Source organism: Phenylobacterium aquaticum, assembly GCF_022695515.1.
Classification (GTDB): Bacteria; Pseudomonadota; Alphaproteobacteria; order Caulobacterales; family Caulobacteraceae; genus Phenylobacterium; species Phenylobacterium aquaticum.
Genome location: NZ_JALDPT010000006.1, coordinates 1 through 57,671 on the forward strand (window position 1 = coordinate 1; position 57,671 = coordinate 57,671).

Consider the following 57,671-nt stretch of genomic DNA (forward strand, 5'->3'; position numbering starts at 1 on the left):
GACCAACGTCTCCAACCTCGATGCGACGACCGTCGGCGCCCTGACCACCACCCAGGTAAAGGGCCTCACGGCCGATCAGCTGCGCGGCCTGACCACCACCGACGTCGGCGAGCTCTCCTCGACCCAGGTCGGCGCCCTGTCCTCGACCCAGATCGGCGCGCTCAGCGCCGGGGCCCTCTCGGCCCTGGATGCGACCCAGGTCGGCGTCCTGTCGACGACCCAGCTCAAGGGCCTGACCACCACCCAGGTCGGCGGCCTGAGCGCCACTGACATCGGTGAACTGTCGTCCACCCAGATCGGCAGCCTGGCGACCACCCAGCTGGCCGCCCTGACGGCCACGGCGGTTTCGGCCCTCGACGCGACCCAGACCGGTTCGCTCAGCGCTACCCAGGTCAAGGCGCTCACCTCGACCCAGCTCGGCGGTCTCTCGACCACCGACATCGGCGAACTGTCCTCGACCCAGGTCGGGGCCCTGACCGCGACTCAGCTCGGCGCGCTCAGCACCACCAATGTGGGCTCGCTCTCGACCACCCAGCTGACCGGCCTGTCCTCGACCCAGCTCGGGGCCCTGTCGAACACAACGCTCTCGACGCTGGACGCGACCCAGGTCGGCTCGCTCTCCACCACCCAGGTGAGCGGCCTGACGGCCACCCAGCTGCGCAGCCTGACCACCACCGACTTCGGCGAGCTGACGACGACCCAGCTGGACTCGCTCTCGGCGACCCAACTCGGCGCCCTGTCGGCGACCAATGCCTCGGCTCTGGACGCCACCCAGGTCGGCGCGCTCTCCACCACCCAGGTGAAGGGCCTGACCACCGACCAGCTCCGCGGCCTGACGACCACCGACATCGGCGAGCTCTCCTCGACCCAGGTCGGGGCGCTCAGCTCGACTCAGCTCGGCGCCCTGACCGCCACCGCCCTGTCGTCGCTCAGCTCGACCCAGGTCGGCGCGCTCTCGACGACCCAGCTCAAGGGCCTGACCACGACCCAGGTCGGCGGTCTCTCGACCACCGATATCGGTGAGCTGTCCTCGACCCAGATCGGCAGCCTGGCGACGACCCAGCTGGCCGCCCTGACGCCGACGGCGCTCTCCGCGCTCGACGCGACCCAGACCAGTTCGCTGAACGCCACCCAGATCAAGGCTCTGACCACCACCCAACTCGGCGGTCTGTCGACCACCGACGTGGGCGAGCTGTCCTCGACCCAGGTGGGGGCGCTCACGGCGACCCAGATCAGCGCGCTCGGGGCGACCAATGTCGGCGCGCTCTCGACCACCCAGCTGACCGGCCTCAGCGCCACCCAGCTCGGGACCCTGACCAACACGACCCTGTCGACCCTGGATGCGACCCAGGTCGGCTCGCTCTCGACCACCCAGGTCCAGGGCCTGACCGGCACCCAGCTGCGCAGCCTGACGACGACGGACTTCGCCGACCTGACCACGACCCAGATCGGCTCGCTCACCGCGACCCAACTGAGCTCGCTGTCGGCGACCAACGTCTCCAACCTCGACGCCACCACGGTCGGCGCCCTCACCACCACCCAGGTGAAGGGCCTCACCACCGATCAGCTGCGCGGCCTGACCACCACCGACGTGGGCGAGCTTTCCTCGACCCAGGTGGGCGCGCTCAGCTCGACCCAGCTCGGGGCGCTCACCGCCACGGCCCTGTCGGCGCTCGACGCCACCCAGACCGGCGCCCTGTCGACGACCCAGCTCAAGGGCCTGACCACGACCCAGGTCGGCGGTCTCTCGACCACCGATATCGGTGAGCTGTCCTCGACCCAGATCGGCAGCCTGGCGACGACCCAGCTGGCCGCCCTGACGCCGACGGCGCTCTCGGCGCTCGACGCGACCCAGACCGGTTCGCTGAACGCCACCCAGATCAAGGCGCTCACCTCGACCCAGCTCGGCGGTCTCTCGACCACCGATATCGGCGAACTGTCCTCGACCCAGGTCGGGGCGCTCTCGGCGACCCAGCTCAGCGGGCTATCGTCGACCAATATCGGCGCGCTCTCGACCACCCAGCTGACGGGCCTGACCTCGACCCAGCTGGGCGGGATCTCGAACACGACGCTCTCCGGACTGGACGCCACCCAGGTCGGCTCGCTCTCCACCACCCAGGTGAGCGGCCTGACGGCGACCCAGCTTCGCAGCCTGACCACCACCGACTTCGGCGAACTGACCACGACCCAGCTGGACTCGCTCTCGGCGACCCAACTCGGCGCCCTGTCGGCGACCAATGTCTCGGCTCTGGACGCGACCCAGGTCGGCGCGCTCTCCACCACCCAGGTGAAGGGCCTCACCACCGATCAGCTGCGCGGCCTGACCACCACCGACGTGGGCGAGCTGTCCTCGACCCAGGTCGGCGCGCTCAGCTCGACCCAGATCGGCGCGCTCACGCCCACCGCCCTGTCGGCGCTCAGCGCCACCCAGGTCGGCGCGCTCTCGACGACCCAGCTCAAGGGCCTGACCACGACCCAGCTCGGCGGTCTGTCGACCACCGATGTCGGGGAGCTGTCCTCGACCCAGGTCGGCAGCCTGGCCGGCACCCAGATTGGGGCCCTGACGGCCACCGCGGTCTCGTCGCTTGACGCGACCCAGGTCGGAACCCTGAACGCCACCCAGATCAAGGCGCTCACCACCACCCAGCTCGGCGGCCTGTCGACCACCGACATCGGCGAGCTGTCCTCGACCCAGCTCGGCGCCCTGGCCACCACCCAGTTCGCGGCTCTGGCGACCACCCAGCTGGCGGTCCTCTCGACCACCCAGATCGGCGGCCTCAGCTCCACCCAGCTCGGGTCTCTGTCCAACACCTCGCTCTCCAACCTGGACGCCACCCAGGTCGGTTCGCTCTCGACCACCCAGGTCCAGGGCCTGACCGGCACCCAGCTGCGGAGCCTGACGACCACCGACTTCGGCGAGCTCAGCACCACCCAGATCGGATCGCTCACCGCGGCCCAGCTGAATGCGCTCTCGGCGACCAATGTCTCCAACCTCGACGCCACCACGGTCGGCGCCCTGACCACCACCCAGGTGCGCGGGCTCTCCACGACCCAGCTGAGCGGCCTGAGCGCGGGCGACATGGCCGAGCTCAGCTCGACCCAGATCGGCTCGCTCTACACGACCCAGCTGGCGGCTCTGACCGCCACGGCGGTCTCGGCGCTCGACGCGACCCAGGTCGGGGCGCTGTCCGCGACCCAGGTCAAGGCGCTCACCACCACCCAGGTGTCGGGCCTCTCGACCACGGATATCGGTGAACTCTCCTCGACCCAGGTCGGTGCGCTCACCACGACCCAGATCGGCGCGCTCAGCGGTCCGAACGCCGGGGCCCTGTCCACCACCCAGATCGGCGGTCTGGCCTCGACCCAGCTCGGCGCTCTGACCACCACGGCCCTGTCCAACCTGGATGCGACCCAGGTCGGCGCGCTCTCGACCACCCAGGTCCAGGGTCTGACCACGACCCAGATCCGCTCGCTCAACGCGACGGACTTCGCCGAACTGACCACGACCCAACTCGGGGCCCTGACCTCGACCCAGGTCTCGGGTATCTCGGCGACCAACCTGTCCTCGCTGGACGCCACCAGCATCGGGGTGCTCTCGACCACCCAGCTGCAGGGGCTCTCGACCATCCAGCTGGTGGGGATCTCGACGACGGACATCGCCGACTTCACCTCGACCCAGATCGGCGGCCTGACGCCGACCCAGTTGAGTTCGCTGGCGCCCGCCACGGTCTCCGCCCTGAACGCCACCCAGGTCGGCGCTCTGTCCACCACCCAGCTCCGGAGCCTCAGCTCGGCGCAGGTCGCGGCCCTGACCAGCACGGATATCGGTGAACTGTCCTCGACCCAGATCGGGGGCCTGACGCCGACGCAGCTGTCCAACCTGACCACGACCAGCCTGTCGGCCCTGGACACCACCCAGACCCATGCGCTCTCGGGCACCCAGCTGCGCGGCCTGAGCACGACCCAGGTCCATGCGCTGAACGAGACCGATATCGGGGAGCTGACCACCACCCAGCTCGGCGCCCTGACCTCGACGCAGATCGGCGCCCTGACCACCACGGTGATCGCGGCCCTGACCACGACCCAGATGACCGGCTTCTCGACGACCCAGATCCCGGGCCTGACCACGACCCAGATCGACAACCTGTCCACGACGAATATCTCGGCCCTGAACTTTTCGCAGGCCGAGGCCTTCACCGCGACCCAGGTCCAGTCGCTGGATGATCCGCAGATCCTGGCCTACCTCGGCATCACCTGAGGCCGGTCCTGATCTGAAAGCCTCCAAGCGCCGGGCGTGAGCGACCCTCACGTCCGGCGTTTTGCTGCGCGACAATTCGCCGGGCCCGGGCGGCTCGCCTCCAGGGCGCGCGAATTGGTTCGGCGCCCGCGCCGTGCGATGATTTCTTAATACGAATCATAGCGCGCGACCGGAGCGGGGAGGGTCTCTTGACTGGCATGCAGACCCACCCGGACGGCCGCCGACCCCAGGGTCGGGAGTAGCATGTCCGAAGCAGTGTTCATTTCGGCGGTCCAGAGGATCACCGCGGGTCAGTTGGACCTCGGCGGGGTCATCACGGTGGCCACGGAGCTGTTGCAGACCGGGCACTCGACCCTGGCCCAGCAGGTCTACCGGGTCTGGATCCAGTTCAACCCCGAACATCCCCAGGTCTATGTCGCCCAGTTCAACCGTGCCGGCCTGCATCTCGACGCCGGCGACATCGAAGGCGCCCGCGACGCCCTGAGCCAGGCCCTGGCGGTCAATCCGGAATTCCTGCCCGCCTATATCAATCTGGGCGGCGTGCTCGAACGCTCCGGCGACCTCGACGGCGCGGTCGAGCAGTGGCGCACGGTGATCAACAAGCTGTCCGCGGTGACCGGTCCGGCCATCGGCTACGCCGTCGCGGCCCTGAAGCAGATCGGCCGGGTGCTCGCCGACCATCAGAAGCTCGAGCCGGCCGAGGTGGCGCTCCAGCAGTGTCTCACCCTCAATCCGCGCCAGTACGACGTGCTGGGCCAGGTGCTGGCCCTGCGCATGGGTCAGTGCAAGTGGCCGATCTCTGCCCCCTGGGAGGGGACAGACCGCAAGAGCCTGGTCGCCGGGATCCATCCCCTGTCCATGGGGGTCTATACCGATGACCCCATGCTGCAGCTGGCCGCGGCCAGCCGGTACAATTCCGAGCTGGTCGATCTCAGCCCCGAGGCCGATCTCAGCTGCGATCGCCGTCATGCGCCGATCGACCTGACCGGTCGGCGGCTCAAGGTCGGCTATGTCTCCTCAGACCTGCGCGACCACGCCGTCGGCTATCTGATGGCCGAGCTGTTCGAGGTGCATGACCGGTCGAAGATCGAGGTCTTCGCCTATTATTGCGGCCCGCCGTCCAGCGACGGCCTCAACGCCCGCATCCGCGCGGCGGTGGAGCACTGGACCGACATCCGCGGCCTGACCGACGCGGCGGCGGCCGCCAAGATCGCGGCGGACGGGATCGACATCCTGGTCGACGTCAACGGCCATACCCGCGACGCCAAGACCGCGTTGTTCTCGCGGCGTCCGGCCCCGATCCAGGTGAACTGGCTGGGCTATCCCGGCACCATGGGCGGCCCGCACCACCAGTACATCATCGCCGATCCCTGGATCATCCCGCCGGACCACGAGCTCTACTATTCCGAGGCTGTTCGGCGGCTGCCCTGCTACCAGCCCAATGACCGCAAGCGTGCCGTGGCGCCCGAACGGCCGACCCGGGCCGAGGCCGGCCTGCCGGACCACGCCGTGGTGTTCTGCTGCTTCAACGGGCCCCAGAAGATCAGCCGCTTCACCTTCGGCCGCTGGATGGAGATCCTGAAGCGGGTGGAGGGCAGCGTGCTCTGGCTGCTGCACAGCGCCGAGGAGACCCACGAGCGCCTGCGCGGCTACGCCGAACAGGCGGGCGTGGCCCGCGACCGCCTGATCTTCGCGCCCAAGCAGCACAACGCCATGCACCTGGCGCGCTATCCGCTGGCCGACCTGTTCCTCGACACCTCGCCCTATGGCGCCCACACGACCGCCTCGGACTCGCTGTGGATGGGCGTGCCGGTCCTGACCTTGCCGGGCCGCAGCTTCGCCTCGCGGGTCTGCGGCAGCCTGGTGACCGCCGCCGGGCTTGGCGACCTGGTGGCGTCCAGCCCGCAGGACTATGTCGAGCGCGCCGTGGCCCTGGGCTCCAACCCAGCCCAGATCGCCGCGCTCAAGGCCCGGCTCGAGGCGGGGCGCATGACCTGCGACCTGTTCAACATGGACAAGCTGGTGACCAGCCTGGAGGCGCTCTACGCCGACATGGTCGTGGACGCCCAGCAGGGCCGCCTGCCGCAGCCCGACCTGACCAATCTCGACGCCTATTTCTCCATCGGGACCGACCTGGATCACGAGGGCGAGGAAATGCTGGCGGTCGCCGACTATCCCGCGATCTACAAGGCCCGGCTCGCCCGGCGCCACCTGCTGCGGCCTCTGCCGGCCGACGGCCGGTTCTGGACCGAGGCCGACATCGCCGCGGCCGACGCCCTCGTCGGCGGGGCGACGGCGGCCGTGACGCCCATGCCGCGCAAACGCGCCGCCGGGGACTGACTTCAGACCAGTTCGCCAGCCCGGGCCCGCGGACGCATTTTGGAAGACCGATGAACAGAGACGTCCTCGAAGGCCTGCGGTTCCAGGGCTATGCGCCCCGGACCCTGCTCGATGTGGGCGCCCATCTGGGCGGCTTCGCCCTGTCGTTCCGTGAGGTGTTCCCCGCCTGCGTCCCGACCCTGATCGAGCCCAATCCCCACTGCCAGGACGACCTGGCGCGCCTGCCGTTCGAACGCCATGCCGTCGCCGCCTCGTCGGAGGCCGGCAAGGCCGAGATGTTCCTGACCCAGGAATGGCTGCAGTCCACCGGCAGCTCGCTCTACCGCGAGAACACCGCCTTCTTCCGCGACGAGGTCGTGCTGAAGCAGGAGGTCGACAAGGTCCGGCTGGACGAACTGTTCGCCGGCCGCCGCTTCGACTTCGTCAAGATCGACACCCAGGGCTCGGAACTCGACGTGCTGATCGGCGGTCAGCAGGTGATCCGCCAGGCGGACTATGTCCTGATTGAGATCTCTCTGGTCGAATACAATCTGGGCGGCGCCAAGGCCGAGCAGGTGTTCGCCCAGATGGCGGCCATGGGCTTCCGCTGCGCCGACGTCACCGAGTTTCATCGCCTGCGCGGCGTGGCCGACGGCGGCCTCCTGCAGATGGACTTCCTGTTCGAGAAGCTGGTGAAGCGGCCCAGCCAGAACTACGGCTACGGAACCCTGCACGGCCACGACGCCCTGCTGGACTGGCTGAAGGCCCAGAAGGCCAAGTGCCCGGAATTCAGCGTCATCGACGTGGGCGCGGCGGCCAATCCCTGGACGGCGGAGGTGCTCGACGCGACCTTCGACATGAACGACACCCAGGTCGCGCCCCTGCATTTCCAGGGCAATTTCAATGACAGCCGCAGCTGGGACGCCGTCCTGCGGCACGTCGCCAAGCATGGCCGCTTCGCCTATGCGGTCTGCTCCCACACCCTTGAGGACCTGGCCTATCCGGCCATGGCGCTGGAGATGCTGCCGCGCATCGCCGAGGCGGGCTACATCGCCGTGCCGTCGCGGTTCCTGGAAAGCCTGCGCCCCGAGGGCCCCTATCGCGGCTTCATCCATCACCGCTGGGTGCTGGACAACATAGGCGAGGAGTTGGTGCTGGCGCCCAAGATCCCGCTGCTGGAGCATCTGGCCCTGGCCGACGAAGCCAACTGGCCGGCGAACCGCGAGCGCTTCGAGTTCCAGATGCACTGGCGCGGCGCCATCTCGTTCAAGCCGATGAATGGCGACTATCTGGGCCCGACCCGGAACGACGTGATCGCCATGTACGGCCAGTTCTTCGACCGGGCATGAGCACGGGCCCCACGACGGCGAGACTGGCCGCGCTCGCCCGGGGCCTGAGCGGGGAGGGGCGTCACGACGACGCCCTGGTCCTGTTCGAACATCTCCTGACCCTCGATCCCGCCGACCCCAATCTGCGGCTGGGCGAGGTGAGGGCCCTGGCCGGCAAGGGCGAGACCCTGGCCGCCCTGGAGCGGCTCTGCGCGCTCAAGGTCGCCAGCGCCGATCCCGAGGCCCTGCTGGACGAGATCCGCGCCCAGTCCCTGCCGGCGGTGGAGCGATTCAACGCCCACCTGGCGGCCGGCGAGCTGGATCTGGCCGAGAAATACGCGGCCGCCCTGGCCGACCTGATCCCCCAGGGGCCGCCCATGCTCGCCGCGGCCTTCGCCTGCAACCGGGCCCTGGGGCGCACGGATGCGGCCCTGCGCTACGCCCGCGCCCTCATCGCCCTTGAGCCCGGCCATGCCGAGGCGCGCGGCTACCTGGTCGAACACGGGGAACAGGCCCAGGACGTCGAGGGCGAGATCGTGCAGCGCATGCTGGCGGCCCTGTCGCCAAAGAGCGACCTGCACCCGCTGATACGCCTGCGCGACCTGCATGACGTCGCCAGCCAAATCCTCTGCCGGCCCCTGACCCCGACCGGCCTGGGCCAGCTGCAGACCCTGCTGGCCGCCGCCCGCGCCCTGGAGGTGACGACCGAGCCGGGCTCGGAATGGGAGGGCTGGGCCAAGCATTATCGCCTGCTGATCGACGCGGTGGACCTGGCCGCCGTGCAGGGCCCGACGCCGGTCCCGGGGCCGGAGGGCGAGATCGCCTTTCGCGCCGCGACGGGTGAGGCGATGGACTGGGCCGCGGTGCGCGCCCATGCCGATGCGCTGGGGGCGGAAGCCGTGTTCTTCGCGGCCGCAGACGAAGCCTATGTCGAGCTCTACGCCCGCTGGTATGCACTCTCGGTGCTGAAATACGGCGACGTGCCAAGCCTGGTGGTGATCCATGTGATCGGCGGGCTCGATCGTCTGGCGGAGATCGCCGCCAAGGTCGGGATCTCCGATCCCAGGGTTGTGTTCGCCGGCGACCGTTTCGACGCGGAGACGGCCCTGAAGACCGCCTGCTACGACGCCCCGCCCAAGGGCCTGATCGCCAAGCCCGTCGCCCACTATCAGTCGATCCGCTTCATCCGGCTGGGCGCGCTGCTCGGCCATCTCGCCCGCCCGGTCTTCGTTTCAGACATCGACCTGATCCTCCAGCGCGGGGTGAAGGATCTCCTGGAGCGGACCGCGACCGCCGACGTGGTGTTCAACGAGAACGAGGCCAGCTGGAACGCGGGCTCGCGGCTCACCGCCAATCTGCTCCAGGTCAATCCGACCCCCAATGCGCAACGCCTGCTGGCCTTCCTGCGGGCCTATCTGGAGCGGGCGCTGTCCGGCGCGGAGGTGACCCGCTGGATCGACCAGATGGCCCTGATCCTCGGCCGGCATCACCTGGCCTTCCGGGGCGAGGCGGCCCAGATCGCCTATTTCGACACGACCTCGGACATCAACAACGTGATGTACCCGTCCTACCAGGAGAACCCGTTCCGCTTCCTGTCCCTGTTCCATGGCTTCGACACCTCCAGCCTCGAGGGCGAAGCAAAGGTTCTTGGAAGCGGGGAATCCGGGCACGAAGGGCGGGCAACACAAGGCGAAGGCTCATGAAGCGCATCTTGGTCACCGGCGGCGCCGGCTTCATCGGCTCGCACCTGTGCGAACGCCTCCTGGCCCAGGGCCACGAGGTGCTGTGCATCGACAACTATTTCACCGGTACGCGGCGCAATGTGGCCCGGCTGCTCGACAATTCGAACTTCGAGCTGATGCGCCACGACGTGACCTTCCCGCTCTTCGTGGAGGTCGACGAGATCTACAACCTGGCCTGTCCGGCCTCGCCGATCCACTACCAGTACGATCCGGTCCAGACGACCAAGACCTCGGTCCACGGCGCGATCAATATGCTGGGCCTGGCCAAACGCACCCGCGCCAAGATCTTCCAGGCCTCGACCAGCGAGGTCTATGGCGACCCTGCGGTCCACCCCCAGGTCGAGGAGTACTGGGGCAACGTCAATCCGATCGGCATCCGCTCCTGCTATGACGAGGGCAAGCGCTGCGCCGAGACCCTGTTCTTCGACTATCACCGCCAGCACAAGCTGCGGATCAAGGTGGCGCGGATCTTCAACACCTATGGCCCGCGCATGCACCCGAACGACGGGCGCGTGGTGTCCAACTTCGTGGTCCAGGCGCTGAAGGGCGAAGCGATCACCCTTTATGGCGACGGCGCCCAGACCCGCTCCTTCTGCTTCGTCGACGATCTGGTCGAGGGTTTCCTGCGCCTGATGGCGACGGGCGACGAGGTGACCGGGCCGATCAATCTGGGCAATCCCGGCGAGTTCACCATCCGCCAGCTGGCGGAAAAGGTCATCGACATGACCGGTTCGGCCTCGAAACTGGAGTTCCGGCCCCTGCCGTCGGACGATCCGCGCCAGCGCCAGCCTGACATCTCCAAGGCCCGCGAGATCCTGGGCTGGGAGCCGACCACCCACCTGGAGGCCGGCCTCGCCAAGACGATCGCCTATTTCGACGCCCTGCTGAAAGAGAACCTGGCCTAGTTGTCCTGATAGACCCCGGCCGCCGCCATCCGGGCCCGCATGGCCTCGGCCTTTGCGGCGTCGGGATACATGACCGCGAGCACGGGCGGGCTGCGGTCGCCCGACTTGAAGGCGGCGATGCGGGCGCGATTGATGTCGGCCGTGCGGGCCACGAACACACCGGCGCCCAGCTGAAGCGCGGTGAACAGCAGGGCGACGACGACCAGCAGGGCTTGGGTCTGCCTCGGTCGCGCGAACACGATCTTCTGCAGCGCGGGCGCGGCCAGCATCAGCAGGCCCACATGCAGCGGGGTCAGGAACACCGCATAGCGCAAGGGCGCCTGGGTCGGCAGCGCGGCGTCGTTGCGTCCGACCGCGGCCATGGCCGCGGTGACCAGCGAGAGCTGGATCAGCTGGACAGCCACCCGTTCGGCGCGGGGCGCGTCATGGCCGCCCCGGCGCAGGATCGCCCAGCCGCTCAGCCCGGCCAGGACCAGGCCGAGCGCCCAGCCCAGCCGCGGAACCGCCCAGGTCAAGGGCAGTCCCAGATAGCTGAAGAACATCAGGGCCATCCGGCGCACCCCGCCGCCGCCGGCCGTCTGCGGCGCATGGAGGGCGCTTCCCCCTGCCTGGCCCGCGAAATAGGCCAGGGCGAACAGCACGCCACCCACCAGGATCGCCTGGCCCAGCATGCGGTTCCGACGCCAGGTCGCGAAGGCCAGGACCGGCCACACGGCCAGGCCCACGCCATTGCAGAAGGCCGCGGCGACCGCGCAGGCCAAGGCCAGGATCAGGCGACCGGGGGAGGGGGCCTCCTCTCCCGCGGGCGAGGCCAGCAGGATGGCGCCGACCATGAAGGCGAGGGCTTCGACATAGATGGTGCAGATGTGCAGGGTCGCGTCGAGGAAGCCGCCTGGCCCCAGGGTCAGGCCCGCGGCCGCGGCGCCGATCACCCAGGCCATGTCGCCCTGCGCCGCCTGGGCGGCGGCCTTGCCGAGCAGGCCTGCGGTCAGGGCGAGGGCGCCGACGCCCACGATGACGAACAGCCATCCATGGGCCCCGAACAGGCCGGCGTCCGCCCAGAGCACCAGGAAGGTCGCGACCAGCCGGTGGCTGATGTGCGGGGTCAGAAGATAGGCGGCGAGGTCGTGGTCGCCGCGGAAGTCGAGATAGCGCGCCACCCAGTCGAGCATGTCGGAATAGGGGGTCAGGACCGGCGCGACCCAGGTCAGCCAGACGCAGACCCCCAGGAACCCCGCCGCCGCGATCGCCAGGGCGATCTTCACGACGGGGGCCATGCGTACGACCCCGTCGGCCGTCTGATCCGTCGCGCTCATGCCGGCCCCCCTCGATGGACGACCGGCAATGTGGCCCGCGTCGTCGCCCGCGCCAAGGCGGTCAGGCCGGGGTCGGGAACAGCCGGCGACACCACACGCCCATGGCCAGTAGCGCCAGGCCGCCGGTTCCGACGATCGCGGCGTGCAGGGTCCAGAACTGGCCGGCGCTGAGCGTTTCATACAGTCCGCCCAGACGGCCGGAGATGAAGCTGCCCAGGGTCACCGCTGCGGTCGATATGCCGATCAGGGTGGCGTTCACCGCCCGGGGCGCGAGCCGCGAGAACAGGGCGGAGAAGGGCGGTGAGAAATAGAGCCAGCCCAGGTTCGAGATCAGGTGGAACATGACCGGCCAGATCAGCGGCGTGCGGCCATGGGCGTCGGTCACAAAGCCCGCGGCGGCGAGCCACAGGGTGGCGGCGGAGAAGATAAAGCAGCCGATGGCCGTCTTCACGAACTCGTCGGGCTCGCGGCCCTTGGCCCGCTGCTTGCCCCACAGCCACAGCATGGGCGGCAGGAGGATGAAGGGCGCCAGGCCGTCCAGGGACTGCAGCCACGGCACGGGCATGGTCCAGCCGCCGAAGCGCAGCTCCACATGGTCGCGGACCCACAGATTATAGGTGTTCCAGACCTGGGACTGGGCGACCCAGAACCCGGCGCCCATGGGGGTCAGCAGCACCAGGAAACCGACCATCCGCCAGCCTTCGCGGTCCAGCTTCTCCCGCGTGGCCTGAGGTCCGCGCCGGCGCACCTCCGGCACCAGGTCGCGGCCCCAGACATAGATGATCAGACCGGTCAGCATGCCGACGCCGGCGAAGCCGAAGGCCACGTGCCAGCCATAGGCCTGGCCCAGAGCGCCGGTCAGCAGGGGCGCGATGAAGGCGCCCAGGTTTACGGCCGAGCCATAGACCTGGAACGCCACGTCCCGGCGGCGGTCGTCGCGGGCGTAGAGCTCGCCGAACTGCGGCAGGATGTTGCCGCGCAACAGGCCCGCGCCCAGGATCAGCAGGGCCATGGCCGCCAGGAACGAGGCGTCGAAGGCCATGCAGAAGTGGCCTGCGGTCATCAGGAGGGCGCCCAGGGCCACGCTGCCGCGGCGGCCCAGCCAGCGGTCGCCGATGAGCCCGCCGAACACCGAGCCCAGGGCGACCAGGCCGACATAGAGCCCGAAGATCTGGGTCGCCAGCGCCTGGATGGTCAGCGGCCCGGTCAGGTGCTCAAGCCCCGCCCGGAAGGCCGCGAAGCCCACGATATGCTCCACGTGGCCGGGACGCAGGAGCTGATCGACCAGATAGAGCACCAGCAGCGACTGCATGCCGTAGAACGAGATCCGATCCCACAGATCGGTGGCCGCCAGAACCAGCAGCCCGCGCGGATGACCGAACACCTCAGGGCGGGCCGCGCCCCTGGGCGCGGCGGCGTGTTCGTCTGTCATGGCGTCCCCTCAGCCGATACGCGGGCCGCGCTGAGCGCGGACGCTGGGAAAGCCTAGGCGAACCGGACGGGCTGGCAAGCGCGCATCCCACCCTGAGGGATTTCGATCGATGCATGCGTCACCAAACAGGCGCCTTCGCGTTCTGAACGGACCCCCCACAATTTATCGCCGTAGGAGTCCGCCCATGCCCACCTCGAAGAGCCCCGCCCCGGGCGACGCCACCGTCGGCGCCGGCGGAGAGCTGCATCAGACGGCCGCCCAGCCCATGGCGCGCATCACGACCAATCACGGCGTCCCGGTCTCCGACGACCAGAACTCACTGAAGGCCGGCCCGCGGGGCCCGACCCTGCTGGAGGACTTCGTCCTGCGGGAGAAGATCCAGCATTTCGACCATGAGCGTATTCCGGAACGGATCGTCCACGCCCGCGGCTCAGCGGCCCACGGCCATTTCGAGCTGACGGAATCCCTGGCCAAATACACCCGCGCCAAGATCCTGACCGAGGTGGGGGTGAAGACCGAATTGTTCACCCGCTTCTCCACGGTGGCGGGCGGGGCGGGCTCCGTCGACACCCCGCGCGACGTGCGCGGCTTCGCGGTGAAGTTCTACACCAAGGAGGGCAACTGGGATCTCGTCGGCAACAACATCCCGGTGTTCTTCATCCAGGACGCCATCAAATTTCCCGACCTGGTCCACGCCGTGAAGATGGAGGCGGACCGCGGCTATCCCCAGGCGGCCAGCGCCCATGACACATTCTGGGACTTCATCGGCCTGATGCCGGAGGCCTCCCACATGATCATGTGGGCCATGTCCGACCGCGCCATCCCGCGCTCCCTGCGGATGATGGAGGGCTTCGGGGTCAACACCTTCCGCCTGCTCAACGACCAGGACGAGGCGACCTTCGTGAAGTTCCACTGGCGGCCCAAGCTCGGGACCCAGTCGACCCTGTGGGATGAGGCCGTCAAGATCGCGGGCGCCGATCCGGACTATCATCGTCGCGACCTGTTTGAGGCGATCGACTCCGGCGACTTCCCCGAATGGGAGTTCGGCGTGCAGCTGCTCAGCCAGGCCGAGGCGGACGCCTTGCCCTTCGACATCCTCGACGCGACCAAGCTGATCCCGGAGGAGATGGTTCCGATCAAGGTGATCGGCCGCATGGTGCTGGACCGCAACCCGGACAACTTCTTCGCCGAGACCGAGCAGGCGGCCTTCCTGCCGACCAACATGCCCCCCGGCATCGACGTGTCGGAAGACCCGCTGCTGCAGGGCCGGCTGTTCTCCTACCAGGACACCCAGCTGTCGCGACTGGGCTCGGTCAACTTCCATCAGCTGCCGATCAACCAGACCAAGGGCTGTCCGTTCCAGAACTTCCAGCGGGACGGCCACATGCAGACCCAGGTCTTCAAGGGTCGCGCGAACTATGAGCCCAACAGCCTGGCCCAGGCCGGGGAGGAGGGCGGTCCGCGCGAGGATCCCGTGGGCGGCTTCCGCACCGCGCCCGTCGCCGCCGAGGGCGGCAAGGTCCGGCTGCGCGCCGAGACCTTCGCAGATCACTACAGCCAGGCGCGCCTCTTCTACCGCTCCCAGACCCCGATCGAGCAGGCCCACCTGGCCTCGGCCCTGGTGTTCGAACTGTCCAAGGTCGTGCTCCCCCACATCCGCGACCGCGTCCTGGCCAACCTCCAGAACGTCGACGCCGATCTCGCTGGCCGGGTCGCGGCGGGCCTGGGCGTCGACCTGCCCAAGGCCTCGACCCCGGCCATGGAACCCGCGGACATGGACCCGTCGCCCGCGCTCAGGATCGTCGGCAAGTATCCGCCGTCCCTGATGGGTCGCGCCTTGGGGATCCTGGTCACGGACGACGCCGACGGCGCCTTGGTCGAGGCGGTCAAGAAGGCCGCCCTGGCCCAAGGCGCCAGCGTCAAGATCATCGCGCCCAAGATCGGCGGGGTCACCCTGAAGTCCGGCAAGGTCCTGCCCGCCGATGGTCAGCTGGCGGGCAGTCCGTCCGTGCTGTTCGACGCCGTCGCCCTGGTCCTGTCGGAAGCCGGGTGCGCCGAACTGCTCGGGGAATCCGCGGCCACCGATTTCGTCGCCCACGCCTTCGTCCACCTGAAGGCGATCGGCTTCACGGCGGAGGCTCAACCCCTGCTGGACAAGGCGGGCGTGGCCCCTGACGCCGCGGTGATCGATCTGGCGAAAGGGGCGGACGCCTTCCTGAAACCGGCGGCCGAGCGGCAGTGGGACCGTGAGCCCAAGGTCCGCAGGCTGCCCTAGGGATCAGCTCAGGCGGACGGGAGCCCGGTCGAAGGTCAGGCGCAGATAGCAGCCGGCCAGCAGCGCATCGATCTGGCCCCCGTCCGCGAAGTCGAAGCTGGCGGTGGCGAACTGGGTGCGCGTGCCCTGGCTCTCCTCGTGGCGGTCCGGTCGTCCGACCTGGGCGATCAGGCCGCCGAGCGCCTGCTCCCACCGCTCGTGACAGGCGCCCAGCTCCTCGCTGCGCATCACCGCCTCCGCACGGATCTCGCTCAGCTTTCCGGCCTTTGAGAACACATAGACGAGGTTGAAGTTCGAACCGATGAAGGCCCCGCGGCCGACCAAGGTGCGCGCGCCGTCCGCGCCGGCGCCGACCTTGAAGCCGGATCCCAGGGTTTCCTGCGCGCTGGCGTAGGTCGCGCCGAACGCCACCCCGCCCACGGCCGGCAGATGCGCGCGGCCGGGCTGGGCCTGGGCGGACGAGGCGAGGAGGAGGGCCGTGGCGAGGGCGAGGGCGCGGAGCATGGACGTCTCACCATATCTGAGTCCCGCCGCCGTCGGTTGAGCACGCGTTGAGCGTGTTTTTCTCCATAGAGAATTATCCTCTCTCCCGCGAATTCCATTTGGCCGACCCGCCCGCCGGCGCCATCCTCCGATCAAATTAGAAAACACTTCAGGGTTGGAGACGGGCCATGGTCGATCTGGTCATTCGCGGCGGGCTGGTGTTCGACGGGACGGGCGCCGACCCGGTCACCGCCGATGTCGCCGTCCAGGACGGGCGCGTCGTCGCCGTCGGCCCCGCCCTGGCGCTGAAGGGCGACCAGGAAATCGACGCGGCCGGCAAGATGGTCACGCCCGGCTGGGTCGACATCCACACCCACTATGACGGCCAGATCACCTGGGACTCGCGGATGACGCCGTCCTCGACGCTGGGCGCGACGACGGTGGTGGCCGGCAATTGCGGCGTCGGCTTCGCCCCGGTCCGGCCCCAGGACCACGACACCCTGATCCGGCTGATGGAAGGCGTGGAGGACATTCCCGGCGCCGCCCTGCACGAGGGCCTGTCCTGGGCCTGGGAGAGCTTCGGCGAATATATGGACGCCGTCGAGCGGCTGCCCCACGACATCGACGTCGCCGTCCAGGTCCCGCACGGGGCGCTGCGCGTCTATGTGATGGGCGAGCGCGGCGCCAACCGCGATCCCGCCACCCCGGAAGAGAACGCGGCCATGCGCCGCCTGACCGCCGAGGCGATCCAGGCCGGGGCGCTGGGCTTCTCCACCACCCGCACCATGGTCCACCGCACCGCCGACGGCGACCTCACCCCCACCATCGGCGCGGCCCGCGACGAGATGCTCGCGATCGCCCAGGGCTTGGCCGACGCCGGCTCCGGCGTCCTGCAGATCGTCAGCGATTTCCGCCAGATAGACGAGGAATTTGCACTGCTGCGCGAGATGATGGTCGTCTCCGGCCAGCCGCTCAGCTTCTCGATGGTCCAGGCCGACGTCATCCCCGACCAATGGCGACAGCTGTTGGAGCGCCTGGACCAGGCCGCCAATGACGGCCTGCCCATGAAGGCCCAGGTCGCCGGCCGACCGGTGGGCCTGATGCTGGGCCTGCAGGGCTCCGCCCATCCCTTCATCTCGCGCCCGTCCTATCAGGCGATCAAGGACCTGCCCTTGGCCGACAAGGTCGCGGCCATGAAGGATCCGGACTTCCGCGCCCGGCTGATCGCCGAGGCGCCGTTGAAGGACCACCCCTTCATCAATTCGCTCGCCGGCGCCTATCACAAGATGTTCGAGCTGGGCGACCCGCCGAACTATGAGCCCGATCCCAGCGAGAGCCTTGGCCGCCGCGCCAAGGCGCTGGGCGTGAACCCCGACGAGCTGGTCTATGACGCCCTGCTGGCCGACGAGGGCAAGGCCTTCCTCTATTTCCCCATGCACAACTATGTCGAGGGCAGCCTCGACAACGTGCGCACCATGCTGGCCAACCCCAACACCCTGTCGGGCCTGTCCGACGGTGGGGCCCATGTGGGGGCGATCTGCGACGTCAGCCTGCCGACCTATATGCTGACCCACTGGTGCCGCGACCGGACGCGGGGGCCCAAGTTCGGCCTGGCCGAAGTGATCCGCAGCCAGACGTTGGACACCGCCCAGGCCGTCGGCCTGCAGGATCGTGGCGTGCTGAAGCCCGGCTATCTCGCCGACATCAACATCATCGACTTCGACCGCCTGCAGCTGAAGCCGCCCTACATGGTCTATGACCTGCCCACCGGCGCGCGCGCCTGATGCAGGAGGCCGACGGCTATGTGGCGACCATCAAGTCCGGCCAGGTGATCTACCGCGAGGGCCAGCCCACCGGCGCCCTGCCGGGCCAGCTGATCCGCGGCTTCCAGCCCGCGCCGCAGGCCATGGCCGCCGAATGATCCCGCTGATGATCGAGGCGGCGCTCAACGGGGGAACCCCCAAGTCGCGACAGCCGCATACCCCCAAGACGCCGGCCGAGATCGCCGCCGATGCCTTGGCCTGCCTCGAGGCCGGCGCCGGCGTGGTGCACAGCCATATCGACGGCTATGGCGAGACCGGCGACGTCGCCAGCGAGGCCTATTGGGCCGGCTGGGCGCCGGTGCTGGAGGCCCGGCCCGACGCCATTCTCTACGCCACCGTCGCCGGCGGAAAGAGCCCCGAGGACCGTTTCGGCCACTACCGCACCCTGGCCCGCCGCGGCATGCGCATGGGCGCCCTGGATCCCGGCTCGGTCAATCTGGCGACCCATGGCGAGGACGGCCTGCCGGGCAAGACCTCCTTCGTCTACCAGACCAGCTACAAGGACATCGCCTGGCTGACCGATCTGCTCGCCGCCGAGCGGCTGGGCCCCTCGATCGCCGTCTACGAACCGGGCTTCCTCCGCGCCACGCTCGCCTATCACCGGGCCGGCAAGCTGCCGGCCGGGGCCTTCGTGAAGTTCTATTTCGGCGGCGCCTACAACATGCTCGATGGCCAGAAGAGCGACGTCACCTTCGGCCTGCCGCCGACCGAGAAGGCGCTCGAGGCCTATCTGGAGATGATGGAGGGCTGCGACCTGCCATGGGCCGTCACCATCCTGGGCGGCTGCGTCACCGAGACCGGCCTGACCCGTCTGGCCATCGAGCGCGGCGGCCATGTGCGGGTGGGTCTGGAGGACTATGCCGGCCCGCGCACGCCCTCGAACGCGGAGTTGGTCGAGGAGGTGGTCGCCATCGCCAAGGCCTGCGGGCGTCCCGTGGCGACCAGCGCCGAGACGGCCCAACTGCTGGGCCTGCCCGCCTGATGCCCACCGCCAGCCTGCATGTCCTGCGGCCCGAGCCGCCGGCCAAGCCGGTCGGCGCCGTGACGGCGGCGGTCTCGATCCTGCGTTGCCTGGGCGGCTCGGCCGAGCCCCTTCGGCTGTCGGACATCACCCGCGCGCTGGGCCTGAACAGCTCGACCGCGCTCAACATCCTGCGGACCCTGGAGTTCGAAGGCCTGGTCGGCTTCGACCGGGCCAGCAAGCGCTACGCCCTGGCCCGGGGGCTGGCCGATCTCGCCGCGCCGGTGGCCGACCGGGACGATCCGGGCCGCCGCCTGACCCGGCTGATGGACGCCACCGCCCATGAGCTCGGCGCGACCGTGGCCCTCTGGACGGTGGTCGGCGAGGAGGTCGAGCTGACTGCGGTCGCCGAATCTTCCGCCGTGATGCGGATCGCCTTCACCGTCGGCCGCAGATTGCCGATGTTCCTGGGGGCCATGGGCCGCCTGGTCGCGGGCCGGATGGAGATGTCCGACGCGGAGCGGCTACGCCTCTTCGCCGCCGTCCCCTGGACCCATCCGCCGGCCTATGCCGACTGGCTGGCCGAGGTGGCCGCCGCCCGCGAGGCCGGCGCCGCGCTCGACAAGGGCCATGTGAACCCCGGCGTGCTTGGCGTCGCCGTGCCGGTCGAGATCGACGGCCCGCTGCGCCGCATCGTCGCCGCGGCCATGTTCGAAACCCCTGACGCCCCTTCTCAACCCGCCCGCATCATCGAGCGCCTGCGCCTGATCGCGGCCCTGGCCTGAACGGAACACCAGCCATGCATGACCTGATCCTCAAGAACGGCGTGATCGTCGACGGCACGGGCCGGGACCGGTTCCGCGGCGACGTGGCGGTGCGAGACGGGGTCATCGTCGAGGTTGGCGAGGTCTCGGGCCCCGCCAAGCGGACCCTCGACGCCGAGGGCGCCATCGTCACCCCGGGCTTCGTCGACATCCACACCCACTATGACGGCCAGGTCTCCTGGGACAGCGTGCTGGCGCCGTCCTCGATCAACGGGGTGACCTCCACCGCCATGGGCAATTGCGGCGTCGGCTTCGCCCCGGCCCGGGTGGAGAAGCACGACTGGCTGATCAATCTGCTGGAAGGCGTCGAGGACATCCCCGGCACGGCCCTGGCCGAGGGCCTGACCTGGGACTGGGAGAGCTTCCCCGACTATCTGAACGCCCTCGCCAAGCGCCGCTACACCATGGACATCGGGGCCCACGTGCCGCACGCGGCCCTGCGCGCCTTCGTCATGGGCGACGCCGGCGGCGACCACACGGCGGTCCCCAGCCAGGGCGAGATCGAGCGCATGGAGCAGCTGACCTTCGAGGCCCTGGAGGCGGGTGCGCTGGGCTTCTCGACCTCGCGCACCTATGTCCACCGCAGCCGCGACGGGGCCAATATCGGCACGTTGACGGCCTCGGCGGCCGAGCTTCTGGGCGTGACCTCCGCCCTGAAGCGGGCGGGGAAGGGTGTGGTCCAGCTGATCTCCGACGCCTATCTCACCGCCGATGACGACTTCGCCCAGGCCGAGCTCGACCTGATCCGCCAGGTGGCGCGCTCCACCGGGCGCAAGCTGTCCTTCACGGTCCAGCAGACCGACGACGCCCCCGACCGCTGGCGGCACATCTTCGGCGAGATCGAGGCCATGACCGCCGAAGGGCTGGACGTCCGCGCCCAGGTCGCGCCGCGCCCGATCGGGGTGATCCTGACCTTCGCCTCGACCACCAATCCCTTCTTCATCGCGCCCACCTATCGCGACGTGGCGCGGGACTCGACCACCGAGCAGCGGCTCGCCCGCCTGGCCGATCCCGAGATCAAGGCCAAGATCCTGGCCGAGCACGCCCACATCCATCCGCCCGGCATGGCGGCGGTGATCGTCCACGGCTTCAACCGCATGTTCCGGATGAGCGATCCGGTGGACTATGAGCCGGTGGAGAGCGCCTCCCTCGGCGCCGAGGCCGCCCGCGCCGGCCGCGACCCCGCCGACTATGTCTATGACGTGCTGCTGGAGGAGGGCGGTCGCCGGCTGATCTACATGCCGCTGATCAACTACGCCCGGGGCAATCTCGACGACGTCTACGGCATGATGAGCGGCGCCCACACCCTCTATGGCCTGTCCGACGGCGGCGCCCATTGCGGCACCATCTGCGACGGCAGCTTCCCGACCACGACTATCGGCCTCTGGTCCAAGGGCTCCAAGTCCGGCTTCAAGACCCCGCTGGAGACCCTTGTCCATGGCTACACCCAGCGGAACGCCGCTCATGTCGGCTGGGACGATCGCGGGGTTATCAAGCCCGGCTATCTGGCGGATCTGAATGTGATTTCGCTCGATGACTTACAGCTCAGCCCGCCGCAGATCGTCCAGGACCTGCCGGCGGGCGGCACCCGCCTGCTGCAGACGGCGCGCGGCTATCGCTGGACGGTGAAGTCGGGCGCGGTGACCTTCGAGAACGGCCAGTGGACCGGCGAGACCCCCGGCCAGCTGCTGCGGGGCGCCCAGGCCCTCTAGGCGGCGACCGGATAGGCGGCGTCGTAGATCGCCTGGGCGAGGTGCATCGGCTCGATCGGCTTGCGGACCACGCCCTGAAAGGCGCCCGCCGCGTCCAGCCACCCGAGATCGGCGTCGGCCGTGAAGGCCAGGATCGGGACGGTCTGGTTCGGGCCCGTATGGGCGCGGATGGCGGTCAGGGCCTCGGGTCCGCTCAGGCCGGGCATGCGGATGTCCATCAGGATCAGGTCGACTGGGGCGTCTAGCGCGAGCTTGACCCCGGCCTGTCCGTCGCTCGCCTCGCTGACCAGTACGCCGAAGGGTTCCAGCACGGCGCGGGTCAGGTGGCGGTTGACCTCATTGTCGTCCACGACCAGCAGCCGGATGCCGTCGAGCGAGGGCGGGGCGTCGGCCTGGGCCGGAACCGCAGGCGCGGCGGCGACGGGCGCCGCGATACTGAATTCGAACACCGCGCCCTGGCCCGGCGCGCTGCGCACCCCGATCCCGCCGCCCATGGCCTCGGCCAGGGCCTTGCAGATCGCCAGGCCCAGGCCCGTGCCGCCATGTCGCCGCGTGGTCGAGGAATCCACCTGCGAGAACCTCTGGAACAGGCCCTGCTGCTGTTCGGGGGTCAGGCCGGGGCCGGTGTCTTCCACGGCCACGGTGAGCTGCTCGCGACCGGCGTCATGGCGGGCGACCAGCCGGACCGAGCCCTTGTCAGTGAACTTCACGGCATTGCCGATCAGGTTCAGCAGGATCTGCCGCAGGCGGTCGGGATCCAGCGACACCCAGGCCGGCAGGTCGCCGTCGAGCGCCAGCTGGAGCTCGATCCCCTTGGCCTGGGCCTGGGGCGAGAACAGGGCCATGGCTTCAGTGAGACAGGCGGCGACGGGGGAGGGACGGGGCGCGATCTCGAACTGCCCCGCCTCCAGCTTGGAGAAGTCCAGCACGTCGTTGACGATCGAGAGCAGGGCCTCGCCCGCGGCCGCGATGCGGCCCGTCTGGGCGCGGGTCAGGTCGTCCAGTCCGCTCCGCGCCTGCAGGAGGTTGGCGTAGCCCAGAATGGCCGTCAGCGGCGTCCGGATCTCGTGGCTCATATTGGCCAGGAACTGGGACTTCACGGCGGTCGCCTTCAGCGCCGCGTCGCGGGTCTCGGCCAGCTCGGTCTCCAGCGCCTTGCGGGCGCTGATGTCGCGGACCGTATCCTGGAACTCGACGATCTCGCCGGTGGCCGGATCGCGGATCGCCTTGGGGTGGGCTTCCAGCCAGGTCAGCGACCCGTCCTTGCGCCGGCCTCGATATTCGAAGCGGATGGCGGGGGCGTCGGGTCCAGCCGCCACATAGTCGGCGAACCGCTCCAGCACGCCGGCAATGTCGTCCTCGTGGATGATGATGGTCGCCGGCCGGCCCAGCAGCTCCTCGGGCCGATAGCCCAGCAGGGCCTCGACCGCGGGGGAGAGGAAGGTGACCTCCCGGGTCGGCGTATAGCAGGCGATGATGTCCGTGGCGTTTTCCGCCAGCAGCCGGTAGCGGCGCTCGCTGGAGGCCAGGGCGAACTCGCTGGTCTTCAGGGGCGTGATGTCGCGCAGGATGCTGATCACTTCGATCAGCTGGCCCTGGGCGTCGCAGATCGGCGTCGGATTGCCCTGGAACCAGGCTTCGGATCCGTCGGCGCAGCGCAAGCGGAACTCGCGGCTGAGGCGGGTGTCGGGCGGTCGTCCGGACCGATTGTCGGCCTGGGCGGCCAGCGCCTTGGCGCGGTCGTCGGGGTGGGCGAGGCTCACCGCCTCCCGCCCGATCAGGTCGTCCGGCTCCAGCCCGTAGCGCCGGATCGCCGGAGACACTTCCTGGATCACCCCGTCCGGCGAGGCGCGGACGATGAGGTCGGTGGAATTCTCCGACAGCGCCCGGGCCCGGGCCTCTGTGGCGCGCACGGCCCGGTCGCCAGGCGCATGGCCGTGATGTCCTGGATCGCCCCATAGAGCCCGATCACTTCGCCGGTCTCGTCGCGCTGGGCGACCCCGTGGGTGACCGTGTTGCGGCGGCGGCCGTCGGCCAGGGTGATCTCGGCCTCCAGCCGATATTCCTCGCCAGCGTTGAGCGCGCGGTCGATCGCGGCGCGGACCCGGTCCGCGTCGTCGGGGCGGTAGTGGCGAAGCATGTCTTCAAGCCGCGGCGACCTGTCGCCGGCCTCAAGGCCGAACAGGCGATAGACCTCGTCCGACCAGGTGACCTCGGCGTCCCCGCGACGCCACGACCAGGCGCCCAGTCCGGTGACCCGTTCGGCCAGGGACAGCAGGCGCAGCCGCTCGGCGGCCAGCCGGTTCAGCTGTTCCGTCTCCCGCGCCTGCCGGCGCAACAGCAGGGCCTGCATCACGCTCTCGGCGAAGGACCTGAGCTTGGCCTCCTGGCCGGGCGTGAAGGCGCGGGGCTTGTCGTCGAGGACGCAGAGCGTGCCCAGCCCGGCGCCCTCGGGCGTGATCAGCGGCGCGCCGGCATAGAAGCGGACATTGGGAAAGCCCGTCACCAGCGGGTTCTCGCTGAATCGCGGGTCGAGGGTGGCGTCGGGCACCACCATGACTTCGGAGCCGCCGATCGCGTGGGCGCAGAATGACACCTCGCGCGGCGTCTCCGACACGTCGATCCCGACCCCCGCCTTGAACCACTGGCGGTCAGCGTCGACCAGGCTGATCAGGGAGATGGGGGTGTCAAAGGTCAGGGCCGCCAGTTCGGTCAGCCGGTCGAACAGGGGCTCCGGCGCGGAGTCCAGGATCTGAAGCTCCTGGAGCGCCGCGAGACGGGCCGGTTCGTCGGGGGAAAGCATGGCTGTAATACTCTGACAAGACGCGACTTTCACCCTCGCGCGCCCGCCATTAAGCCCGTCTTACCGGGTGGCGCTCAGGGCCTGCGACCAACCAGCGCGGGTGTCAGATCCGCAGGACGGCCTTGGCCATGATGTTGCGTTGAATTTCGTCCGTTCCCCCCGCGATGCTCGCCGCGCGCCCCTCGAGATAGCGCGCCGCTTCCAGCCGGGCCCATGCCGGCCCGACCGGCTGCGGGGCCTGCGGCCAGTCGGTCGCCGGGAACCATGGGGCCGCGTAGGGGCCTGCGGCCTCCACATAGAGTTCGGTCAGCCTCTGGACGAGCTCGGTGCCCTTCAGCTTCAGCATGGATGACTGGGCGCCGGGCGCATCGCCCGCCGCGACCTCCCACAGTGTGCGCAGTTCGGTCATCTCCAGGGCCCGCAGCTCGATCTCGGTGGTCATCAGCCTGGAGGCGAAGCCCGTCTCGCGGATCAGGCCGCTCTCCGTCGCCGCCGCGCGAATACCCGCCAGCAGGTTCAGGGACAGGGACACATAGGCCTGGCCGGTCCGCTCATGGGTCAGCAGGCCCTTGGCGTAGGTCCATCCCTGGCCCTCCTCGCCAATGCGGTTCTCGACCGGGACCCGGACCCCGTCAAAGGTGACCCGATTGAAGGCGTGGCGACCATCGATCGAAATGATGGGCGAGACCGAGACGCCGGGCGTCGTCATGTCGATCAGCAGGAAGGTGATCCCGGCCTGCTTCTTCGGCTCGGTCGCGGTGCGGACCAGGCAGAACATCCAGTCGGCCAGGTGCGCGCCGCTGGTCCACACCTTCTCGCCCTCGACCACATAGACCTCGCCCTCCCGGCGGGCGGCGGTCCTCAGGCTGGCCAGGTCCGACCCGGCGCCCGGCTCGGAATAGCCCTGACACCAGCGCTTTCGGTCCGCGAGGATGTCGGGCAGGAATCGCGCCTGCTGCTCGGGCGAACCATAGGCGAACAGGATGGGCGCAAGCATCCCCATCCCCATGCCGCCGACCTGGGGCGGCAGGTTCGCCGCGGTGGTCTCGCGCTCCCAGATGAAGGCCTGGGTCGCCGTCCAGCCCGGTCCCCCGAACTTCACCGGCCATTTGTTGGCCGCCCAGCCCTTGGCGATCAGGGCGCGATGCCAGGCGGCCTCGTCCTCGGCGTTCTTTTCGCGGGGCGGGTGGTCCGGGAAGGTCGCTGCGATCAGGCCGCGCACCTCGTCGCGAAACGCGTGGTCGGCCGCTGTGAAATCGAGGTCCATGGACATCCGCCCGTCTTATTATAGTATGTCTGCAATAATCCGGAAGCGGACCCCGGGTCAAGGGAGAACGGCATGTCGAACCCAGTGGAAGCCTTCGTCTTGGAGGACCGGGCAGGGGTGCTGGCGGGCCCTGTCCGGCGACCGGCCAATGCCTCCAAGACCGCCGTCGGCTCGATCCACGACGACGCCACGGCCCAGCGCCTGGGGTTCCGGGGCGGCACGGTGGCCGGCAATATCCACTTCGAACAGTTCCCGCCCTTGTTGGAGGCGGCCCTCGGTGCGGACTGGGCCCGCACCGGGTCTCTGTCTTTGTACTTTCTCACCCCCACCACCGACGGCGAGCCGGTCCAGGCCTTCGCTCAGCTTCAGCCGGACGGCCGGGCCAAGGTGTGGATGGATGACGCTCAGGGCCAGAAGGTCTGCGAGGGCACGGCCTCGGTCGGGCCGCCCGACGCCTGGTCCGCCTTGAGGGAGCGCCTGCTCACCTTGCGTCCGGCCGAGGACCTGCGCATCCTCGCCGGCGTTCGGGTGGGCGACAGCGTCGATGATGTGGCGGCGCGGGTCGACAGCGCCGCCGGCGCCAGGCGCCTCGCCGTGATCACCGAGGACCTGGCCCGCTATCACGACCCGGCTGAGTTCGGGGCGCGGGTGGCCCCTCCGGCGACCGCGATCGACGCCCTGCGCGCGGTGGAGATCCCGCTGTTCTCCAAGGTCCAGGGCTTTGTCGGCATGTTCGGGGCCATTGAGCTGCAGATGCTCGGCGGGCCGATCTTCGCCGATCATGACTATCTGGCGAGCGGCCGGGTGCTCGCCCTGTCGGAATCGCCCAAGACCGAGATCGTCTGGTACGAATCGACCCTGCGCGACGCGACCGACGGTCGTCCGGTCGCCCGAATGATCCTGATGTCGCGTCTTCTGAAGGCCTCCTCGCCGCTCTGGACTTGAGCCGGCCGCCGCATCGCGGCATGTCCTTCTGAGGCGGAGGATGACGCGGATGCTGAGGCTCGACGGCGGCGGACAGACCCTGCTGATCTGGTTGGATGGCGGACGGCCCAAGCTCGCCTATTGGGGCCCGATCCTGCCCCAGGATCTCGACGACGCGTCGGTCATCGCGCTCGCCGAGACGACCCTGCCCCAGGGGGGTGTGCTCGACCTGGGCGAGGCCCTGGACCTGTTCCCGGAAGCCGGGGTCGGCTTCACCGGCCATCCGGCCCTGATCGCGCACCGGGCGGGCGGCGGCTTCGTCACCCAGATGCGCGCGGCCGGCTATGTCGCCGCCCAGGATGAGATCGAGATCGACCTCACCGATCCGCTCGCCGGGCTGGCGGTGCGCCTCATCGTCCGGCTCGATCCCGACACCGGGGTCGCCGCCTTCCGCGCCGTGCTCACCAACACCGGCGCGGACGTCTTGTCCGTCGACTGGATCAGCCCCTGCGCCCTGCCGTTCGCCGAGGCGGAGCTCATGTTTTTCGAGGGCCGCTGGGCCCGCGAGTTTCAGACTGTCCGGCAACAGGTCCGCACCGGCCTGGTCACCAAGGACAACCGCACCGGCCGCACCTCGCACCATGCGCCGCCGTTCATGGCGGTCGGCGCGCCGGGCTTCTCCGAGACCCGGGGCGAGGTCACCGGCGTCCACCTGGCCTGGAGCGGCGACGCCCGCATGCTGGCCGAACGGCTGCGCGACGGCCGGGTCCAGGTCCAGGCCGGCGAACTGTTCCTGCCCGGCGAAATCACCCTGCCGCCGGCCGGAACCTATGAGACGCCGATCCTCTATGCCGCGCGGTCTGCCGCCGGGCTGAACGGACTGTCCGACCGTTTCCATCCCTTCGTCCGCGATCAGGTGCTGGGCGGGCGGCTCAAGGCCAAGCCGCGTCCGGTGCACTTCAACACCTGGGAGGCCGTCTATTTCGACCACGATCTCGACCAGTTGAAGGCGCTCGCCGATCTCGCGGCCTCGGTGGGGGCCGAGCGGTTCATCCTCGACGACGGCTGGTTCAAGGGGCGCAACGACGACACCACCAGCCTGGGGGACTGGACGACCGATCCCGTGAAGTTCCCGGGCGGCCTGTCGCCCTTGATCGACCATGTGCGCGGCCTTGGCCTGGAGTTCGGCCTGTGGGTCGAGCCGGAAATGGCCAATCTGGACTCCGACCTGATCCGCGCCCATCCGGACTGGATCCTGCATGTCGAGGGGCGCGATCAGCCGGTGGGGCGCGGCCAGTACGTGCTGGACCTGACCCGGCCCGAGGTCGCCGACAACATCTTCGCCCAGATCGAGGCGCTGCTGGCCGCCTATCCGATCAGCTATCTCAAGTGGGACATGAACCGCGACCTGACCCACCCGGCCAGCCGGGGGCGTCCGGCCAGCCACAACCAGACCCGCGCGGTCTATGCGCTTATCGACCGGCTGCGCGCCATGCATCCTGACGTGGAGATCGAGTCCTGCGCCTCGGGCGGCGGGCGCGCCGACTACGAGATCCTCAAGCGGACCGACCGGGTCTGGACCTCCGACTGCAATGACCCCATCGAGCGCCAGTCGATCCAGCGCGGCTTCTCGATCTTCTTTCCGCCCGAGGTGATGGGCGCCCATGTCGGGCCCGCCGCCAGCCACACCACGGCGCGCCGCACCAGTCTGATGCTGCGCGCCTACACCGCCCTGGTCGGCCATATGGGGATCGAGGCCGATGTCCGGGCGTTTTCGGAGGCCGATCGCGCCCGCCTGGCCGAGGCCATCGTCCTGCACAAAAGGCTCAGGCCGCTGCTGCATTCCGGCCGCACCCGGCGGCAGGACTATCCGGACCCCGGTGCGGTCGCGACACTGGTGCTCGGACGGGACGGGGGGCTGGCCAGCTTCGCCCAACTGGAGACGCCGCCGCATGGCGGGCTCGCGCCCCTGCGACTGACGGGGCTGGAGCCAGCGGCGGTCTATGACGTGACCCTGCTGAACGCGCGCCCGGCCCGGCCTGGCCGACCCACGCCGGCCCTGGTCCGCGGCGAGCCGATCCGCACCTCCGGGCGACTGATCGCCGAACTTGGCCTGCCCCTGCCGATCCTGCGGGCCGGCGAGATCGCCCTGTTCGAACTGGTCCGGGTCGCCTAGCCGCGGGCCTGGGCGACGCCGGCGTCGATGGCCGCCAGGATCATGCTCACGGTCAGGTCCTGCAGGCTCTCTCGCGAGACGCCGGCGCGCACCATGTGGGCGCCGGCCGCGCCGGTTATCCCCATGCACAGCTCCACGATCGGCTCGGCCTGAGCCTCGGTGACGCCGTGGGCCCTCGCCAATCGCCGGGCCAGGAAGCGGACCGCCGCCTTGCGGTCGCTGGCGTTCTCCTCCTCGAAGGCGGCGACCACGGCGGGCTCGCTGAACAGCCGTTCCAGCAGCAGGCCGCGCTCCTCGGACTGCTTGAGCGACAGGGCCGTCATGCGCCGGACCATGTCGTTGAAATCGTTCGCCTGGGCGTTCTCGATCGCCTGGGCCGCGTGCAGACCCGCATATTCGCGCCGCAGGACCGCCTCGAGCAGCCGCGTCCGGCTGGGGAAGTAATGGTACATCAGGGCGGAGCTGACATCGGCCGCGGCCGCGACGCCGTCCATGGTCACGCCCGACAGGCCATGGGCCATGATCAGGGCGGCGGCGTGGTCCAGGATCGAATCCTGTCGATCGCTCGGCGAGAGCCGCGTGCGCCGCCGGGGTTCATCCGCCTTGTCCATGGCCGGGTTCTAGCGTGTTTCGACAAACACGGTCTCGTCTTGATGCGCCGGCTCAGCGCCAGCCGGAAATATTGTGCACGCCGGCCGAGCGTCGCCCCCAGGCGGTGCGGGGCATGGGCATGCCGACCCGATGGACCGACTGGACGAACACCACCGTGGCGTCCCAGGCCTGCTGCGCCACCGCGCCGATATCGTCGCCGACCAGGACGCGCCCGGGTGCGATCAGCCCCCCGCGGCCGCGGCCCTCCAGCAAGCCCTCGGCCAACAGCTCGTCCGCGAGCTGGGCGGTCATGGCCCGGGGAAAATGCAGACGCTTGGCCAGGCTGGTCCGCGTCACCGGGTGTCGGATCTCGTCGGGCAACAGCCCCTGGCTCCGGGCCAGCCGCCCCGACAGCTCGGGCGAGGCGCGGACCGCGTCATAATTGGCGTCGCAGACGCCCAGGAAGGCCACCGCCTTGTGCGCGCTCCACCCCATCTGGCGCATGAGGTCCGGAAGCCCGCCGTCCAGGAAGAACCGCATCGACAGCCGGGCGACCCTGCGCCGGGTTTCATGGGCCGAGACCTGGCCCTCGGGCAGCTGCACGCCCAGCGCGGCGAGCTCGTCCAGAAAACTGGCCACGCCCACGAACACCTCGCGGCGCACCCGCTCCATGGCCGGGCCATGCAGCACGGTCGGGGCGGCCAGCCAGCCGTCGGGAGTCAGCTGCACAAGACCGCGAGCCTCAAGGCCGGCCAGTCGCCGGCGCGCCTCGTCGACGCTCAGGGCGACCCGGGCCGCCAGGGTCTCGACCGGCTCTGGCCGGCGGATGGCGAGCATCTGCTCGGCCTGGTCCTCGGTCTCATCGGGAAGCGGAAAGGTGGTGTCCGCCCCGGTCAGCCATCCCAGGCCGGAAATCAGCAGCACGTCGGCCGGATCGGCGCCGACGATGGCGTACATCGTGTCCAGAAAGACAAAACTCTGTCGGACCAGGCAGCGCATCACCGGGCGATAGAGCGGACGAGCGATCTGCTTCTGCATCCTGTTCCGACCCTCCCCCTGAATCGGTTTGTAGACAATCTGGCACAAACCGGCGTTCGGCCAGATACCCGAAACGGGGAGCGGCGGGGCCTCAGGCGGGGGCTTCGGTGATCCGATAGGGGACGACGCTGCGCTCCTCGGCCGGCACCCAGATTGGCCGGTCCACCGGCGGGAAGGCGCGCTGGGGACAGTCGGTCCGCTCGCAGATCCGGCAGGAGATTCCGATCCGCGCGGGGCGGCCCTTCAGATCGACGCCTTCCGAATAGACTAGGGCGTCGGCGTATTGCAGCTCGCAGCCGAACCCCAGCACATAGCGCCGGTCCGGCTCCAGGAACGAGCCCGACCGCTTCACCACGCTGCGCGCGACGCACAGATAGCGCACGCCGTCCGGCATCTCGGCCACCTGCACCAGGAACCGGTCCGGATGGCCGATGGCGTCGTGGACGTTCCACAGGGGGCAGGCGCCGCCGAACCGGGCGAACTGGAAGCGGGTCGCGCTGTGGCGCTTGGTGATGTTGCCGGCGTGGTCGAGGCGCACGAAATAGAAGGGCACGCCGCGGGCGCCGGGCCGCTGCAGGGTCGAGAGCCGGTGGCAGACCTGCTCCAGACTGGATTGGAACCGCCGGGCCAGCCGTTCGACATCATGGCGCAGCTCCCGCGCCGCCGCCGCGAACTGGCGATAGGGCAGGACCAGAGCGCCGGCGGCGTAGTTGCGCAGGCCGACCCGGCAGACGTCGCGGGCGGCGTCGCCATGCAGGCCCGAGGCGGCGAGCTCGGCCTCGATCAGGTCTCCCAGCTCGGCCGAGACGATGTGAAAGGCCATCTGGAACGCGCGGGTGGCCATGGGCTGGGTGGCGCCCAGAGTCAGCGTCCGGCTCTCCGGATCATAGCGGCGCATCAGGTCGCCGGCGCCGTCGCGCACAACGGACTGGCCCATGGCGCCGCGCAGGTGGGATTCGAGCAGGGCCTCCAGCGGTGCGTCGCCGCCCAGCCCCATTCGCTCCGACAGGGCTTCGGCCGCGAGGTCCAGCTCGTGCAGATAGTTGTTCTTGTAGTGGAAGAAGTCGCGCACCTCCTCATAGGGCAGGAGCGAACTGGCGGCGGCGGTCTCGTCCACCGCCACGGCGGCGTCCGCCTGGCGCAGGCGGTCCTCCAGCCGCGCATAGGCGCGGTGCAGCTCCAGGAACCGGTGGGCGAAGGCCGGGGCTGTCGAGGCCACGTGTTTGATCTCCGGAAAGGAGAGGGCGCCCGACGGATCGTTCAGCCCGGCCGTCGCCTCGCGCAGGTCGGCGATCAGCCGCTGGTCGTCGTCGGCGTCCAGGGCGCCGGCATCGACCTCGAAGGTCTTCATCATGGCCAGCAGCACCCGCGCCGACACGGGCCGCTGATTGGCCTCGATCTGCGACAGATAGCTGATGGACAGCCCCAGCAGGCCGCTGGCCGTCTCCAGGGTCCAACCCCGCTCCTGGCGCAGCCTGCGCGCCTTGGGTCCGACGAAAAGTTTGTCCGCCATCAGTTTCGCATTTTTGCAGTTTTACACGATCGGGAGAGTGCGCGTTCACAGCTTGGCCCATTTCTAGGCCATTCGCACTAAGAAATTGCTCAACTTTCGCCGGCGCCGGTGCGTAAGCTCTTTCACACATTCGCAGGCCGCACCTTGAGCGGCTGTCATCCGCTTGGAGACCTCGAAATGGCGACGACCCGGTCCATGGCCACCATCACCCAGCTGTCCGAACTCTATGGTCTGACCCCGCGCGCGATCCGGTTCTATGAGGAGCGCGGCCTGGTCGAGAGCGGGCGGGACATGTTCAATCGCCGCCTCTACGACATGGCCGCCCGCGAGCGCCTGCGGGCGATCGCCGAGCTGCGCCGCGCCGGCCTGGGTCTGGAAGAGATCGAAGGCATCCTGACGGTCGAAGATGGCGACGAGCGCAATGTCCGCATCCTCGACGCCCTGGACCGCCGCCGCGGCCAGCTTGAAAGCGACCTGAACGTCCTGCGCGTGGCGATGGACCGCTATCAGGGCCAGGGCGCGCGTCAGGTCGCGGCCTAGGTCGCGCCGGGCGGGGAGAACTCCGCCACCAGGTCATAGCGGTCCCCCGGGAACAGCTGGCGCACGAAGGTGACGCCGGCCCCGGCCCGCCAGGTCCAGCGTTCGATCTGCAGACAGGCGCCGCCGCGCGCCACGCCGAGGCGTCGCGCCTGGGTCGCCTCCGCCGCCACCGCCGTGATCCGGTGCCGGGCGTCGGTCCACGGCGCATGGTGCAGCAGCCAGGAGCCGGGCGCCTCGACGGTGAAGTCCCGGTCTCGGGCCTCGGGCGCCGTGGCCAGGTTGATGATCCGGCTCTCCAGGCCGAAGGGCTCGCCGCCCGCCAGGTGCGCGCCGGTCAGGGCGAGAACCTCGCCGTGCGGGGCCAAGGCCGCTTCCGCGCCGTCCTCCGCCCGCAGCGGCCGGATCTCCCGGCTCAGCAGCCGAAATTCATAGACCTCGCTCCGCGCCGCGATCAGGGCGGCGATATCCGGAATCTCCAATACGGCGGTCACCACGGGAGGCTTGGCCACCAGGGTGCCCGCCCGCTTGTTGCGGGTCACCAGTCCCGCCGACGCCAGGGCGGTGATCGCCTTGTGCACCGTCATCCGCGCGCAGCCATATTCCGCCATCAGGGCGGCCTCGGTTGGGATGCGATGACCGGGCGGCCAGCTGCCGTCCCGGATGCGGGCCTCCAGCTCGGCGCGGATCCGGCGTTCCAGGCCAGGGGGACGAGAGCTCAAGACAGCCACGATGCGGGCAAGGGCGGATCTCCAGATGGCGCATATAATGTCTAGACATTAATCGCGACTTGGCCAAGGTCTGCGCCGATCGAAATCGACGCGCGCCTCACCCGCGCCGCCTCATCCGGAGACCGCCATGACCGACCTTGTTCTGCAGCCCGGCGCGGTGTCCCTGGCGCAATGGCGGGCGGTCTATAGTGGCGCGGCCGTGAGCCTGGATCCCGCCTGCGGCCCCGTGGTCGCCGCCAGCGCGGCGGCCGTCGAACGCATCCTGGCCAAGGGCGAGCCGGTCTACGGCATCAATACCGGGTTCGGGAAGCTGGCCTCCGTCCGGATCGAGGCCGAGGATCTCGCGACCCTCCAGCGGAACATCGTCCTGTCCCACGCCGCCGGAACCGGCGAGCCGAGCCCCATACCGGTCATGCGGCTGATGCTGGCCCTGAAGCTCGCCAGCCTGGCCCAGGGCGCCTCAGGCGTGCGTCCCGCGACCCTCGCCCTGATGGAGGCCATGCTGGCCAAGGACCTGATCCCGGTGGTGCCGGCCCAGGGCTCGGTCGGCGCCTCGGGCGACCTTGCGCCGCTCGCCCATATGGCGGCCACCATGATCGGGGTGGGGGAGATCTTCGTCGAAGGCCATCGCAAGCCGGCGCGCGAAGCCCTTGACGCCGCGGGCCTTTCCCCCCTCGCGCTCGGGCCGAAGGAAGGCCTCGCCCTGCTGAACGGGACCCAGTTCTCGACCGCCAACGCCCTGGCGGCCCTGTTCGAGACCGAGGCCTTGTTCCGCGCCGCCCTGGTGACCGGCGCGCTCTCCACCGAGGCCGCCAAGGGCTCCGACACCCCGTTCGATCCGCGCATCCACGCCCTGCGCCGCCATCGCGGCCAGATCGAGGTGGCCGAGACCCTGCGCGGCCTGATGGCCGGCTCCGCCATCCGCGCCAGCCACCTGAAGGACGACATCCGGGTGCAGGATCCCTACTGCCTGCGGTGCCAGCCACAGGTGATGGGCGCCGCCCTCGACATTCTGCGCCAGGCGGCGACCACGCTGGCCACCGAGGCCAATGGCGTGTCGGACAACCCGCTGATCTTCCCGGAGACCGACGAGGCCCTGTCGGGCGGCAACTTCCACGCCGAGCCCGTGGCCTTCGCCGCCGACATGATCGCGCTCGCCATCTGCGAGATCGGCTCCCTGTCCGAACGCCGCATCGCCATGCTGGTGGACCCGGCCCTGTCCGGCCTGCCGGCCTTCCTCACGCCCAGGCCCGGCCTGAACTCCGGCTTCATGATCCCCCAGGTCACGGCCGCGGCCCTGGTCTCGGAGAACAAGCAGCGCGCCTGTCCCGCCAGCGTCGATTCCATCCCCACCTCGGCCAACCAGGAGGATCACGTCTCGATGGCCGCCCATGGCGCGCGCCGCCTGCTGGGCATGGCGGAGAACGCGACGGCCGTGATCGGGATCGAGCTGCTCGCCGCGGTCCAGGGCTGCGACTTCCACGCCCCGCTCAAATCCAGCCCGGTCCTGGAGGCGGTGCGGGCGATCCTTCGGGCCCAGGTCCCCCATCTCGACGAAGACCGCCATTTCCACCCCGACATGGAGGCCGCCCTGGCCCTGGTGCGGTCCGGCGCCCTGGCCGACGCCGCCGGCGACCTGCCGGGCGTGCAGGCCCCCGATCCCCTTGGCTGAGGTCGCCTCGGGGTCACTTGCAATACGATACTGACTATGCAAGCTCAGGGCGACGGCGCGAAGCCCCGCGCCGGACACCCCGCCAGCCAGGAGACCCGCCTTGCGTCCCAGTCCCCCCGAACGCGTCGCAGACTATCGCCGTCGGGGCTGGTGGCGGGGCAAGACCGTCGAGGCGGTGGTACGCGAAGCTGTGGCGGCGCGCGGCTCGGAGGAGGCGCTTGTCGATGCGCCCAACCGCCCGGCCCTGGTCGGGACCCCGCCCCAACGCCTGACCTGGAACGAGGTCGACGCGCGGGTCGACGCCCTCTGCCACGCCCTGGCCGGCCTGGGCGTCGGGCGCGGCGATGTGGTCGCCACCCAGTTGCCCAACCTGGTCGAGGGCGTCCTGGCCTTCCTGGCTTGCGCCCGCATGGGGGCGATCCTCAGCCCGGTCGCCATGGCCTATCGCGGCCATGAGCTGCGCCAGATCCTGCCGACCGTGGAGCCCAGGGTCTATCTGACGGTGGGCGAGTTCCACGGCTGCGACCATGCCGCCATGCTCATGGAGCTGAAGCGGGAAGGGGTCACCGGCGTCGAAGTGATCAGCCTCGGCGCGACGGCTCCGGCCGGCGCTTTCGCCCTGGACGACCTGCTCGCCGCCGCGCCGGCCGGGCCCTATCCGAGCCCGGCCGACCTCGACGCCGCCGAGGCCCTGACCATCTGCTGGACTTCCGGCACCGAGGCCATGCCCAAGGGCGTGCCGCGGCATCACGACCATTGGGTGATCAATGGCGAGGCTCTGGTCGAGGCCGCAGGCCTCCAGCCCGGCGACGCCATCCTGAATCCGTTCCCGCTGATCAACATCGCCGCCATCGGCGGCATGGTGATGACCTGGCTGCTCTGCCAGGGCCGCCTCGTCCAGCACCACCCCTTCGACCTGCCGATCTTCTTGGGCCAGATGCAGGGGGAGGGTGTGGCCTATACGGTCGCCCCGCCGGCCGTGCTCAATATGCTGCTGCAGAACGAGGCCCTGCTGTCGGCCACCGACCTGTCGAAGCTGCGCTGCCTCGGCTCCGGCTCCGCGCCGCTCGCGCCCTGGATGGTCAAGGGCTGGCAGGAGCAGCACGGCGTCACGGTGATGAACGTGTTCGGCTCCAATGAGGGAACCTCGCTGTTCTCCACCGGCGAAGCGATCCCGGACCCCGAGCAGAGGGCGCGCTTCTTCCCGAGGTTCGGGGCGCAAGGCGTGGATTGGCCTGCGGAATTTCCCGCCAAGATCCGCACCCGCCTGGTCGATCTGGCGACCGAGCAGGAGATCACCACGCCGGGCGCCGAGGGCGAGCTGCGGATCTCCGGCGCCATGACCTTCGACGGCTACTACAAGGCGCCTGAACTCAATCGCGCGGCCTTCGACGCCGAGGGCTATTTCCGCACCGGCGACCTGTTCGAGATCGCCCCGGAGGGCGGCGGCCGGTTCTATCGGTTTGTCGGCCGCTGCAAGGAGATCATCATCCGCGGGGGCCTCAACATCTCCCCGGCCGAGCTCGACGTGCTGATCGAGAGCCATCCCAAGGTCCGCGAAGCCAGCTGCGCGGCCTATCCGGACGAGCGCCTGGGTGAACGTGTCTGCGCCGTGGTCGCCCTGCGCCCCGGCCAGGATCTGACCCTTGACGAGCTCAACGCCCATCTGAGGGCCCACGACATCGCCACCTACAAGCTGCCGGAGAAGCTCAGGATCGTGGAGACCTTGCCGCGCAATCCGCTGAACAAGGTTTTGCGACGGGATCTGGCCGGCGTGGCGGCGTCCTGACCCGCATAGGGCGTTTGATCCAAAGCAACTGCGCAAGTTGCGAAAGCAGCTTGCATACCCGGACGCGTTCCGCGACTCTTGAAGTCCCGTTGTTTCCGGGCCTTGAAGAGCCGATCCATACATGACCGCGCCGAAATTCATCCGCACCTGCTCGATCTGGCGGGCGCTGGAGGTGGTGGGCGACACCTCCGTCCTGCTGATCCTGGAAGCCAGCTGGATCGGCGCGCGCAAGTTCGACGAATTCCGCGCCCGCACGGGCCTCCTGCAGACCCTGCTCAGCGACCGGCTCAAGCGCCTGGTCGCGGCCGGCGTGCTGGAAAAGGTGCTCTACAACGAGACCCCGCCGCGGTTCGAATACCGGATGACCGCCAAGGGTCGCGACCTCTATTGGCCGGCCCTGATGATGCTGCGCTGGGAGCGCCGCTGGAGCCCGCCGGAGGGCAAGCTGCAGCTCAAGCTGCGCCACCGCACCTGCGGCCACGCCTTCGAGCCGGTGCCGACCTGCCTGAAGTGTGGTGACGAGATCAACGCCCGCGACGTCGACTGGACCGAAGGCCCTGGCGTCGGCTGGATGGCCGCCCGCTACAGCCGTCGCCGCCAGCAGCGCCACGCCGCCGAGAGCGCCTCGGGCCTGATGGTCGATGTCGCCCAGATCACCGGCGACCGCTGGGCCAGCCTGGTCCTGCGCTCGATCTTCACCGGTCTGCGCCGCTTCGACGAGATCCACCGCGACACGGCGATGGCCACCAACATCCTGTCGGAACGCCTGTCGTGGCTCACCGCCCAGGGGGTGATCCGCGCCCACGAACTCGGCGGCCGCCGCTTCGAATATCGCCTGACCGAGAAGGGCGTCGACTATTACCCGGTCCTGCTGATGCTGCTGCAGTGGGGCGACAAGTACTATGTCTCGCCCGAGGGACCGCCCTTGCTGCTGCGTCACAAGGCCGACGGCCACGACCTGGAGCCGGCCGTGACCTGCTCCTGCTGCAGCCAGCCCGTCGAACCCCATGACGTGACCTTCGAGGTGATTGAGGCCGAGACGCCGCGGGTCCTGGAAGTGGCGGAATAGACCGCCTCCAAGGTCACTTTCATAACGATACTCATTCGGCTAACCTCCGGGGACTCGCAGAGGAGGGGCCATGAAACACCGCGTCATCCAGTGGGCCACGGGCGCCATGGGCAAGACCTGCCTGCGGGCGGTCATCGACCATCCGGCCATGCAGTTGGTGGGTCTTTATGTCTATGGCGACGACAAGGCCGGCCGTGACGCGGGCGACATCGCGCGACGTCCGCCCACGGGCGTGATCGCCACCCGCGACGTCGACGAGATCCTGGCCCTGGACGCCGATGTGGTCATCCACTGCGCGCGGCTCGCGCCCCCCTATGGCTCCCATGACGCCGAGATCCTGAAGCTGCTGGCGTCGGGAAAGAACGTCATCAGCATCAATGGCTACAGCCGGCCTCAGCATTGGGTCGGCGCGCGGCTGGAGGCCCTGAAGGCCGCCTGCGCCGCGGGCGGCTCGACCCTGATGGCCGCGGGCCTCAATCCGGGCTTTGCGGCCGAGCAGCTGGCGGTGGTGGCCACCGGCGTCTGCACCCAGCTCGACCATATCGAGGTGGTCGAAAGCGTTGACTGCCGGCCCGTGCGTAATCCCGAATATGTGTTCAAGATCCTGGGCTTCGGCGCGGATCCCGAAGCAGTTGACGCCAATGATCCGACCTGGGGCCCGGCCTCGTCGCTCAACGGCATGTACGCCGAGGTGCTGTCGGCCATGGCCGAGCATCTGGGGCTGGCCCTCGACCGGGTCGACACCGACCACCGGGTGTTCCCGGCGACCGAGGACCTCAGCGTCGCGGCCGGATCGATCGCCAAGGGCGGGATCAGCCATGTGAACTGGCGCTGGCGCGGCGTGGTCAACGGCGCCGTGAAGCTGACCATGTCCATCCACTGGTACATGGAGGACGCCCATCTGGACGCGCCCCATCCGCCGCTCTGGCGCATCCATGTCGCCGGCCAGCCCGGGGTGAAGCTGTCGGTGGATCTGGAGAAGCGGGCAGGGGATACGACCGCCACCTCCGCCGAGCAGCTCGGGGTCGCCGGCGCGGTCGTCAACGCCATCCCGCTGGTCTGCGCCGCCCAACCTGGCCTCATGACCCGGCCCCTGGCGACGCCGTTCCGGGGCGAGCTCGCGGGCGCTCAGACGTCGCTTGCATAACGATACGATCTATGGATGATCCCGCCTCAGGAGAGGGACGCCAGATGCCGGATACGATCCAGGAGAGCGCTGGGGGCGCGCAGGAGATGCGCGACCGGGTGGTGATCGTGACCGGCGCCGGCAAGGGCCTCGGCCGGGCCTACGCCCTGGACCTGGCGGCGCGCGGCGCCCTGGTCGTGGTCAACAACCGCTGGGCCGATCGCAGCCAGCCGTCCAGCGCCCAGGCCGTGGTCGCCGAGATCCGCGAGGCCGGTGGCCAGGCCGTCGCCAATCTCGATCCCGCCGAGGATCCCGCCAGCGGCGAGGCCCTGGTCGCCCAGGCCCTGGCAGAGTTCGGTCGCCTGGACGCCGTGGTTTCCAACGCCGGCGTGCCGGAGACCCTGCGTCTGCATCGCCAGACCGCCGAGGGCTTCCGGCGGATCTTCGACATCAACTTCTTCGGCGCCTTCCACCTGGTCCAGGCCGCCTGGCCCGCCCTGTCGGCGGCGAAGGCCGGCCGGATCGTGGTCAGCGCCTCGTCGGCCGGCCTGCACGGCGGCGACGGCATGGCCGCCTACGCCTCGTCCAAGGCCGCCCTGATCGGGCTGGTGAAGGGCCTGGCGGTCGAGGGCAAGCCCCGCGGCCTGATGATCAACGCCATCGCCCCCTACGCCGTCACCGCCATGACCGAGGCCCATCTGGCCCCCGGCATGGCCGAGCGGATGGACCCGGCGGCGGTCGCGCCCCTGGTCTCCTGGCTGGTCAGCGAGGCCTGCGACGTCACCGGCCAGACCCTGGTCTCCGGCGGCGGCCGGGTGCGGGCGGCCGTCTCGGTCGAGGGCCAGCCTGTGGCCCTGGAGCCCGACCGGATCGGCGAGGCTGTGCGCACGGCCCTGACCGCCGAACCGCGAGAGACCTATGGCGACGCCCACCAGGCGTTCGCGGCCTTCATGGACGGCCGGGCGGCCTTGGCCCCGGCCGTTTCACTTGTATAATCGGACTGACATTCAAAAGGGCCGCCAGGCGGCCGGGCGAGGAAACCATGGTCTACATACTCGGCGGCTGGCAGAGCGACTTCGCGAACAACTGGGCGCGCCAGGGCATGGAGATGGCGGACGGCTTCGCCCAGGTGGTGGGCGAGGGCCTGAACGCCGTCGGCCTTGAGGCCAAGGACATCGAGACCGGCCACGTCGGCAACTTCGTCGGCGACCTGTTCGCCGGCCAGGGCCTGCTGGGCGGCTTCTTCGGCCTGGTCCATCCCGACTTCGACGGCCTGCCGACCTCTCGCCACGAGGCCGCCTGCGCCTCGGGCAGCGTCGCCATCCTGGCCGCCGCCGCCGAGATCGAGGCCGGCCGCTACGACCTGGCCTGCGTGCTCGGCCTGGAGCAGATGCGCAATGTCAGCGGCCAGAAGGCGGCCGAGAACCTGGGCGCCGCCGCCTGGGCCGGACACGAATACCTCGACGCCAAGTTCCCCTGGCCCAAGGCCTTCTCCGACCTCGCCGAGGAGTACGACACCCGCTACGGCCTCGACTACAAGCACCTCATGCGCATCGCCGAGATCAACTTCGCCAACGGCAAGCGCAACCCCAACGCCCAGACCCGCCAGTGGGCCTTCACCGAGAAGAGCTTCACCGCCGACGACGAGGCCAACCCGGTGGTTGAGGGCCGCACCCGCAAGCAGGACTGCGGCCAGGTGACCGACGGCGCCGCCGTGGTGTTCCTGGCCTCGCCCAAGCGCGCCGCCGAATACGCCGACAAGCACGGGATCCCCCTGGAGAGCCTTCCCCAGATCAAGGGCTGGGGCCACCGCTCCGCCCCCATCTCCTACGCCGCCAAGATCCAGGCGAGCCAGGGCAAGGACTATGTCTTCCCGCAGGTCCGCCGCGCCATCCTCGACGCCCGCGCCCGGGCCGGGATCACCGAGCTCGACCAGATCGACGTGGTCGAGACCCACGACTGCTTCACCGCCACCGAATATATGGCGATCGACCACCTCGGCCTCACCGCGCCCGGCGAGTCCTGGAAGGCGATCGAGGACGGCTCGATCGAGATCGGTGGCCGCCTGCCGATCAACCCGTCCGGCGGCCTGATCGGCCTGGGCCACCCCGTGGGCGCCACCGGCGTCCGCATGGCGCTCGACGCCTTCAAGCAGGTCACCGGCCAGGCCGGCGACTACCAAGTCGAGGGCGCCAAGACCTGCCAGACCCTCAACATCGGCGGCTCGACCACCACCACGGTCAGCCTGGTCGTGGGCGTCTGACCATGGCCGAGTCCGCCGTCGCCGCAGCCCCGCCCGCGCCCTTCCGCGAAGCCCACCTGCTGCCGGTGGATCTCGACATCGAGCGCCGCCCCGACGGGACCATACTGATCACGTCAAAGGTCCCGCTGAAACCCTATGACGCCAACATCCCCGCCGCCTTTGCGCGGCGGGCCCTGGCGTCCGCAGACAAGCCCGCCATCGCCCAGCGGGGCGCCGACGGGGAATGGGTCTTCACCTCCTTCGCCCAGCTGAAGCGCGACATGGACGCCGCCACCCAGTGGCTGATGGACAAGGCCGCCGCCGGCCCGGTCCTCATCCTGGCCGGCAATACGCCCGCCTTCGCGGTGATGAGCTTCGCCGCCCAGGCCGCCGGCCGCGCCGCCTGTCCGGTCAGCGTCACCTATGCGGCGCTTGGCGGCGACTATGGCCGCCTGGCTCACGTGGTCGCCAAGGTCCGCCCCGCCGTGGTCTTCGCCGAAGACACCGCCATGGCCAAGGGCGCGCTGGAGACCCTCGACTTCGGCGACGCCAAGATCATCACCACCGACCCGAGCAAGCTCGCCAAGCCGGCCACATCCTACGCCGAGGTCCTGGCCACCCCCGTCACCGCCTGGGTCGCCAAGTCGATCGAGGGGCTGAAGCCCTCCGACCGCGCCGCCTTGATGCTGACCTCGGGCTCCACCGGCCTGCCCAAGGTCGTGCCGATCACCTTCGACAACCTGATGGCCAATTCCACCCAGTGCCAGCAGACCATCGGCGAGGCCGCCGGCTGGCACGAGGTGATGCTGGACTGGCTGCCCTGGCACCATGCCGCCGGGGCCTTCGTCCTGCGCACCACCCTCCTGGAAGGCGGCACGCTCTATATCGACGACGGCAAGCCGGCGCCGGGCCTGTTCGAGACCTCGATCCGGAACCTGCGCGAGATCTCGGTCAGCTATTTCAACAATGTGCCGCTCGGCTACACCATGCTGGTCGAGGCCATGGAGAAGGACCCGGTGCTTCGGGCCAACTTCTTCAGGAAGATGCGGCTGATGCTCTATGGCGGCGCGGGCCTCAGCCAGACCGTCCACGACCGGCTCCAGGCCCAGGCCGTCGCCGAGACCGGCCATCGGATCATGATGACCAGCGGCTATGGCATGACCGAGACCGTCTCGGCCTTCATGGTCATCCACTTCGAGACCGACAAGGTCGGCATCGGCCTGCCGGCCCCCGGCACGACCGTAAAGCTCGCCCCGGTCGGCGACCGCTACGAGGTCCGCGCCAAGGGCCCCAATGTCACCACCGGCTATCTCGACGAGCCGGAAAAGACCGCGGCCGCCTTCGACGAGGAGGGCTTCTACCGCACCGGCGACCTCGCCGTATTCCACGATCCTCACGACCCCACCCAAGGCCTCGCCTTCGCCGGCCGGGCGGCCGAGGAGTTCAAGCTCTCCAGCGGCACCTGGGTCTATGGCGGCTCCCTGCGCGACGGCCTCCTGAAGGCCCTGTCGCCGCTCGTCCTCGACCTGGTGCTCTGCGACGACGGCCGGCCCTATCTGGGGGTGATGCTCTGGCCCACGGCCGGGGCGGACCCCGCCGAGATCGAAACCCGCCTGCGCGCCTTCAACGCCGACCAGCACGGCGGCGCCGCCCGGGTGAAACGCGCGCTCCTGCTCACCACCCCTCCCAGCGCCAACGCCCACGAGATCTCCGACAAGGGCACCATCAACCGCCGCGCCGTCATCGACGGCCGGGCCGGGGAGGTGGAGCGCCTGTTCGCCGAGACCCCCGATGCGGGCGTCATGGTCCTGGCCTGACCGCCGCCCGCTGGGCGGGAGGCGGAAGCTCTGCGCCTACGATGAGAAGGATCTGAGGGGATGATAACCCCGAGGTCCGGAAATCGCCGACCTGAATCGTCCGACGGGTTTGACGTCAACATGGACGAGTGGGGGCGGGGTGGTGGTGGGGTGGGTTAGAATATTGAAATTAGTGGATTTTTGCGGCGGCCGACCTGCGACTAGAGTTCGCGCTTTGCTTGCTTGAGCCTGACCGAGTGAGGGGGCCCTTGGGTCGTAAATCGTAGGTGTCAGTACTTGCCGGTAGGCCGGTGGTTTGTGGGGCCTTAGCCTCGAACGAGGCGCGAGGCCAGGACTTGCCTAGCCGAGGCCTACATCCTCATACGCCTTCATTCGTCGGGCTGCGCCTTCAGGCGTATCGACAATGATCGTCTCGGGGCGGCCGACATTGATATAGCTGATTGCGCTCGAGTTGGCTGTGGCGAGCCGAAGTTCTCGCATCACCAACGCCTCGTCGAGGCCGAGGTCCATAAGTGCACGCACGACGTTGCTCCAGGGATCAGGCGCAAGCCCATTTATCGCCTGCGTTCCTTCAAGCAGAACTGCGTGCGCTTGGTCTCGATCGATGATATTTTTGTGTTCGACCGCGTGGATGAACTCCGAAAGCAATTGCATTCGGATTAGGCCGCAGACGATCTCTGTCCAGGTCAGCGCCCGCCGGTACATGCCAACTGCGGCCGGGATGAAGTCCGCGACCCGGTACACCAGCCGCGCAGCGAAGATCGCCGCGAGCCGAGCATCAAGTGGCAAGACTGAGGACAGAACTGTCCTCGCACCTAGAGACAGAAAGCCGTTCGCCGTCGTCGCGTGGTTGCGATCGGCGGCATGGGTGTCGCAGGCGCTTAGCACCACAATCGGCGGAATGCGGACCTTGCCATGCAGAGACCAGATATCGATCGAGTTCTTGCCCAGATGCAGCTGCGCGGGTTGACCGCGTTCATGGCTGCCGTGGCCGTCGAAGATGAGCATGGCTCCCTCGAAGCTATTCAGCGCCGCGATCAGCTCCTCTTCGCTACCGATATCGACGAATTCGACCTCCAGCTTGCCTCTCCACTGCTCTCCGAAGACGGTGAAGGCAATATCGAACATTCCTCTGATGTCTCGATCCTCGGTGGGATCGAGCGCGCTGATGATGAGGATTTTTGAGAAATCTTCGGGTGTTAGCCGTATGATCGGCGGTGGAGTCATCTGAGCGATGAACATGTTGCCGGGCGTGACAGGTATCCGAGAGAGGTTGCGGCGAACGCAAAGTGGCAACCCCTCGATGTCGAGCCATTCGAGATGGGCGTCCGACACAATGCGGATGTCTCCCTTGCTCTCCGCGATTAGCGCTCTGAGCTTGGCCGGTACGGCGGCGGCGAGGCGGTTCTGCACATTGCCGAAGGCTTCTGCGGTGCGCAGCGGGCTGCGAGCGTTGCTCCGGTAGTGGTTTGCGAACTGGCGCACCGCGCCAAGCGTCCGGTTGATGTCGTTGGGTAGGCGGATCGCCGCCGACAGCTCCGAGCCGCAGAGCGCTGCCATCGCCTCGACCGTCAATCCGACTTCGTACTGGCGCAGGCGAACGAGGAAATGAGGGTCCGGCTTGAACTCGTCCGGCTTGTCGGGATCGCGCTCACGCCCCATCAGTGCCTTGACCTGGGCCTGGGTCGACATCTCGAAGCTATAGCCCGTCTGTCTTTCCAAGATGGACTTAACGAGCTGGAAATCCCGACGCATCTCCCGCGTCACATCGGGCTTCAAGGCGATGTCGCCCATGCCGGGGTACATTGCGGGCGCAAATAGATTGAGGGCAGGCCGCCTTGGAAAGCTCTCCTCGGCGACCGTTTCTCCGGCTTCTTGCCGTGCCGCGAGTACGCTGGCCGTCGTCAAGGCGATTTGGTCCACATAGGCGTCCAAGTCGCCAATTTTTTTGAACGGCTCTGATCCCGGCGGGTCGAACCCGAAGTTGAGCAACGCTGCAAGGTTGGGCGTGATCGAGCCGTGGCCGCCCACCTCGTAATCCAACTTCCGCCCCGGCAGCGGTTCCCAACTTGCAATGAATCCCCGCATCTCTGTGACGAACGCCCTTGGCAGCTTCTCGGATGCATGGTCGCACACGTACAGCAGCCGTGCCTGGAGCCCCTTCCAGGTAAGCTGGTTGTAAGTCAGGTCACCGCCTGCGTTCGCCACCAGCGTTGGTGGCGTGGGACAGGACTGGGCCCATTCTCGGTAATCGTCAGCGTTCTGATCTTCGCCCAGAAGGATCACTGTGAATGGCACGGAAAGTGGGGCGGGAAAGCTACGGATCGCTCGCGGCGATTGGGGATGCCATTGTACCGCGGCGGCTCCGGTCATCCGGCGCGCAAAGAGTGCGCTACGGAACTCCGGAACGAGCTCCATGACGTCCGCGGGTAGCCACTGAAGGGCACGCAGCAGGAAGATGCTGCGACAAAGCTCTAGCGAAAACCCGGCCAGCGGGGTCGCTTCCTCCGGTCGCCAGTCCGAAACCGCGACGAGGTAAAGAATCTTTGGTCCAAGATCCGGTAGGTAGTCCAGGCTCAACTCGAAGCCCGGCGGAAAATCGGGAGCGTCACTCACGGCACCCTCGGCCTGGCCGTCAGCTGTTGCGGTCACCAGGTCACCCGGAGGTCATCGTCGTACCGCATGCCGGCCATCACCGCTATGACCACTTGGTCAGGTAATATGCGGGTCACCCGACGCTGCTTGATCTCGAACCCTGGAAACGAGTCGTCGATCACATTGTCGAGGAATTCGGCCGTCGGCGGATCGAGGTAGGTCGTCAGTTCGTGAAAGAAGGCATGGACCGTCTCGTAGTCCTCCACCACGACCGCAGGCCTGTGCAGGCGCTCCAGATCAGCGAAAAAGCGTCCGACGTGGTGCCCCGCTTCGACGAACAGCGGCCGTCGGCCCTCGAAATATACAGTCTCAATCGCTTCTGCCTCTGGGTCGACGTTGCCGTGGATCGCAAAGTTGCGCTTATTCATTACGGTCATGAACCTGCCGAACCCTTCGGTCCGCGTGTCCACAAGGTGCATGCCGAAGCAAACCTCATTGAGACGTCTGATACGCTCAGGGATGTGTTCTCGGGTGAAGGCCTGATAGCCCGGCCAGTCAGCGCGGAGTTCGGGGCGCCGAAGGGTCAAAGCGAACATGTTAATATAGGCTTCGGCGAGAACGGGCGTCAGCAGGGCGAGCTGCACGCAAACTCCGTATAGTTTGTCAGCCCGCTCGCCCGCGCGCCGAAGCGGCCCTGAGCCGTGCTGCGGGTTCTTTGCCGACGGCTTGCGCAGCCTGATTGGCTCGAACGGCGGCGTGTCTACGATCCGTTCGTGAAGTTCGGCGCAGACGCCCGCCAGCGCCGCGAACTTGTTCTGGAAGACAACGAACTTCTCGAAGCTACGCGTCATCTCAGACTTCTCGCGGCCGAGGCGTCTAAACTCGGCGTGAAGGCCCTGGATAAGCGCCTGCCACTCACGGTCAGTCAGGGCGTCTCCAAGCATGAAATGAATCTCGCGAGAGGCGCCCGCGATGTAGATGTCAATGTCTTCCGACTTGAGATTGAAATCCCAATGAATCCAGTTGTCGCTGTCGTCGCGTCGCAGGATGTTCTGAAGGCCGTTCGGCTGTCCGAAACGCGCCCGCAAATAGGCGTACACGTCCACGGGCCGAAGCCTCGACCGAACGACCAGCGCGCGGGTTCGGCCCTGACGCTCCGGGGGCCTTTCCCGCTTCTGGTCATCATAGAATTTCCACACCTCCTGACTCGTTGAGGCGCGCCAAGACGGAAAGCGTAGGACTTGCGATAGCCGTTTGGCTGGGTGGGGTCCGCAATTAGTCGGCACAATCACCCTCTGTGAACCTCATGGCCTCTGCCGCTCACTTTCGCCCCGACTGCCATCGCCGTTGGCGTCAGTATTACCCCTGCGCAACCCGTGCGCTAGTGCTCGGCGCTGACTGTCCAGCGCCGGCATGTTCCCCAAGCCTGGCAAAATCAGATTTGCTCGTTCTTTCGCGCTTCTCGCGGGTGGATTTTGAAGTCCCCGCTTGGTTTCCCGCCTGCGCGAGAATGAGCGGGGTGGGGGGCGCCTGCCGGGCTTGCGGGCGGCTTGAACTGGTGGGGCCGCCGGCGCGGCGCGGTAGCCGATAGCTCGGCGCTTATGGGTCCCGGTCTTCGGCTGCGCCGAAACCGGGATGACAGCGCGGGGTTGGGGGCTCGTGGGGTGTTGTTGTTGCGCTTGGCCAGAGCGTCGGCGTGGGGGGCACGCCGACGCGGGCTGCGGGTCAGCCGATGCCTTCGGCGAGGATCACCCGGTAGTCGGCGCCTTTCAGGCGGTGCTGTTTGGCGTCCTGGTAGGCGGGGCTGTCGTACCAGGCCCGCGCGGCGGCCTTGTCGGGGAAGGAGATGAGGACCACGCCTTCGGCGTCGTCGCCTTCCAGCACTTCCAGCGGGCCGTAGAAGGCGAGCGGGGTGATCGGGTGGCCGGCGCCGGCGGGCGCCGCCTTCTGGCTGTAGGTCTTGAGCTCGTCGGGATCGAGGGTCTTGTTCTTGACGAAGATGATGTAGGCGGGCATGGCGGTCTCCGGTCTGGTGTGCGGGCGCACCGTCGCCGCCCTGACGCGAGGTCCGGCAAGCGGCCGCCGGCGGCGCGACGTCGATTTGTCCGCCGGACCGCTTGGCTGCCCCGCGGGAAGGCCTGATTAGCTCCCCCCAAAATCGCAAAAGGGTGGATCATGGACCGGGCGGACAGCACGACGGCGACGGAGCTGGGCTTCGATCCGGACGCCCTGCGCGAGCGCTATCGCCAGGAGCGCGACAAGCGGCTGCGGGCCGACGGCGAGGCGCAGTATCTGGAAGTCGCCGGCGCGCTGGCGCGTTACGCCGACGAGGATCCTTACGCCGATCCGACGTTCGAGCGCCCGGCGCTGCATGACGAGGTCGAGGTGGCGATCATCGGCGGCGGGTTCTCCGGCATGCTGGCGGCGGCGCGGCTGCGCGAGGCGGGCGTCGATGGGTTCCGGATCATCGAGGCCGGCGGGGACTTCGGCGGCACCTGGTACTGGAACCGCTATCCCGGCGCCCAGTGCGACATCGAGAGCTACTGCTACCTGCCGCTCCTGGAGGAGCTCGGCTACATGCCGAAGGAGAAGTACTCCTATGTCAGCGAGATCTTCGAGCACTCCCAGCGGATCGGCCAGGCCTATGGCCTCTATGACCAGACCCTGTTCCAGACCCGGGTGCAGAAGCTGGCCTGGGACGAGGGCCTGAAGCGGTGGCGGATCACGACCCAGCGCGGCGACGACATCAAGGCGCGGTTCGTGATCATGGCGCTCGGCGCCGCCAGCCGGGCCAAGCTGCCGGGCATTCCCGGGATCGAGGACTTCGAGGGCCACAGCTTCCACACCAGCCGGTGGGACTATGGCTATACCGGCGGCGACACGACGGGGAACCTCACGGGGCTCGCGGACAAGCGGGTGGCGATCATCGGAACCGGCGCCACGGCGATCCAGTGCGTGCCGTTCGTGGCCCGCGACGCCAAGTCCCTGCACGTGTTCCAGCGCACCCCGTCCTCGGTGGACCTGCGCGGCAATTCGCCGACCGATCCGGACTGGGCGCAGACCCTGCAGCCCGGCTGGCAAAGGGCGCGGCGGCACAATTTCGCCGACATCGTCGAGGGCCGGCCGTTCCAGGAGGACCTGGTCAATGACAGCTGGACCGACATCTTCCGCAGCCTGGCGTCGGGCGTGGCCGAGGCCGCGCGCCGGGGCGAGAAGCTGACGCCGCAGGAGGCGGCCAAGGCGGCGGAACTGGCCGACTTCGTGAAGATGAACAAGATCCGCGGCCGGGTCGACGAGACCGTGCGCGATCCGGCGACGGCCGAGGCCCTGAAGCCCTGGTACCGCCAGTTCTGCAAGCGGCCGACCTTCAACGACGAGTACCTGCCGGCCTTCAACCGCGACAATGTCACCCTGGTGGATGTGAGCGCCGCCCAGGGCGTGGAGAAGATCACCGCCAAGGGGGTGGTGGCCAATGGGGTGGAATACCCCGTCGACTGCATCATCTTCGCCTCCGGCTTCGAGATCTCGACGGCCTTCCGCCGCCGGGTCGGGTTCGAGATCGAGGGGCGCGGCGGGCAGTCGCTCTATGAGCATTACAAGGACGGGTTCCGCACCCTGCACGGCCATTCGAGCCGCAACTTCCCCAACTGGTTCTATATCGGGGTGGGGCAGAACGGGCTGTCGGTGAACATGACAGCGATGTTCGACGATCAGGCCCAGCACATCGCCTACATCATCAAGGAGGCGAGGGCGCGGGGGGTTACGACGGTCGAACCGTCGGCGGAGGCGGAGGAGGCCTGGGTGGAGGTGATCCGCAAGGTCGCCATCCTGAACCGGGATTTCCAGAACGCCTGCACGCCCGGCTATTACAACAACGAGGGCGGCGAGCGGTCCGGGGGGCTGAACGGCCAGACCTATACGCCCGGCATCAACCGCTTCAACGCCCTGCTCGCCGAATGGCGGGCCAAGGGGGACCTTGAGGGGCTGGAGTTCGACCGCGAGGCGTGAGCCGCGCCTCACGCCGCCCGCAGCGCCGCGAGTCGGGGGAACAGGCGCTCGGCGTTGTCGCGGGCTATGGCCTGGAGGTCGGCCTCGCTGAGACCGTTGGCGGTGGCGAGCGCGTGGAGATTGCGGGCGACGCCGAGCTCGGGCGTGAAGGGCCAATCGCTGCCGAACAGGATGTGGCTGAGCGGGGCCAGCGCCCTGAGCGCCGCGAAGGGCAGGGGATGGGCCGACAGGGCGAGGTCGTAATAGAGGCCCTGCAGCGCCTCGAAGACCTCCTGTTCTGAGACCGGCCTGGGCGCGATGAAGGGCAGGTTGGCGAAGGCGGCGATGCGGGCGGCCAGCGCCGGCAGGGCCGCGCCGCCGTGCGGGATGATCATCTTCAGGTTCGGCCGGGTCTGGAGCGTGCGGCTGTAGATCAGGTCGACCACGGTGCGGGTGGTGTCGAGCGGGAACTCCAAAAGGGGCGCAGGGCGGCCCAGCCCCAGGGCGTCGAGGCAGGCGGGGCTGGTCGGATGCAGGAAGACCACGGCGCCGCGGCGGTCGAGCTCGTCAAAGATGGGGGCGAAGCGGGGCGAGCCCAGATAGGCCCCGTCGATATTGGATTCCAGGATCACCCCGTCGACCCCCAGCTGGTCGAAGGCGTAGGCGATCTCGTCCAGGGCCTGGGCGACGTCGGGCAGGGGCAGGGTGGCGAAGAACCCGAACCGGCCGGGATGGGCGGCCATCAGGTCGCGGCCGGCGAGGTTCACCTGGCGCACCAGGCCGGCGCGCTCGGCCGGCGGCAGGAATTGGGTCGAGGGGGAGGAGAGCGAGATCATCGCCGTGGCGATCCCCTGGCGATCCATCACCTCCAGGGCGGCGGCCGCGCTCCACGCGGGGACCGGCATGCCGCCATCGACCGTCCTGAGGCCCGCCCGGCCGAGCGCCTCGACGTAAAAATCCGGCAGGAAATGGGCGTGGACGTCGATGCGGCCGCAGGCGCAGACGGACTTGGGTTCGGTCATGGGGGCTCCCGGGCGGCGGTCACGCGGGACGCTCGCGGTCCCAGGCTCCACCCTAGGCGGCGGGGCCAAGCCGCCCAGATGGCAAGGCGGCGGGATCGATGCCCGATCGGCATCGCTCGGCGCCGGAGCATTGGCTTTTGACGGCGCCCTGGCTAGGCTTGGCCGCCCGAGGCCCCCATGAAACTCGCCCATCTGAGCATCATCACCGCCGTCGCCGAGCGCGGCAGCCTGAGGGCGGCGGCCCGGCAGCTGGGCGTCGCCCAGCCGGCGATCACCCGCTCCATCCGCGAGATCGAGGGCGAGCTGGGCGTGCCCCTGTTCGAGCGACGGGCCCGCGGCACGGTGCTGACGCCCATGGGGGAGATGTTCCTGAAGCGGGCGACCGTGGCGCTGGGCGAGCTGCGCCGGGCGCGGGAGGAGATCGCGCAGGCCAAGGGCCTGGCGACCGGCCAGGTGACCGTGGCCCTGTCCACGGCGGCCCAGATCGCGCTCCTTCCCCACGCCCTGTCGGCCTTCCGCAAGCGCTATCCGCAGGTGAAGCTCTCCATCCGCGACGGCCTCTTTCCGACCATCGAGGCCAAGCTGAAGGAGGGGGTGCTCGACTTCTATGTGGGCCCGCTGCCGGAATTCGCCCCGGCCAATGAATTCATCGTCGAGAAGCTGTTCGACAATACGCGGGTCATCCTGGCCCGGCCAGGCCATCCCCTGGGCAAGGCCCGCAGCCTCGCGGACCTGGTCGACGCCCGCTGGATCACCACGGCGGTGACGGTGGATTCCAGCGCGGAGCTGGAGCCGCTGTTCGCCCGCCACGGCCTGCCGGCGCCGATCGTGGAGATGCACCTGGCCTCGGGCATGGCGCTGATCCCGGCGGTCGCCAGCACCGATCTCCTGATCATGGTCCCGGAGCAGTGGGTCTCCCTGCCGCTGGCGTCCAAGCGGCTGAGGGTGCTCGACATCGCCGAGCCGCTGCCGGCGCCGCCGATCTGCCTGATCACTCGGGCCCGCCTGCCGCTCACCCCCGCGGCCCAGGCCTTCGCCGACCTGTTCTCGCAGGCCGGGCACAACTACCGACGGGCGCGGCGCGCCGGGAGCGATGCCGAAACCTGATCGCCGCGGCGAACTTGTCATCTCCGCCGCCGGGTCGAGGGCGACTAGGGCAGGCGAGGCCGCACGGCGCGGCCCCAGCGCCACCCGCTCCGAGCCGGCGCACCTCTTGCTGTGGCGCGACCACAAGGTGCTGGTCGACGCCGGGGACGGGGCGGCGGAACAGCTGGCCAGGTGGGGGTGCTGGCCGAGCGGGCGGGCGTGCGGGCGGTGGCCGTCACCCACTTCGGCGGCAACACGCCCGACCCGGCCCAGGTCACGCGCCTCACGGCGGAGATCGACGCCCAGTACAAGGGGCCCGTGACCTTCGCGAACGACCTCGACCGGTTCTAGGGCGGCGGGCGGCGCGGGCCCCGACGGCGACCGGTCCGGCCTATCGTGACGCATCCCCCAGCGATCACTCAGAGATGTGATTGCGCCAAGCTCAACTTTCAGATCCAGGCGCGGCGACTCCACATAAGGTTGTGAAATTCGCCCAGGGGTTCCGAAGCCTCGGAAGGTCGGCCTCAACGTCTGAAAGGAAATGCAATGAGCGTAACGTCCGTCAATGGCCGCACAGGCGTTGTCGTGCTTCCCGGCCTTCGCGACGTCTCCGAGTTCGGCGCCGTAGGGACGTCGGACGACACGGCGACATTCCAGGCGGCGATCAATTCCGGCGAGGCGATCGCGGTGTCGCCCCTGTCCGGGGGCGGCCGCTACACGGTTTCGAGCCTGACGCTCCTGAACAACACCTGCCTGGTCGGCGTGCCGCGGCGAACGATCATCCAGTCCTATGCCTCCGGCCAGCCGATGTTCGTGCTGCATGATCCCTATGTGACGTTCCTGCACATCTGGGGCCTGACCCTGATCGGTAACAAGGCGTCGCAGCCCACCACCGGCGTGCACCGCGCCTTCTATCTGATCAACGCCTTCAGCGGCGTGAGCGACCCGACCTACCGGGCCAACAGCCCGATCGGCTCGCAGATTCCGCGTCACCGCATCGGGGAGATCGTCATCTCCGGGTTCAAGGACGACGGCATGTACCTGGAGGGCGCCGGCGGCAACGAATACGGCCCGATCCAGATCGTCGACTGCGGCGGCCGCGGCATGTACGTCAATTCCTATGACAACGGATTCAAAGGGATAGACATCGGCGGCAGCGGACTCGACGGGCTGGTCTTCGGTCCGAACGGGTCGACCAACCAATGGGTCGGGAACAAGATTTGGTACAGCGGCCAGGCCCAGGTGAGCGGCCAGGCCAACAACATGGTCCATGACCGCGGCGGCGGAAATATCTTCGCGGCGTTCCATCTGCAGGACCCGGCCGGCTCGAACATGGTGCTCAAGGGCGTCGCCTCGGGTCAGAACAGCATCAAGTTCGACGGTCTGATCGAGCGCCAGGGCGCCCAGACCTGGTATGATCCAACCACGGCGGTCGAGATCGATCTGCAGGGCTCGGGATCCAATCAGATCAACGCCGTGGTCTCGGCCCGCAACGGCGTGCCCAAGGCGACCTACGCGATCCGCAATATCGCCAACGGCGCCATGGCGGCGGGCGTCGACAACGCGATCAACATCACCCAGTTCGGATATCACGTCGACGCCGTGACCCTGGGCTATTTCGGCGGCGTGCTGGACAACAACGCGATCTCGGTCGGTCAATTCGCCCGTCAGCCGCGAACCCTTCCGGGGGACAATGGGGACGCTGCGTTCGGCCTGGAAATGGCCGGCTCCTTCGTGGGGATGGTCACCCGCGGGACCAATTCCACCGTGTTCCCCGGCGCGGCCGGACAGCTGGTGCTGATCGCCCAGACGGCGGGGGGCGTCATTTCAGGGTTCAAGTCCGGAACCTATGTCACGGCTTTCAGCTGGTCAGAGCTGGGTGCGCCGTCCTCGGCCTATATCAAGACGAGCGCGACCTATGCGAACGACGCAGCCGCCGCGGCGGGGGGCGTGCCTGTGGCCGGCTATTACCGGAACGGCTCTGTCGCCCAGATCCGCATCACCTGATGGGGCTGCTGGCCGAACGGGCGGGCGGGCGGTGATCGTCACCCACTTCGGCGGCAATACGCCCGATCCCCAGGTTGAGCGGGCCCTAGCCAGAGGTGGCGTTGCATGGCGTTTCGGCTTTAGGTAGGTGGCTTTGCGGACCGCTGCGGGTCAGGCGGCGGGAGGCGATGGGATGCAGACACCGGCGGCCACACAGACCCTGCCCGCGTGGGTCGCGCTCGTCATCCTGGCGGTCTATTTCGCGCCGGTGGCCCTGGGGGCGGCGGCGCGGCTGCGCGCGCGCCACCTGATCATCGTGGGGCTGCTGGACGTTCTGCTGGGGTGGACGGTCCTGGGCTGGCTGCTCTCGCTCGGCCTCATCCTGCGCTGGAGGGGTCAGGCCTCGCCGGCGGCGCGGCCGCTGCGCGATGCGGTCCGGGCCGAGCGGCCCGCGATACCCCAGCCGCCCGAATCCCAGGCCCAACCCGCCATGCCGGCCCCAGCCCCGGTTGAGGCGTCCACGGCCTGGGCCGAAGACCCGCCGATGCTCAGTCGCCAGGCCGTGTCGTTCGCGCTCGACGCCGGCGCCCTGTGGCGCGACGTGAGCTATGACCTCGAGCCCGGCCTGACCAAGCTCAGAGAGGCTGGAATTGACTGCGGCCAGGCCACGCCGGAGAGCCTGTTGCTGATCGCGGCGGTGACCTGCATCCAGGTCTGCAGCCCCACTGGCCGGCTGACCCCGCTGGAGGTCGACCTGCTCAACCACGCCTTCAGCGCCGACAACCCGGCTGAATACTACCAGCGCCTCTGGGCCGACCGGGTGACGGATGCGGCGGCCTTTCAGGAGGAGGCGGCCCAGGGGCTCTACACCCTCATGCTGGCCAAGGCGGCGGGCGCCTGGTCGCCCGGCGACCTGCCCTACAAGGCGTTCAACGACAGCTTCGTGCGCTTCATCGGCCGCTTCACCGAGGCCCTGGCCCTGGCCGACGACAAGGCGACCGAGGCGGAGCTGGCCCAGATCGCCTGGATCACCAACCTCGTGCATGAGAAGGCCGCCCTGGTGGAGACGGCGATGGCGAACCCCGCCGCGACTCCCGACGCCGCCGCGCCTCCAGACGACGCCGAGCCGACCGACGACGTCATCCGTTTCGAGATTGTCACGGATGGCAAGAGCGAGGCCGGGCCAGACTCAGGGCCCGCGGTGAAGGCGGCGCCGCCGACCGACGAGACGGTGGAGCAGACCCTGGCGAAGCTTCACGCCCTGGTGGGCCTGCAGTCGGTCAAGCGTGAGATCGACACCCTCGTGAACCTCGCCAAGGTTTCGCAGCTCAGGCGGGAGCGAAACCTGCCAGTGCCCGACCTCAGCCTGCATCTGGTGTTCTCCGGCAATCCCGGGACCGGCAAGACCACGGTCGCGCGGCTGGTGGCCCAGGTCTACGGCAAGCTCGGCCTGCTATCGAAGGGCCAGCTGGTCGAAGTCGATCGTAGCCAGATGGTGGGTGGCTATGTGGGCCAGACGGCGCCCAAGGTGGCCGCGGTGGTCGAACAGGCCCTGGGCGGCGTGCTGTTCATCGACGAGGCCTACGCCCTGACGTCCAAGGACGACCAAGACTTCGGATCCGAGGCGATCGAGACCCTGCTCAAGCTGATGGAGGACCACCGCGACGACCTGGTGGTGATCGCCGCCGGCTACACACAGGAGATGGAGGGTTTCCTGGATTCCAATCCAGGTCTCCGCTCACGGTTCTCCCGAACGATCACCTTCCCCGACTACACCCCGGAGGAGACGCTCGAGATCTTCGAGCGGCAGGCCAAGAGCGCGGACTATGTCCTGTCCGCCTCGGCGCGCGAGGCGGTGCGCCTGGAGCTGGCCCGGCGGCGCGCCGCGACCGCCAATTTCGCCAATGGGCGGGACGTGCGGAACCTGTTCGAGCGCGCGGTGGCCCTGCAGGCCAACCGCCTGGGCGCGGCGACCGAGATCACGGACGACATGCTGAAGACGATCGAGGCCGCCGACCTGGCCGAGCCGGGCGCGGCCGGCTGAGGCGACCAGGGGCCTGCTCTAGGACAACCGGTCCCGGAACGCGGCGTCGTCGAACTGGCGCACCAGCTGCGGGGCGTCCGTCTCGCTGTTCCAAAGGGCTATCGCGGCCAGGGTGATGCCGTTGAAGGTGTTGGTCTTGGCTATGGAAGAGTGGGCCGGGTCGAGGAAAGGGATGCGGTCACCTGATCGACGACCTGTCGCGTCAGGGCCGCGACCAGATCCGGGTTCTGCTCCGCGATCTCGTGGCCGTTGTCGTGCGCGACGACCAGGCGGCTTGCCGACGACAGCCGGGCCAGGCGAGCCTGGCTCGCGGCCCAGCCCGGTTCGGACACCGCGTTCGGGCCCGTGAAGGGCTTGCCATGCTGGATCACGACCATGGGAAGGTCGCCGAAGGCGGCCTCCGGCAGGCTCCGGCGCTCGGTCGCCGGGGTTGAGGCCATCACATCCAAGGATTCATTCCGGCCCGGGTTCTGTCTGGAGAAGATGGCCATAAGCTCCGCCTGCTCCCGGGGCGAGTAGGCGTTCCAGTTGAGGGATTGCAGCTGTGACGGGACGATGAGCCTCACCACGCCGACGGAGGTCAGGATCGGGACGAGCGCCGGGGTCACGCCCAGGGCCTTCTTCGCCGCATCGGCGTGTTCGAACCAGAGGCCGGGCTCGGTGGCGTCCACCAGGACCAGTCCGCCCACCTCGCTCGGAAACCGACGGGTATAGGCGAGCGCGATCAGTCCCCCGAAGGACTCCGGCTCAAGCACAACGGGGCCCGGGGCCGCGACCTGGGCCAGCACGGCGTGAAGGTCCGCCACGTCGTCATCAAGACTGACCGGCGCGCCGGCCGCCGGGCTCCAGCCGAGGCCGGGCCGGTCATAGGTGCAGACCCGGGCGAACCGGGCGATGCGATCCTGGAGCGGATAGTCGACCACGGACGGCGTACCGCCGCCGGAGATGATCATCACCGTGGGTCCGGCCTGCGGCCCTGTGCAGAGGACATGCAATCGGCGCGGGCCGACATCGACCAACCGGCCGGGCGGCGGATAGAGTTTCGCGTCCCGCGCCTCGGCGAGGCGTTCATAGGCAAAGCCGGCGAGGTTGGCGGCGAGGAGCAGGCCCAGCAAACCGAGGGCCAGGCGGCCCAGGAGCGTCGCGGTCTTCATAGCGTCCTCCGGTCTAGCGGCCAGCCTATCACTCGGTAGACGTGTGGGGGACAGAAGAATTGGGGGCGGACAGCCGCTTCGGCGCCGCCACAAAGCTGGCGCGGCTTGGAGCAGGTTCACACGCCTCGCGCCGCTTGGGTTCGCGCCTGCGCGGGACTGCGCGGGGTGGTGGGGAGCGGGACCCTAGGAAAGCCGGTCCCGGAACGCCGCGTAGTCGAACTGGCGCACCAGCCGCAGGGCGTCCGTCTCGCTGTTCCACAGGGCGATGGCGGGCAGGGGGACGCCGTTGAAGGTGTTGGTCTTGACCATGGAATAGTGGGCCTGGTCGAGGAAGGCGATGCGGTCGCCGGGGCTGGGGCGGGCGGCGAAGCCGTAGTCGCCAATGATGTCGCCGGCCAGGCACGAGGGGCCGCCGATGCGGACGGTTACTCCGCCCTCGGCCTCGCCCAGCAGGGCCGGGCGGTAGGGCGCCTCGATGACGTCGGGCATGTGGCAGGTGGCGGAGATGTCGGTGATCGCCACCGGGACGGTGTTGTCGAAGACGTCGAGGATCTCGCCGACCAGGACGCCGGCGTCCAGCGCTATGGCCTCGCCGGGCTCCAGATAGACCTGGACGCCGTGGCGGGCGGTGAGGTCGGCTGTGAAAGCTACCAGGGCCTCGCGGTCATAGTCGGGGCGGGTGATGTGGTGGCCGCCGCCGAGGTTCAGCCATTTCAGGCGAGGCAGGTGGGGGGCGAGCTTTGGCTCTACAGCCGCCCAGATGCGGGCGAGCGGCTCGAAGCCCTGTTCGCAGAGCGCATGGATGTGCAGGCCGTCGACGCCGTCGAGGTGCTCGGGCTTGAGCTGGGAGACCGGGAAGCCCAGGCGCGAGCCAGCCTGGCAGGGGTCGTACTTGGCGACCTCGGCCTCGCTGTGCTCGGGGTTGAGGCGCAGGCCGATCTCGAAGGCGTGGCCGGCGGCACGGGCGGCGGCGATCAGGTCGGCGAAGCGGGCGATCTGGGCCGGGGAATTGAAGATCACCGTGTCGGACAGGGCCAGGATCTCCGGCAGATCCTCGCGCTTATAGGCCGGCGCATAGGTGGTGAGCTCGCCGCGATAGTGCTCGCGGGCCAGGCGGGCTTCCC

The 57,671-nt window shown here is 68.9% G+C and carries 42 protein-coding genes (1 of these 42 running past the window's edge); 26 read left to right on the top strand and 16 right to left on the bottom strand.

Annotated elements, in window-relative coordinates; all coding sequences use genetic code 11:
- The 5 genes from MQH10_RS06080 to MQH10_RS06100 all read left to right on the top strand — a co-directional run.
- Positions 1 to 4,258 (top strand): beta strand repeat-containing protein (locus tag MQH10_RS06080; protein ID WP_419720756.1); only part of this gene is annotated, 4,258 nt, incomplete at its 5' end.
- Positions 4,259 to 4,501: 243 nt separating this feature from the next.
- Entirely contained in the window at positions 4,502 to 6,598 is a 2,097-nt protein-coding gene (locus MQH10_RS06085; RefSeq protein ID WP_242563174.1) for an O-linked N-acetylglucosamine transferase, SPINDLY family protein, read from the top strand.
- A 50-nt stretch (positions 6,599 to 6,648) separates the two neighbouring features.
- The gene (locus MQH10_RS06090) at positions 6,649 to 7,926 is read left to right on the top strand and encodes an FkbM family methyltransferase (protein ID WP_242563175.1); all 1,278 of its coding nucleotides are present in this window, start codon (positions 6,649 to 6,651) and stop codon (positions 7,924 to 7,926) included.
- Complete coding sequence (locus tag MQH10_RS06095) at positions 7,923 to 9,608, top strand: tetratricopeptide repeat protein (RefSeq protein ID WP_242563176.1); 1,686 nt, start codon at positions 7,923 to 7,925, stop codon at positions 9,606 to 9,608. The genes MQH10_RS06090 and MQH10_RS06095 overlap by 4 nt, the downstream gene beginning before the upstream one ends.
- Entirely contained in the window at positions 9,605 to 10,552 is a 948-nt protein-coding gene (locus tag MQH10_RS06100) for a UDP-glucuronic acid decarboxylase family protein (RefSeq protein WP_242563177.1), read from the top strand. Before MQH10_RS06095 ends, MQH10_RS06100 begins: the two co-directional genes overlap by 4 nt.
- Here the strand turns inward: MQH10_RS06100 and MQH10_RS06105 are convergent.
- Together MQH10_RS06105 and MQH10_RS06110 are read right to left on the bottom strand one after the other, a co-directional pair.
- A complete protein-coding gene (locus tag MQH10_RS06105; RefSeq protein ID WP_242563178.1) occupies positions 10,549 to 11,868 on the bottom strand; it encodes a hypothetical protein in 1,320 nt (439 codons plus the stop codon). The genes MQH10_RS06100 and MQH10_RS06105 overlap by 4 nt on opposite strands.
- A gap of 61 nt (positions 11,869 to 11,929) precedes the next feature.
- Positions 11,930 to 13,300, bottom strand: coding sequence for a peptide MFS transporter (locus MQH10_RS06110; protein ID WP_242563179.1), 1,371 nt, complete (start codon positions 13,298 to 13,300; stop codon positions 11,930 to 11,932).
- A 184-nt stretch (positions 13,301 to 13,484) separates the two neighbouring features.
- Here MQH10_RS06110 and MQH10_RS06115 point away from each other — a divergent pair, with 184 nt between their 5' ends.
- The gene (locus tag MQH10_RS06115) at positions 13,485 to 15,575 is read left to right on the top strand and encodes a catalase (protein WP_242563180.1); all 2,091 of its coding nucleotides are present in this window, start codon (positions 13,485 to 13,487) and stop codon (positions 15,573 to 15,575) included.
- A 3-nt stretch (positions 15,576 to 15,578) separates the two neighbouring features.
- On the opposite strand, the gene MQH10_RS06120 is transcribed toward MQH10_RS06115, so the two are convergent.
- Complete coding sequence (locus MQH10_RS06120; protein ID WP_242563181.1) at positions 15,579 to 16,079, bottom strand: hypothetical protein; 501 nt, start codon at positions 16,077 to 16,079, stop codon at positions 15,579 to 15,581.
- 167 nt (positions 16,080 to 16,246) lie between these two features.
- Here MQH10_RS06120 and MQH10_RS06125 point away from each other — a divergent pair, with 167 nt between their 5' ends.
- From MQH10_RS06125 to MQH10_RS06145, 5 genes are read left to right on the top strand one after another with little or no spacing between them, the layout of a single operon-like run.
- Entirely contained in the window at positions 16,247 to 17,842 is a 1,596-nt protein-coding gene (locus MQH10_RS06125) for an N-acyl-D-amino-acid deacylase family protein (protein WP_242563182.1), read from the top strand.
- Positions 17,842 to 17,979, top strand: coding sequence for a hypothetical protein (locus MQH10_RS06130; RefSeq protein ID WP_242563183.1), 138 nt, complete (start codon positions 17,842 to 17,844; stop codon positions 17,977 to 17,979). The genes MQH10_RS06125 and MQH10_RS06130 overlap by 1 nt, the downstream gene beginning before the upstream one ends.
- Positions 17,976 to 18,863: a beta-keto acid cleavage family enzyme gene (locus MQH10_RS06135; RefSeq protein WP_242563184.1), complete on the top strand. Its 888-nt coding sequence runs from the start codon at positions 17,976 to 17,978 to the stop codon at positions 18,861 to 18,863. Before MQH10_RS06130 ends, MQH10_RS06135 begins: the two co-directional genes overlap by 4 nt.
- Positions 18,863 to 19,627 carry an IclR family transcriptional regulator gene (locus MQH10_RS06140; protein WP_242563185.1) on the top strand — a complete coding sequence of 255 codons (765 nt, stop codon included), beginning with the start codon at positions 18,863 to 18,865 and terminating at the stop codon, positions 19,625 to 19,627. Before MQH10_RS06135 ends, MQH10_RS06140 begins: the two co-directional genes overlap by 1 nt.
- A 14-nt stretch (positions 19,628 to 19,641) precedes the next feature.
- Positions 19,642 to 21,378, top strand: a complete 1,737-nt coding sequence (locus MQH10_RS06145) for an N-acyl-D-amino-acid deacylase family protein (RefSeq protein ID WP_242563186.1) — start codon at positions 19,642 to 19,644, stop codon at positions 21,376 to 21,378.
- Here MQH10_RS06145 and MQH10_RS06150 read toward each other — a convergent pair.
- The 3 genes from MQH10_RS06150 to MQH10_RS06160 form a co-directional block, all read right to left on the bottom strand.
- On the bottom strand, positions 21,375 to 23,291 hold the full coding sequence (locus tag MQH10_RS06150; RefSeq protein ID WP_242563187.1) for a PAS domain S-box protein: 1,917 nt from the start codon (positions 23,289 to 23,291) through the stop codon (positions 21,375 to 21,377). The genes MQH10_RS06145 and MQH10_RS06150 overlap by 4 nt on opposite strands.
- Positions 23,210 to 24,181: a GAF domain-containing protein gene (locus tag MQH10_RS06155; RefSeq protein ID WP_242563188.1), complete on the bottom strand. Its 972-nt coding sequence runs from the start codon at positions 24,179 to 24,181 to the stop codon at positions 23,210 to 23,212. Before MQH10_RS06155 ends, MQH10_RS06150 begins: the two co-directional genes overlap by 82 nt.
- A 103-nt stretch (positions 24,182 to 24,284) precedes the next feature.
- Complete coding sequence (locus tag MQH10_RS06160; protein WP_242563189.1) at positions 24,285 to 25,454, bottom strand: acyl-CoA dehydrogenase family protein; 1,170 nt, start codon at positions 25,452 to 25,454, stop codon at positions 24,285 to 24,287.
- Between the two features lie 66 nt (positions 25,455 to 25,520).
- Here MQH10_RS06160 and MQH10_RS06165 point away from each other — a divergent pair, with 66 nt between their 5' ends.
- Both MQH10_RS06165 and MQH10_RS06170 read left to right on the top strand, forming a co-directional pair.
- Positions 25,521 to 26,393 (top strand): hypothetical protein, encoded by an 873-nt coding sequence (locus tag MQH10_RS06165; protein WP_242563190.1) that lies wholly within the window; start codon positions 25,521 to 25,523, stop codon positions 26,391 to 26,393.
- Between the two features lie 49 nt (positions 26,394 to 26,442).
- Positions 26,443 to 28,548: an alpha-galactosidase gene (locus tag MQH10_RS06170; protein WP_242563191.1), complete on the top strand. Its 2,106-nt coding sequence runs from the start codon at positions 26,443 to 26,445 to the stop codon at positions 28,546 to 28,548.
- On the opposite strand, the gene MQH10_RS06175 is transcribed toward MQH10_RS06170, so the two are convergent.
- The 3 genes from MQH10_RS06175 to MQH10_RS06185 all read right to left on the bottom strand — a co-directional run bounded on the left by MQH10_RS06175 (position 28,545) and on the right by MQH10_RS06185 (position 31,690).
- A complete protein-coding gene (locus MQH10_RS06175; RefSeq protein ID WP_242563192.1) occupies positions 28,545 to 29,159 on the bottom strand; it encodes a TetR/AcrR family transcriptional regulator in 615 nt (204 codons plus the stop codon). The two genes, MQH10_RS06170 and MQH10_RS06175, sit on opposite strands and share 4 nt — an antisense overlap.
- A 52-nt stretch (positions 29,160 to 29,211) precedes the next feature.
- Complete coding sequence (locus tag MQH10_RS06180) at positions 29,212 to 30,177, bottom strand: hypothetical protein (protein ID WP_242563193.1); 966 nt, start codon at positions 30,175 to 30,177, stop codon at positions 29,212 to 29,214.
- 91 nt (positions 30,178 to 30,268) lie between these two features.
- On the bottom strand, positions 30,269 to 31,690 hold the full coding sequence (locus MQH10_RS06185) for a helix-turn-helix domain-containing protein (RefSeq protein WP_242563194.1): 1,422 nt from the start codon (positions 31,688 to 31,690) through the stop codon (positions 30,269 to 30,271).
- A gap of 177 nt (positions 31,691 to 31,867) precedes the next feature.
- Between MQH10_RS06185 and MQH10_RS06190 the strand changes: the two genes are divergently transcribed.
- Positions 31,868 to 32,230 carry a MerR family transcriptional regulator gene (locus MQH10_RS06190; RefSeq protein WP_242563195.1) on the top strand — a complete coding sequence of 121 codons (363 nt, stop codon included), beginning with the start codon at positions 31,868 to 31,870 and terminating at the stop codon, positions 32,228 to 32,230.
- On the opposite strand, the gene hutC is transcribed toward MQH10_RS06190, so the two are convergent.
- Positions 32,227 to 32,949 carry a histidine utilization repressor gene (gene hutC / locus MQH10_RS06195; RefSeq protein ID WP_242563196.1) on the bottom strand — a complete coding sequence of 241 codons (723 nt, stop codon included), beginning with the start codon at positions 32,947 to 32,949 and terminating at the stop codon, positions 32,227 to 32,229. The two genes, MQH10_RS06190 and hutC, sit on opposite strands and share 4 nt — an antisense overlap.
- 136 nt (positions 32,950 to 33,085) lie before the next feature.
- Between hutC and hutH the strand changes: the two genes are divergently transcribed.
- The 7 genes from hutH (at position 33,086) to MQH10_RS06230 (ending at position 42,673) form a co-directional block, all read left to right on the top strand.
- The gene (hutH, locus tag MQH10_RS06200) at positions 33,086 to 34,630 is read left to right on the top strand and encodes a histidine ammonia-lyase (RefSeq protein WP_242563197.1); all 1,545 of its coding nucleotides are present in this window, start codon (positions 33,086 to 33,088) and stop codon (positions 34,628 to 34,630) included.
- Between the two features lie 100 nt (positions 34,631 to 34,730).
- A complete protein-coding gene (locus MQH10_RS06205) occupies positions 34,731 to 36,419 on the top strand; it encodes a class I adenylate-forming enzyme family protein (RefSeq protein WP_242563198.1) in 1,689 nt (562 codons plus the stop codon).
- A 121-nt stretch (positions 36,420 to 36,540) separates the two neighbouring features.
- The gene (locus MQH10_RS06210) at positions 36,541 to 37,488 is read left to right on the top strand and encodes a winged helix-turn-helix transcriptional regulator (protein ID WP_242563199.1); all 948 of its coding nucleotides are present in this window, start codon (positions 36,541 to 36,543) and stop codon (positions 37,486 to 37,488) included.
- Between the two features lie 70 nt (positions 37,489 to 37,558).
- The gene (locus MQH10_RS06215) at positions 37,559 to 38,635 is read left to right on the top strand and encodes an NAD(P)H-dependent amine dehydrogenase family protein (RefSeq protein WP_242563200.1); all 1,077 of its coding nucleotides are present in this window, start codon (positions 37,559 to 37,561) and stop codon (positions 38,633 to 38,635) included.
- A gap of 44 nt (positions 38,636 to 38,679) precedes the next feature.
- Positions 38,680 to 39,609, top strand: a complete 930-nt coding sequence (locus MQH10_RS06220) for an SDR family NAD(P)-dependent oxidoreductase (RefSeq protein ID WP_242563201.1) — start codon at positions 38,680 to 38,682, stop codon at positions 39,607 to 39,609.
- A 47-nt stretch (positions 39,610 to 39,656) separates the two neighbouring features.
- On the top strand, positions 39,657 to 40,877 hold the full coding sequence (locus tag MQH10_RS06225; RefSeq protein ID WP_242563202.1) for an acetyl-CoA acetyltransferase: 1,221 nt from the start codon (positions 39,657 to 39,659) through the stop codon (positions 40,875 to 40,877).
- Positions 40,878 to 40,879: 2 nt separating this feature from the next.
- A complete protein-coding gene (locus tag MQH10_RS06230) occupies positions 40,880 to 42,673 on the top strand; it encodes an AMP-binding protein (protein ID WP_242563203.1) in 1,794 nt (597 codons plus the stop codon).
- 339 nt (positions 42,674 to 43,012) lie between these two features.
- Here the strand turns inward: MQH10_RS06230 and MQH10_RS06235 are convergent, their stop codons facing one another.
- The 3 genes from MQH10_RS06235 to MQH10_RS06245 form a co-directional block, all read right to left on the bottom strand.
- On the bottom strand, positions 43,013 to 45,289 hold the full coding sequence (locus MQH10_RS06235; protein ID WP_242563204.1) for a CHAT domain-containing protein: 2,277 nt from the start codon (positions 45,287 to 45,289) through the stop codon (positions 43,013 to 43,015).
- Between the two features lie 32 nt (positions 45,290 to 45,321).
- Positions 45,322 to 46,374: a hypothetical protein gene (locus MQH10_RS06240; RefSeq protein WP_242563205.1), complete on the bottom strand. Its 1,053-nt coding sequence runs from the start codon at positions 46,372 to 46,374 to the stop codon at positions 45,322 to 45,324.
- A gap of 619 nt (positions 46,375 to 46,993) precedes the next feature.
- Positions 46,994 to 47,284, bottom strand: a complete 291-nt coding sequence (locus MQH10_RS06245) for a DUF1330 domain-containing protein (RefSeq protein WP_242563206.1) — start codon at positions 47,282 to 47,284, stop codon at positions 46,994 to 46,996.
- A 159-nt stretch (positions 47,285 to 47,443) separates the two neighbouring features.
- On the opposite strand from MQH10_RS06245, the gene MQH10_RS06250 reads away from it, so the two are divergent.
- The gene (locus tag MQH10_RS06250) at positions 47,444 to 49,276 is read left to right on the top strand and encodes a flavin-containing monooxygenase (protein WP_242563207.1); all 1,833 of its coding nucleotides are present in this window, start codon (positions 47,444 to 47,446) and stop codon (positions 49,274 to 49,276) included.
- An 8-nt stretch (positions 49,277 to 49,284) separates the two neighbouring features.
- Here MQH10_RS06250 and MQH10_RS06255 read toward each other — a convergent pair whose 3' ends face one another.
- The gene (locus MQH10_RS06255; protein WP_242563208.1) at positions 49,285 to 50,277 is read right to left on the bottom strand and encodes an amidohydrolase family protein; all 993 of its coding nucleotides are present in this window, start codon (positions 50,275 to 50,277) and stop codon (positions 49,285 to 49,287) included.
- 177 nt (positions 50,278 to 50,454) lie between these two features.
- Between MQH10_RS06255 and MQH10_RS06260 the strand changes: the two genes are divergently transcribed.
- The 4 genes from MQH10_RS06260 to MQH10_RS06275 all read left to right on the top strand — a co-directional run bounded on the left by MQH10_RS06260 (position 50,455) and on the right by MQH10_RS06275 (position 55,393).
- Positions 50,455 to 51,384, top strand: coding sequence for a LysR substrate-binding domain-containing protein (locus MQH10_RS06260; RefSeq protein WP_242563209.1), 930 nt, complete (start codon positions 50,455 to 50,457; stop codon positions 51,382 to 51,384).
- A 171-nt stretch (positions 51,385 to 51,555) separates the two neighbouring features.
- The gene (locus MQH10_RS06265) at positions 51,556 to 51,714 is read left to right on the top strand and encodes a hypothetical protein (RefSeq protein ID WP_242563210.1); all 159 of its coding nucleotides are present in this window, start codon (positions 51,556 to 51,558) and stop codon (positions 51,712 to 51,714) included.
- A 195-nt stretch (positions 51,715 to 51,909) separates the two neighbouring features.
- Positions 51,910 to 53,370: a hypothetical protein gene (locus tag MQH10_RS06270; protein WP_242563211.1), complete on the top strand. Its 1,461-nt coding sequence runs from the start codon at positions 51,910 to 51,912 to the stop codon at positions 53,368 to 53,370.
- A gap of 172 nt (positions 53,371 to 53,542) precedes the next feature.
- Positions 53,543 to 55,393 carry an AAA family ATPase gene (locus tag MQH10_RS06275; RefSeq protein WP_242563212.1) on the top strand — a complete coding sequence of 617 codons (1,851 nt, stop codon included), beginning with the start codon at positions 53,543 to 53,545 and terminating at the stop codon, positions 55,391 to 55,393.
- Between the two features lie 140 nt (positions 55,394 to 55,533).
- Here MQH10_RS06275 and MQH10_RS06280 read toward each other — a convergent pair whose 3' ends face one another.
- Together MQH10_RS06280 and MQH10_RS06285 are read right to left on the bottom strand one after the other, a co-directional pair.
- A complete protein-coding gene (locus MQH10_RS06280; RefSeq protein WP_242563213.1) occupies positions 55,534 to 56,547 on the bottom strand; it encodes an alpha/beta hydrolase in 1,014 nt (337 codons plus the stop codon).
- A gap of 183 nt (positions 56,548 to 56,730) precedes the next feature.
- On the bottom strand, positions 56,731 to 57,671 hold the 3' portion of the coding sequence (locus MQH10_RS06285; protein ID WP_242563214.1) for a carboxynorspermidine decarboxylase. Its footprint extends 232 nt past the window's final position; only the last 941 of its 1,173 coding nucleotides appear in the window; the start codon falls outside the window, past its right edge; the stop codon is at positions 56,731 to 56,733.

What these genes read in the sequence shown, in the direction of transcription:
- MQH10_RS06085 (WP_242563174.1), top strand. Translation starts at nt 4,502, where the DNA reads ATGTCCGAAGCAGTGTTCATTTCGGCGGTCCAGAGGATCACCGCGGGT.
- MQH10_RS06090 (WP_242563175.1), top strand. Translation starts at nt 6,649, where the DNA reads ATGAACAGAGACGTCCTCGAAGGCCTGCGGTTCCAGGGCTATGCGCCC.
- MQH10_RS06095 (WP_242563176.1), top strand. Translation starts at nt 7,923, where the DNA reads ATGAGCACGGGCCCCACGACGGCGAGACTGGCCGCGCTCGCCCGGGGC.
- MQH10_RS06100 (WP_242563177.1), top strand. Translation starts at nt 9,605, where the DNA reads ATGAAGCGCATCTTGGTCACCGGCGGCGCCGGCTTCATCGGCTCGCAC.
- MQH10_RS06105 (WP_242563178.1), bottom strand. Translation starts at nt 11,868, where the DNA reads ATGAGCGCGACGGATCAGACGGCCGACGGGGTCGTACGCATGGCCCCC.
- MQH10_RS06110 (WP_242563179.1), bottom strand. Translation starts at nt 13,300, where the DNA reads ATGACAGACGAACACGCCGCCGCGCCCAGGGGCGCGGCCCGCCCTGAG.
- MQH10_RS06115 (WP_242563180.1), top strand. Translation starts at nt 13,485, where the DNA reads ATGCCCACCTCGAAGAGCCCCGCCCCGGGCGACGCCACCGTCGGCGCC.
- MQH10_RS06120 (WP_242563181.1), bottom strand. Translation starts at nt 16,079, where the DNA reads ATGCTCCGCGCCCTCGCCCTCGCCACGGCCCTCCTCCTCGCCTCGTCC.
- MQH10_RS06125 (WP_242563182.1), top strand. Translation starts at nt 16,247, where the DNA reads ATGGTCGATCTGGTCATTCGCGGCGGGCTGGTGTTCGACGGGACGGGC.
- MQH10_RS06130 (WP_242563183.1), top strand. Translation starts at nt 17,842, where the DNA reads ATGCAGGAGGCCGACGGCTATGTGGCGACCATCAAGTCCGGCCAGGTG.
- MQH10_RS06135 (WP_242563184.1), top strand. Translation starts at nt 17,976, where the DNA reads ATGATCCCGCTGATGATCGAGGCGGCGCTCAACGGGGGAACCCCCAAG.
- MQH10_RS06140 (WP_242563185.1), top strand. Translation starts at nt 18,863, where the DNA reads ATGCCCACCGCCAGCCTGCATGTCCTGCGGCCCGAGCCGCCGGCCAAG.
- MQH10_RS06145 (WP_242563186.1), top strand. Translation starts at nt 19,642, where the DNA reads ATGCATGACCTGATCCTCAAGAACGGCGTGATCGTCGACGGCACGGGC.
- MQH10_RS06155 (WP_242563188.1), bottom strand. Translation starts at nt 24,181, where the DNA reads ATGCTTTCCCCCGACGAACCGGCCCGTCTCGCGGCGCTCCAGGAGCTT.
- MQH10_RS06160 (WP_242563189.1), bottom strand. Translation starts at nt 25,454, where the DNA reads ATGTCCATGGACCTCGATTTCACAGCGGCCGACCACGCGTTTCGCGAC.
- MQH10_RS06165 (WP_242563190.1), top strand. Translation starts at nt 25,521, where the DNA reads ATGTCGAACCCAGTGGAAGCCTTCGTCTTGGAGGACCGGGCAGGGGTG.
- MQH10_RS06170 (WP_242563191.1), top strand. Translation starts at nt 26,443, where the DNA reads ATGCTGAGGCTCGACGGCGGCGGACAGACCCTGCTGATCTGGTTGGAT.
- MQH10_RS06175 (WP_242563192.1), bottom strand. Translation starts at nt 29,159, where the DNA reads ATGGACAAGGCGGATGAACCCCGGCGGCGCACGCGGCTCTCGCCGAGC.
- MQH10_RS06180 (WP_242563193.1), bottom strand. Translation starts at nt 30,177, where the DNA reads ATGCAGAAGCAGATCGCTCGTCCGCTCTATCGCCCGGTGATGCGCTGC.
- MQH10_RS06185 (WP_242563194.1), bottom strand. Translation starts at nt 31,690, where the DNA reads ATGGCGGACAAACTTTTCGTCGGACCCAAGGCGCGCAGGCTGCGCCAG.
- MQH10_RS06190 (WP_242563195.1), top strand. Translation starts at nt 31,868, where the DNA reads ATGGCGACGACCCGGTCCATGGCCACCATCACCCAGCTGTCCGAACTC.
- hutH (WP_242563197.1), top strand. Translation starts at nt 33,086, where the DNA reads ATGACCGACCTTGTTCTGCAGCCCGGCGCGGTGTCCCTGGCGCAATGG.
- MQH10_RS06210 (WP_242563199.1), top strand. Translation starts at nt 36,541, where the DNA reads ATGACCGCGCCGAAATTCATCCGCACCTGCTCGATCTGGCGGGCGCTG.
- MQH10_RS06215 (WP_242563200.1), top strand. Translation starts at nt 37,559, where the DNA reads ATGAAACACCGCGTCATCCAGTGGGCCACGGGCGCCATGGGCAAGACC.
- MQH10_RS06220 (WP_242563201.1), top strand. Translation starts at nt 38,680, where the DNA reads ATGCCGGATACGATCCAGGAGAGCGCTGGGGGCGCGCAGGAGATGCGC.
- MQH10_RS06225 (WP_242563202.1), top strand. Translation starts at nt 39,657, where the DNA reads ATGGTCTACATACTCGGCGGCTGGCAGAGCGACTTCGCGAACAACTGG.
- MQH10_RS06230 (WP_242563203.1), top strand. Translation starts at nt 40,880, where the DNA reads ATGGCCGAGTCCGCCGTCGCCGCAGCCCCGCCCGCGCCCTTCCGCGAA.
- MQH10_RS06245 (WP_242563206.1), bottom strand. Translation starts at nt 47,284, where the DNA reads ATGCCCGCCTACATCATCTTCGTCAAGAACAAGACCCTCGATCCCGAC.
- MQH10_RS06250 (WP_242563207.1), top strand. Translation starts at nt 47,444, where the DNA reads ATGGACCGGGCGGACAGCACGACGGCGACGGAGCTGGGCTTCGATCCG.
- MQH10_RS06255 (WP_242563208.1), bottom strand. Translation starts at nt 50,277, where the DNA reads ATGACCGAACCCAAGTCCGTCTGCGCCTGCGGCCGCATCGACGTCCAC.
- MQH10_RS06260 (WP_242563209.1), top strand. Translation starts at nt 50,455, where the DNA reads ATGAAACTCGCCCATCTGAGCATCATCACCGCCGTCGCCGAGCGCGGC.
- MQH10_RS06270 (WP_242563211.1), top strand. Translation starts at nt 51,910, where the DNA reads ATGAGCGTAACGTCCGTCAATGGCCGCACAGGCGTTGTCGTGCTTCCC.
- MQH10_RS06275 (WP_242563212.1), top strand. Translation starts at nt 53,543, where the DNA reads ATGCAGACACCGGCGGCCACACAGACCCTGCCCGCGTGGGTCGCGCTC.
- MQH10_RS06280 (WP_242563213.1), bottom strand. Translation starts at nt 56,547, where the DNA reads ATGAAGACCGCGACGCTCCTGGGCCGCCTGGCCCTCGGTTTGCTGGGC.